Source organism: Bacillus benzoevorans, assembly GCF_014207535.1.
Classification (GTDB): domain Bacteria; phylum Bacillota; class Bacilli; order Bacillales; family Cytobacillaceae; genus Bacillus_BD; species Bacillus_BD benzoevorans.
In genome coordinates this window covers 11,684-69,354 of record NZ_JACHGK010000019.1, presented here as the reverse complement: position 1 = coordinate 69,354, position 57,671 = coordinate 11,684, and the positions used below count along the sequence as shown (strand labels likewise).

Genomic DNA, 57,671 nt, shown 5'->3' with positions numbered 1-57,671 from the left:
TTCTATGAAGTCCCTCGATTTTCCTGCTACCATCGGTTTTATTTTCCAAAAACTAGTGGGACAACGAACTGTCCCTCCGTCCCTTTGGATCGCAGCGTACTATGCACGTCCATGTTGATATCCCGTAGTTCTTATAAAGAAAATCAACGGGATCAAGAATATCCTCCAATTATTTGAAACCGTTTTTCAGCAGTCTCGAACCTGTCCCTTCCCCCATTTTCTCTAAGACCCATTAAAAGTATATTTCTCTTGCCGTATCTGTTAAATAATAATAGGTTCTATTGCCAGCGGCGCCATTCTCTTTTCTCCGAATAACTAATTCTTTTCTTTCTAATTTATCTACAACCCTGCTTATTTTTTGTTGAGTACAATCTAATTCTTGCGCTAATTGTGTTGCATACTGCGGCTGTGAAATTCTGAGAGAGTTAATAGCAGCCAATTCAATTTCTGTAAGTAATAGTTCATCCGGCTGTTCCCCCGGAATTTCAACTTCTACATCAACTACGTAACACTTCCCTTTCTTACAACCAGGACATAACATATCGTAGAATTTTAAAGTTTCGAGTGAATCCATTGGATATGTTTTATTACAGTTATCACAAATAATGGTTTTCGCTGTATTTAAAAAGCCTTCAATTATTTTATTATAATTGAATCTCCTCTGTATTACATATTTTCTATCACTACCTCTACCATAAGAGATATTTTCCTTCATACATAACCCATAATTCAAACTATAAAATGACATAAGATCCCTGCTATCTTGGTCCTTTTGCTCATTATACTTTGTAATAAAATAATTTAATTCAAGAGTTTGCAAAATATCCTCATATCTCTCCTTATTAATATAGAAATGACTAGTAGGAGGATTCCCCCTATCCCTTTCCCATATTTTGGCGTCAGAAGACGTTATTTCAGATTTATTTTTCCTAGCTTCAGTAATAAACTCAGTTAATAAAACCTTTAAATGATATTTACCTAACTTCTCTCTGAAGCTTTCTCTCATATACCTATTTTGTGTAAAAAATATTTCAATGGAATCAACATAATATCGCTCTGCCGCAACCTCAAGGTCTCGTACTGTCATACCTCGGTTTTTTGAAATACTGTTTTGATTTGCATACCAAAGTATCCACCCAACATTTCTTGGAACATTTGAGGAAGTGCGAAATAATACTTCGTAAAATTCATCAACGTTTTGTTTACTATCTATGAAAGTCTCAAAGTGAGTATTACAAAAATATTGGCTTCTTTTCCCTAGTAAGCGTTTAATATTTTCTGCTGCTTCCCTTTCAGTTTCAGTTACCTTGGTAGAAGTATACAAATCATAATAGTCCAGTTTAACTTGGTCTATTTTAGTTGGGTCAATTTCACCTAAATAATATCGCCCTGGATATGCAGAAATTTTAAATTTAATAAACTCATCCGACCAATTATTTAATGGAGCGATAATAGTATCGACAAATATTTTCATCGCATCTTCATCAATTTCCGAAAAATCATCTAAGCATATAAATATATATTTTATTCCAATTTGTGAAAGTAAATTTTTAATTTGTTCGATAATTTGAGAAGGATTGAAATGCCGTAGCAATACTTCAGAAAATGTAGCTTGGGTATTATCATTTTCCATATGCTCTGATTTATTTTCCCCAATAGCCTTTAATGATAATGTTTGATTTGTTGCTGAAGCAGATACTGCTCCTTCTACTCGAGAAAGATTTGTATCCTTATGTTCAGTACCCGCGTTATTAACTAGTTGTTTGTTTTTTAGGACCGTAATATCTTTATACTCATCATTATTGATACTTTTAAAAATCTTATCTATTTCAGTTTCGAATTTTCTTTTATCGGGTCCAAAAAGAGAGATAATACGAGCTAATTGGAAACGTAGTGAATTTGTTTTAACTTCTTCTTTAATTTGCTTTAGAATAGAGGATAAAAAAGATTTTGCTACTAAATATTTTTGTAAATCAACATGGTGCATTAAACCTTGGTACTCAGCTTCATCATAAGAATACGTCTTAGATTGTTCATAAATATTTTTTACATCAATATAAACGGCAAGCTTATTATTTGATTTTCTAATCTCATGTTGTAATCTTGCAATTATCGTGGACTTACCGGTACCTTTTCTACCAATTAGAATTGTTGTGTTTGCCTTTAAACAGGTAGTAAAAATAAGATTATTATGTAATGGGTCTGTATAGAGCCTTTCAATTATCTGACTATCGTCATTAATATCAGACAAATCAGCTCTTCTACTCTTTTTTAGGGAATCTACCATTTCAAAAAAGTTATTTTTTATCTGCTCCGTGTACATTTTTCCCCTTCTTTCACTATATTTAGCACACCCAGTTTAACATAAAGTACCATAAAGAACCATTATTCACAAAGGGGCATATTCAATTTACTTAGTAATTCCCCAGCATTTTATTTACGTGATTATTATTCTGTATATTTCCTTTTTCATCAAAAAACATTCCCCATTTAAGCAGATTCTATCCCATAATTTTATTTCACTACATACGTATGATTATCCGATACTTTCCTACAATAATAAAAAAAGAAAGGTTTCTTGCAAAATCCAAGTGACCAACAACCAACAATTACGAAAAATGGTATCCCTAATAAAAAAGAATATCCAGTATCAAATATCGATTCAAAGTAATCTTATAGAAATCAAGCTGCAATCCATTTTAAAAGAATTTAATTATGAAGAAATAGTTCAGAAATGTAAAAGAGACTAATATACAACTCTAACCTTTGCATCTTTTAAGATTTTAACTAAGCGATCAAATCCCTCCTCTTTAAAGTCCGCCGGAAAAATAGCCATAAATTGATAATCCTTTATCGAAGAATAAAACTCAATTTTCCGTTTTGCTTTTTCTGTATAACCGGGATATAAACCAGACCCGTATAATCCGAAATATTCAACGATGTATTTGCTGCTATTTTGTTCAATAATCCAGTCTGGGATATAGGTTTCGTCTGCTTGTTCGTTACGAAAATGGACTTTCTCCCGTTGTATGTCGGCGTCTGTGAGTGTTTGCAGGAAAAAATTATGGAGGATAAGTTCTTCTTTGGAGTCACAAATCTGTCCGTCTTTCCCTACAAGTAATTCAAATTCTTCTGGGGTAAATTTATATTCTGGAAAACTTTCAATTATCCACTGATAAAATTTACTATCATAATGGCGGTCAGCGATGCTAATAAACCGTGGAAAATGTTTTCGAAAATATGCTCTATTGAGAAGCGGCAGTCCCTTTCTTGTAATTTTATATTTGTGACAGAAATCCCTCATAGCCTGTATTCGATGATCTCTGTTATACCAATATTTATTAGGGACACGTTGAAATTCCAATACAGAAAACCTTCCTGGATATAGGATCTGTACAATCTCAATCGGAGACCCATGAAACCGGTAAAGCAAGCCTCCCAGTTTGGCTTCCTGTAATCTAATTTTCGTAAGATATGTTGGAATGTCTTTTTCCAAAATATTATCCCTTTTAAACAGCTGCTGAATTGCAATTCGGGTATTATCAAGATTATCCCAGTAACCATTGGGTTTTGTAAAATCATCTGCGGTAAAATTCTCAGGAAAGAGTGAACAAAATAATTTTGAAATGGAACTGGAATAAGAACTTAAAACCCCCAATAAATGGTGGCGGCGAAATAATTCATGATTTACCTTCTCAGGTACATCTTCAAAATGAATGCCCTCACTTTGGAGAATTTCAAGTATTTGTTTTCTCAATGCAGTTTTGTCTTTTCTGAATCGTTGGGGTGTTTTCTTGAAGTCAGTTTCTTTGAAGCGATTAGGATATAGGGCATTCATTAAACGAAAAGGTGAATCACCGTGCCGTTTTAATGGATTGGAAAATCCCCATTTTAACAGGGTGTGGCATGTAATAAATGATGGGATATCTGAAACCAGCAGATTTTCTTCTTTTAATTTCCACTCGAAGCGCTCTTTGATTTTTTCAACATCTGACCAATAATCCGGAGTTACGCGTTGAAAATCACATTCATGGTATACCCCAGGATATACAAAGTGAATCAGTTTATGAAGCGATTTAAATCTATTCAATGCGCCCCAAAGTTTGTTTTCAGCGATTATTGTGCGATTGATCAGAGGGATTTCTGCTTTTGATAAACCTAGTTTCACTTCCAACACATAACGGATGAGAACAATCACCTGTTCATCGTTCTGCCATGTTCCACGTGACATTACTTTAATACGGTCATTTAGCAAATCATGATAGGTAGTAATAATAGGATTTTTGATTAAAATAGCATGATCACATTTCCTATATTTATTTGCGTTCATAAATATCACCCAATTATATTATAACACAATCACGAACATTCGTTTCTACATTATTCAATTTTATTCTAAATACTAAAAAAGAGCAACCACTTAAGGTTACTCCATAAATTGCATTACACATTCACATCAATATTTCCACCCAAATGTGGCTGTGCAGCATGTTGCAAAACTGATGCATCAGCAGTACTCATCAAATTCTGAAGAGCCTGTCCTTGTTGCTGTGCATTTCCAATGGCCATTTTCATGACTGAAATTGAAGCTTGTTGCTGGACTTGTCCATGGTTTAATGCCATGGACATTAGAGCGATATCCACTAAGGCACCACCTTCTCTTAATAAATTAAGTGTAGCATTTAACTCTCTTAATATCGGTCAATTAAACAATTCATTGAGAATTAACATTTTTCATTTAACTATTTCATTATCCTGATGCAGTTAAAGACCATATGGATTGTATTAAATAAGTAAAATTTTCCAAAATATTTTGATAATTTACTAGGCACCATAATTCCAATTCGTAGTCCGCCACCATTGACTTAACATTTGTCCGTGTAGTGGACCTATCGCATGCATGGCATAAATAATACCTAAAAGGCACACCTACTCAAACATGATAGCCTAGACAAATCGAATCTAAGCATCCGATAGTGGGGCTCCGACCCCCTTCCAACGGATACTTAGAATCGGACGTTACAGTCAACCGTAAGCAGCTTGTAACCGTCAAGTGAAAATAGTTTAGCAGTTACACAGCTAAGCGGTGGCTCCGTGTTCCGCAAATGGTGACTCTTTTATCCGCAAAGAATAGCTCAAACTATGCATAAGTGGCACAATTCATCTGCAATAATCAGCTTACGAAAAATAAGGTAAAAAGCCGAAGTTCGACTTCGGCTTTTTTCAGTTCATTCAGCAATCTCTTTAATCAACTTATTGTTTATCTTATTTAAAAATAGTCGTACGTCTTCTTCTTCAATTTTCCCTTTTACAGAAGAAGCAACAATTACTTGAAATTGTTTTGGATATTCTTCTTTTATCTTATACAATTGCTCAAGAAAATGATTAAAAGTATCGAAGTCTAAGTTTTGCTGCCTTGGTTCATCCATGACCAAAAAAAATGGATGATTAGTGGATTCTTTATAGAGTAAGCTAGTCTTTAATAACGAAAGGTAATAAGACAAGATAATTCTTATCAATCCGCTGCTGGATGTAATATTGTATAAGTTTACTCCATCTATTTTCGGATAATAATCTTCTCTGTCTATTTTAATCTGTTCATATATCCTATTGATAACAGATATATTTTTTCTTCCTTTATCCTTTATCGACTTATCTAAGTTATCTACTTTAGCTGTATCAAAACCATCTTTTAAAAAGTCCAGTTTGAAGAGGATATCTTTGAATTCCTCCTCAAAAGTTTCAAGTTTTTCATTGTCTAAATCTTCACTTGCTTTTGCATCTTTAATACTCTTTTTCAATGATTTTATTTTAACAGCTATATTATCTTTTTCTGTTGAAATGTTTTCGTACTTTTTAAGCACTTCTTTATCTTTTTCAAGTTCTTTCAGGCTGTTTTCAATTCTTCCAACTTCTCTTGAAAAGAAATTATATTGTTCCATACTTTGTGGTTTTAGTTGGTCTTCATAACCATCCATAGTTTTTCTTAGTTCTTTTAATTCCAGGCGCACTAAAAATAATTTGTTTGCTACTTCTTTTTTTGCATCCTCTTTCTTTTCCATTAATCGTTTAAAATCTTTTAATTCATCCAATAGGTAATGCAATGTTTGAACCGTATTATTCTCATTTTGAAGTTCAGAACCACATAAATGGCAATGCCCAGAAGATAGTTCTTCTGTCTCTTTGATTTCAACATCATTCAAACACCTTGGACAAGTTTCGATAGGCAAAATACCAATAAGCTTTTTAGCAGTTTTTAGCTTATCATTTTTTTCAATATCCGATTCAATCTTCGTTATGTAATATTGATATTGAGATATTTCTGCTTCCAAAGTTTCGAGCGATTCTTCATGTCTTTTAGCAATCATAGCCATATGTCGATATTTAGAACGAATTTCTTTTAAGACATTATCAACTACACGATTCCCATTTTCAATTTCTACAATTTTCTTTTGTAGGTCAATCAATTCATTTTTCTTATCTCTAATCACATCATCGATTTGTTTTGAATTATCATGAGATAATAGTTGTACAACTTCTTGCAAATCCTTTAATGAGTTCATTTTCTGTCTTAATTGGGAATTATAAAATTCTAAGGAATGCCTATACTTCGCAACATCTGCATTCGAAAGATTAAGTAAGAACTCGAATGCAGTTTTCTTTACATCTGCAATTTCATATTTAGGATTGGTTGCCTGAATATCTGTCCACGCTTCTTGTGGAACAACAAAAAGCGGTAAAAGGTTTTGGATATAAAATATCAAACGTTCTTCTTTATTATCATTCTCTTCCTCTGAATCCTCACCTACTTTCCGTATAGGTTCTACACCCAAGAAAGAAAATAGAAATTCTTGATAAGTTTGATTTCCGATAATATTTTTATCTTTATTGATTTTATAATAATCTTTCTCCGTAGCACGGTCATCCAAAGACTTCCCTGTATCATGTTTTTCTAATGAAACATTTCTAAACACTATGACCGGTTCATTTTTTTCAACAGCATCTCTTTGAACAACTACACGCTCCCCATAATTTTGTAATTGCAAGTAAATTTCAGCGTGTTCCAATTTTTCATCCATAAATTTTCTTAATAACAATTTAAAATTGATAATTTCTTTTTGCTTTTTGCCATATATGGCTTCACCGTTAAGTCCATATACAATACTTTCGATCAGTGTTGATTTACCTAAAGTATTTTTACCAAAAATCATATTCACTTCACTAATATCATCTTCTACTAAAAAACTAAGATAACGACCATATTTTTTACCGCTCTTTGCTATAATTCGAATCTTTATTGCTTCTATAAACAAATCTACTCACCCTCAATCCCCAACATTAGTGCTGGAAAGTGCCTTCTTATATAACCATCGATTCGTTCGTTTGATGTATTCCTAGGAAAAATAGTATTGATAATTTCCATTCTACTTACCCAAACAGGTTCTTCTGCTATAATTTGTTCTGAAATATCAATGCCTAGCTCTGTTAATGTCAAACACATGGCCTTTTTATTTTTATTGAAATTTGAAAAATGAACTTTAATCAGCTTTTTACTCACCATATAATTTAAGATTGCATCATAGCGGTGGTCCCACGGTCCGCGTATGTATTTAATCATTGGAGAAAAGGCTCTTTCAGTTTCATATGGTTTAAGTTTTAAATTGTCCAACAGTATATGTCTCTTTTCAATTTCAATCACTCGTTTTAAATAGAATGGATAACGAATGAGAAAATCAAAAAAAGAAAATTTCCCTCTTCCATATATTGTATAGTCACTAAAAAATGGTTCATTAATAATGCCGCAAATCCGAATTAATAGTAAAATTCTATAAGCATGAAAATCATAATCATCATCAGGTTGGATATATTCCCTTTGTTCTTCTACAGGAGCTGTTTCCATCATCACATTATTTTCAATTAAAATATCGAAAAAATCATCAAACGAACTATCTTTTTTCTCCATACTTCCCTTACCTTTCTCTATGCCACCTTAAGAAACACTTGGCTGCCATATGAAACATTTGTCCATAAACAACTTCAGTATCAACAATGAACTTTTTGATTTTCACCTGTTTATTAAACTCTTTTAGAGCCAATGTTAATTCTTTTTTAAAGGCAAGATAGAACCTTGCAGATGTCATTTCACTGTCTAAGTGTAATTCTAGGACAGCATCATTACAAATTCCTTCAACTTTCTTCTCTAATTTTTTTATTTCATCATACTCTCTGTGAAAATTCTGAAATCTCAATCCCTGAAGATACAATAAATACCGGCACCTTAACTCAGTTGCCGTTTCGAGCAAATTATTTCTCATTTCTTCATCTAAACCTTCAATTTTGTTGAATTTCATCTCCAATTTGCTTTGTTGCCCATTATTCTCTTGTTTAATAAATTCTTGTACTTCTTCAGGTTCAGCTCTAGGCATCTCAAATAAACGATATTCTGATTCATTGGAAGTTGTCTGGAGTTGCTGTTCAAGTCGGGTTCCCAAGGAATCAATATCTTGCCTGATTCGATTTTCAGATTCAGAAACATTCTGACTTACACTTGAGAATCCCTGTTCTAATTTAAGTTCTAATCCATCAAATTTTTGTAATATCTCACTATCAATGCCTGAGCGTATCACATCATCCGTTTCACCAAGAATCCTTTCTAACAAGCCATTATCAAGAATTCTTAGTTCCCGTTTTTCTTTTACGGCTTTAAAATTAATTTCCGAAAGCAATCTACCAAAATATAAATCTATTCTACTGTCATCTATAGAAATACCCCTCAATGCCTCGTTCACCTGTTCTATTAATACATCAATTGATTGAACAGCATCTATACTCTCAAATATCCATGAAATGCGGTTTGTAAAATCACTCATGATGTCATTATTATCTATTTTCCCTTCCAAGGTCGCAGAAAGATTCTGAAGGACTTCAAGTTCTTTATCAAGCTTCTCAATTTCTAAAAGTAACTCCTTATTTTCAGAAGTAGCTTTTCTCATCTTCTCCTGACGAGTAGATATCTTTTTCTTAATAGCTTTTTCCATTGATTCTTTTTCATCAACAAAAACTTCTCGCAAGATTTCCTTAGTTTTGACAATGCACAAATTTTGAATCAGCTGATTCTTGTGTAACTTCCCTTGAAAAGTCATCCATTTTTCGATTACTGTATCACGATTAGAAATATTTGTATTTGTTTCAAATACATATTCCCCTTCATATCCTTCGTAAATTAGATGCAGCAAAAAATAATTATAGAAAGACTTCTTTATTTCATCACTATTTATATTCAACGCCGAAGAATAACATTTCAATTGTGTAAATCGGATGGTTTGTTCCATCAAATTAATTTCTTTGATGTCATCATCCACTTCGCAATATATTGTTATAGCTTTCTTATTTTTATAATTGTTTATCCATAGCAACAATGTTTTAAGATACTGATAGACAAATCCTCGGTTAGAACCGGGAGCATCTGTGTCCTTTTTAAATATAATTAGTTCGTTAGTAGTCATTTAATTTTATCCCCCGCCGAACACCTGTAAAATCGAAGATATTTTTCTCTATATTTTACCATATAAAGACAACCCCTGAGTGCCATTGATTAAAAAGATGTTGAACCTTGGTTGACAACGAACAATTAACTTCTTTATTGAGTTACAATGTTTTGAAGAAATTTTATAAAAAAGCAAATATGCACATCTAACCAATGATTCAATTTGAGATTCAGAATAATTTAGGAGGAGGAATAAACCGATTTATCGTACTTTAAATCATTATTAATCGACATCGGAAACTTCACTTTCTCTATTTGTAAAAGTGTGTTTTAATTCCTGAAATAATTAATGTAACTCTCGATCTGCTCTTCTTGGTAATAAAGATACTCCCCTCAGTAGTTAAATCACCGGGAGAGATATACATAACATTTGGCATATTTGTCATTGAAAATGCTTAACTTAATGGCTATCGGGACAAGTCCTGTCCCATTACTTCTCATTTTCGAAAAATCAGACGGTTCCTCTGGTTCTATGAAGTCCCTTGCCTATACGGCTGCCATTGTTGCCTTTTTCCCAAAACCTGGTGGGACAACATCAACTCCGTCCCTTCTTATTATGTTTTACAAAGATGTACAGGTACGAGTTACCCTGCTATTAATGGTTCAGACTTAGACGAGACTGAAATTAAAGTTCCATCTTTAGATGAGCAAAGAAAAATTCAGAATTCCTTACTAAACTAGATATCAAAATTAAAAAAGAAAAAAATTAAGAAGCTTAAAAACTCAAAAATAAGGCTTCACGCAACAAATGTTCATCTAATTAAAACAGCACCTTCCATATCAGGAATGGTGCTATACCTGTTTTTAGAAAAAACAGCACTTACTTAAGCACGTAATTTGTCATTTTTAGTATGGCAGTTGTGAAAGCTTTCCCATATCCCCGATAAATTTCAAATGAAACTAATATGCAACTTCAACCATTGCATCTTTTAGGATTCAAAAAAGCGACCATATTCAATGATACATTTACTGCCATTTTGTTCAATAATCCAGTCCGTGAGGCACCGGGATCGAAAGAATGCCCCTTTTCGAGGCATTAAGTGTTTTTATGATTGAAGCTTATAGGCTAGTATAATATTGGAAAACCTTCCTTCTGTTAAAAGTACGTATAACCAAAGTCATAGCTTTCGTTAAGAGTACGATCGTTCTTGATTTGGATCACTTGTACCTCACTCTTATACAGATTCAGGCGTACTGTCTCTAAAAATTGATAGGATTCTTTTAATACAGGTTGTAAAAGATTCACAATATATGGGTGAATGGGTTCATTAGGGTCCGTTTTGGTATTTTCTGAAGAAAAAATTAATATATATTCTCCTTCAGGTATGTAATTGAGTTCATAATTCCCATAGCCGTCTGCTTTGGTGAAAAATAAGGGCGCTCCTTGTGGAATTGTTCCTACAGCAAGATATAATTTCAAGTTGTTTATATCAACCTTTTCCACATCTAAATCCGTTGGAATAAGATAAACATACGCACCGACATCCCCTTTTGTTCCAACAAATTTATTATATTGCCATGTTATAGTCCCATTCACATGACCAAGTCGATTAGGAGGATTTACTTGAAAATCTGTAGTCTCCATTTCCCTTTCATCATTTGATGAATCTTGTTCTTTACTATCTTTTGCTTCCTCAGCCTTCTTCATTTTTATTTCTTCATTCTGGGGGTTCTCTGCTTCTGTATTGGTTGCTGGTGTTGGATCAAGACTATTATCATATTCTGCAGGAACCTCTGTTTCAGGTGCTTCCTTTGAATTGGAAGAACCTTCATCTTGAGCTAAGGCGCTGCTTAGCATTGAATTTTCACTTTGTTTCTTGCTATCATTAAAATGGTCATAGAGACTGAAGTAAATTAATATATTAGCTGTAATTAATAGACAAAAGGTCAAAAATATAAGTGCTGATTTCATCATGTCTGACATACTCCTTATTTCTATAGACTAAAGAACTAACCTCAAAGTTTCTTTTATATCATTCATCCAACATAAAATGTTTAATTAACTCTTATATATGATTATAGCATCAATTATTTTCTCACTCACATAGAACTTTTGTGCTATTTGGTTTGTAATTAAAAAATCAAGATAAAGAGAAAGAAGGTGAAAGCTGTGGGATTCACTGTAAAACCGCTGTCATTTTTAACAGGAAGTTCTGAGGTCTACATCAGGCGGGGGATGAGTTGTCTCACAGTTTCGGAAATGATGACTTAGTAATCAAGAGAAGAAAAAATGTATTTGAAATGCTTATTGACTATACGCCCCTTTACTTTACACCTCAAAAAATTCGTTCGATGTACACGGGAAATGCAATTGGGTTTATTATTGATGATCTGACAAAATGGGACATAGGAACAGTATGTCCCATTTAAGGAAGGGACTTTCGAAATCTGTTTCCATCGCCCCTTTTTTAATTATATTGTGGGTTGATAAAGGTTTTGGAAGCGTCAGCTATAAATGATTTACGTGAGAGAATTGAGTGGGACAGAACCTGCCCCCTCCCCCTTCGACAATAGTCTTTCCGAGGTTCCACTATAACAAAATCAAATAGTAAACCCTCTCTGTTAATTAACAAAGAGGGTTAAGGAAATTTTTACTTTTGTACTTTAACAGTTGTTTGACCGACTACTAGATAGCCTTTAAGGTAGCCACGGAACTCAACCATCACCTCGGATGATGTCCAAGTAAAGTCAGAACGTTCAAACTTGAACTGTCCGTTCTTCGCTTGATTATAGTACCCTTTATTGCTTGTAAGGACATTTACTCCGTTTAGTTTAACCGTATTCAGATTAAAATCTTCACTATTATAACCTTCCGTCAGATCAGCGCGAACTGTAAACACGCCATTATTACCTTTTATTACCTTCGGTGTCACTTCAATTGCTGCTGGAATGTATACTACAAATTGCTTTTGAATCGTAGTCATTATTCCTGCACCATTTGTTGCACTAACATTTACATGGTAAATACCCGGCTTGTCTAGTGTTAGAGCAGTACCATTAGCTATCATTTTTCCAGTAGTTTCATTTGGGCCTAAAACAGTCATTTCCTCAGAAACGATTCCAGAGAAATCATCGTTGGATGAATACTGCAGTTGGAAGCTCGAACCCAATTTGTATTCATCTTTCAAATCTATAGTAAGAATCGGTGCTGTCTTATCAATTTTCACTTCGATTGTTTGTGCCTTTTCAATGTTACCTTCCTGGTCAATTGAATAGAACGAAATTTCATTAACTCCTTCTTTATCCACTGTAAAGGATGTGCCTTCTTGATATTCTGCTCCATTAATAGAGTAGAACGTTTTGGCAACTCCACTTTCTCTATCTGTTGCAGTTAACTTCACTGTCACATCTTCCTTGCTCCATGCTTCTGGGGCATCGGAGGCTGTGACTGGGGCTGTTTTATCGATTTTCACTTCAGTAGTTTGAGCTTTTTCCCTGTTGCCTGCCTGGTCAATCGAATAGTAAGAAACTTGATTGACTCCTTCTTTGTCTACTATAAAGGACATGCCTTGCACATAGTCTGAACCATTAATAGAGTAGAATGTATTGGCAATACCACTTTCTCTATCTGTTGCAGTTAACTTCACCGTCACATTTTCCTTGCTCCATGCTTCTGGGGCATCAGAGGCTGTGACTGGGGCTGTTTTGTCGATCTTCACTTCAGTCGTTTGTGCTGTTTCAATGTTGCCTGCCTGGTCAATTGAATAGTATGAAACTTGGTTAACCCCTTCTTTTTCTACTGTAATGGACGTGCCTTCTTCATAGTCTGAACCATTAATAGAATAGTAGGTTTTGGCAACTCCACTTCCCCCATCCGTTGCAGTCAACTTCACCGTCACATTTTCCTTGCTCCATGTTTTAGGGGCATCAGAGGTAGTGGTTGGGGTCATTTTGTCGATTTTCACTTCGAGCATTTGAGCTTTTTCAATATTACCCGCCTGGTCAGTTGAATAATAAGAAACTTGGTTGATACCTTCTTTATCCACTGTAAAGGACGTACCTTCTTCATATTCTGAGCCATTAATAGAGTAAAAGGTTTTCTTAACTCCACTCTGAGCATCAGTTGAATCCAGTTTCAAGGTAACCGGTTGAGTAAATCCAGACGGAGTATCGCTTATGTTCGTTACTGGCGCAGTTTGATCAACCTTAATATAGATTGTCTGAATGGATTCCTTATTTCCTACCTTATCAACAGAGTAAAAGGAAACTTTATGCACGCCTTCTTCTTCAACAGTAAAGGATGTTCCTTCAATAAAATCACTGTCATTTAGAGAATAGTAAGTATTTGCCACTCCAGTTTCATTATCCATTGCAGACAAGGTAACAACCGGGTTTTGATTCGTCCATTCTGTTGATGTATCGGTCGTTGTAAACGGCGCTTCCGTATCAATAATCAGTTTCGCGATAACATTACTGGACGGAGCTGATTCGCCAAAAGAATTACTAAATGACGTTACAAAATATTCGTGATCCGCATATGACAGATTTGAAACTGTATAAGACAAATTATTTACCTTTTCCGCCAATAGAACTGGTTTATCGGCAATCATTTCATATATATTGTAGCCGTTTGCGTAAGTGACAAAGTCCCAAATAATGAGAGCACTGGTATCACTTAAAAGCTTCAAACTTGCTGTCGGCGGCTGCATGATCGGGTAAACAATTTTCTCAGTTACTGGATTTGACGGCTTTGATTCTCCAAAACGATTGTTATATGCTGTCACTTCAAAGGAATGTGTATCTTCCGTAAGATTGTAGACTTTGCTGCTTAGTGCCGTCCCTTTGTAAATTAACTCTTTATTGCCATCTTTCAATTTATAAAGCCGATATTCATTCCCCCAAGGGACTGCCTTCCAGGAAAGAGTGATGTTGTTAGCATTAAAAACAGCCCCTGTTAATTCTGGTTGTGGCACGACCGGCCAAGTTAAGTTAAAGTTCAACTCACTGCCCTTCGGCGATTCACCGAATCGGTCGCTATACGAATGAATCTGATAGGTATAATCACCTTCCGGCATATTGGTAAATGTTACAGACCTTCCTGTTTGGGATTTTTTCAAAACTGGTTGACCATCCATAATTTGATACACTTTGTAGGCTGTTGCATACGTAGCAGCATCCCATCTCAAAGTAATATCATTTCCGTTCGTAATACTTTGTGTCGGATTAGCCGGTGCTTGCATGGTCGGGTAAATTAGTTCAAAGTCAACTTGGCTGCCTTCCGGAGATTCGCCGAAACGAGTGCTGACAGATCGTACCACATATTTATAATTTCCCTCTGCGATATTGGAAAATGTTACGGATGTCCCAGTTACTGTATTTTTCAAAACTGGTTCTCCGTCAACAATTTGATACACTTTATATGATGTTGCATAGGTAGCAGCATTCCATTTTAAAGTAAGGTTATTAACATTTGTAAAACTATAAATCAAGTTTTCCGGTGCTTGCATTGTCGGGTGAACCAATTTAAAGGAAACTTCGCTTCCATCTTGTGATTCTCCAAAGCGGGTACTGACTGCGTGTACAATATAGGTATGGTCGCCAGCTGGTACATTCGATAGTGTTGCGGTTAAGGGAGATACTGTACTTTTCAACACTTTTTGCTCATCTACAATTTCATACACTTTGTAGCTGTTGGCGTATTCAACTGATTCCCAGTTCAATACAACATCATTGCCATTTTGAATTTTGTATGTCAGGTTTCCCGGCGCCTCTAAATTATACTCATTCATTTTTAAGGAAACTTGACTTCCCTCAGGTGATTCTCCAAAACGAGTGCTAACTGCGTGTACAATATAAGTATGATCACCTGCTGGTGCTTTAGGTATTGTACCAGTCAAAGATGTTACGGTTTTTATTAATACCTTTTCGCCATCAACAATCTCATATATTTTGTAACTGTTGGCGTATTGAACTGCTTCCCAATTCAATACCACATCATTGCCGTTTTGAATTTTGTATGTCAGGTTTCCCGGTGCTTGTACAGTAGGGAAGACTAACTTAAATGATAATGGACTTCCTTCTGGCGATTCTCCAAAGCGAGTGCTGACAGCGTGAACAATATAGGTGTGGTCACCTGCCGGTACGTTTGTAAGTGTTGCCGTCAAGGAAGATGTCGTACTCTTCAACACTTTTTCGCCATCAACTAATTCATACACTTTGTAGCTGTTGGCATATTCTGACGACCCCCAACTAAATACTACATCATTTTCATTTTGGATCTTGTATGTCAGGTTTCCTGGTGCTTGCACAATCGGGAAGACTAACTTAAATGATAATGGACTTCCTTCTAGTGAGTCTCCAAAACGATCACTATAGGAGTGAACCTCGTATTGGTATTCACCTTCGGGCAAACTATTAAACGATACTGACGTGCCGGTCACTGTACTTTTCAAGACCGGATCCCCATCAATGATTTGGTATACCTTATAAGCTGTTGCAAAAGTAACTGGGTCCCATTTTAATGTAAGGTAATTTACATTTGTCAGGCTGTAAGTTAAATTCTCTGGAGCCTGCATCGTTTGTTCATTCAAAGAAAAGGATACTTTACTTCCCTCAGGTGATTCACCAAAACGGTTGCTAACAGAGTGAACAATATAAGTATGGTCACCTGCCGCTACCTTAGCAAGTGTTGCAGCCAAAGACGTTACCGTAGTTTTTAACACTTTTTCTCCATTAACGAGCTCGTATACTTTGTAACTGTTAGCGTATTGAACCGCTTCCCAATTCAGCACAACATCATTTCCATTTTGGACTTTGTACGTGAAGTTTCCTGGTGCTTCCATAGAAGGAAGAACGAGAGGAAGTTCCATTTCCGCTCCCTCCGGTGATTCACCGAAAAGTGAGGAGACAGAGTGGACAACGTAATGATAGTCGCCGCCTAGCATGTTAGTATATGTGATAGACGTACCCGTTACTGTATTTTTTAGAAATTTTTGTCCATCAACAACTTGATAGATTTTATAACCTGTAGCATACTGTACAGCCGACCACCTTAAAGTGATGTCATTTCCGTTTGTGATAGTGTAAGTCGGATTTGTCGGCGCTCCTAACGTTTTTCCATTTAGAATAAACGTCAACTGAGTTCCTTCTACTGACTCTCCAAATCGAGATGAGTATGTGTGAACAACATAAGTATATTCGCCTGATGGCATATTCGTATAAGTAACGGTTGTTCCAGAAACCGTACTTTTTAAAGTTTTTTGACCATTAATAATTTGGTAGACTTTGTAACTGGTTGCATACGGAGATGCTTCCCAGTTTAGAGTAAACTCAGTGTCACTTTTTATTGTCTGCATTAAATTGGCCGGTGCCTTTATTGTCGGGTGAACGAGCGAGAACGAAAGTTGGCTTCCTTCTTTGGATTCACCAAAGCGAGTTGAGAAGGAAAAGACTTCATATTTGTAATCACCCTCTGGCATATTGGCATATGTGACAGTTGTTCCTGTTACCGTATTTTTTAACACTCTTTGTCCATTAACAATCTGATAAACCTTATAATTAGTTGCATTTGAGGTACTTTCCCAACTCAAAGCAATATCATTCCCGTTTTGAATCTTATATTCAAAGTTGCTCGGTGCTGTCATTGTAATAGTTTCTATTGTAAGGGACACTTTGCTTCCTTCTGCCGATTCACCAAAACGATCACTATAAGAGTATACCTCATAAGCATAATCACCGGCTGGCATATTAGTATAAGTGACAGTTGTTCCCGTAATCGTACTCTTCAAGACTTTTTCACCATCGATAATCTGATACACTTTGTAACTGTTTGCGTTTGATACACTTCCCCAACTTAGGACGATGTCGTTGCCATTTTGGATCTTGTAAGTAAAATCACTCGGGGCCTCCATTGCTACATTCTCTACAGTTAAGGAAACTTTGCTTCCCAACGCTGACTCACCAAAACGATCGCTGTAGGAGTATACCTCGTAAACATAATTTCCGCCTGGCACTTTCGGGTACGTAACCGTTGTTCCTGTCACAGTACTCTTAAAGACTTTTTCACCATCAATAATTTGATAAACTTTGTAACCGGTCGCGTATGGTACACTACCCCAATTCAAAACAATATCATTAATATTTTGTACCTTGGACGTAAAATTACTTGGTGCTGCCATGGTTACAGCACCTACAGTTACAGAAAGACGGCTTACCTCTGCCGACTCTCCAAAGCGGTCACTGTTAGAGCGGATTTCATAAACATAATCCCTGGCAGGAACGTTTGGAATCTGCACTGTTGTGCCGGTTACAGTACTTTTTAAAATGGATTGTCCGTCTGCAATTTCATATATTTTATAGTTCGTAGCATAGGGAACAATACCCCATTTAAAGGTAATATCATTACCATTTGCCACTGAATATGTAAAATTGTCAGGTGCCGTCATCGTCGGGTAAACAATCTCAACCTCAACTGGAGCCGCCAAGGGCGATTCACCATATGTGGAGTTTACTGCCGAAACCGAGTACGTTTGCTTCCCTTCAGGAGCATTGCTTACCATGTAAGTTCGTGAAGTTCCTGAAGTGAGCAAAGTCTTATCTCCTTCTGTCGAGATTTGATAGAGATTATATGTTTGGGCATATTGAGATGCCCCCCAGTTAAGCACAATATCGTTACCATTTTTAACCGAATACGTCAAAGATGTCGGTGCTGCCAAATCTGGATAAACGATTTCGACCGTAATCGGTGCACTAGGACCGGATTCCCCTTCCACACTCAAAGTCGACACTACATACCTGTAAGATCCTTCTGCAAGGTTGTTCAGGCTATAAGTAGTCGTCGTAGACTTACCGAGAAGGTTAAGTTGCCCCTCTTTAATTTCATATACATTGTAACCCGTTGCTCCGTAAACCGGGCTCCATGTCAGTTTTACGGCTTCTGCCGTTACCTGCTGAACAGCCAAATTACTAGGAGGTAAAATACTGATTTCGGCTGCTAATGCGCTCCCAAAAGGAAGAAATACTTGAAGCACAAGAAGGAGTAACGCTAGATAAGTAGTTTTCCTAATTATTAATTTTCTCATACTATTGGCTCACCTTTCTCTAAAAAGCCCAAATGAAAAAATGAACCTTAAACAAGGTTCATAGGATAGGAAACTATGATCCTTGTGGCAACCGGCTGCCATCCATGTGCAAGGTTAATCACACGGTTTAGGCCCTTGGCTTTGCGTCCCATGGTTTCCCACGGTTTGCCTTTTTCACTTGGTTGTTTAATTTTTGTGTCTATTATACTACATCTTAGGTACCGTTATAAATAGGCATAATCATCTATGTTATGAAATTATCCCCAAATTTTAAATAAAAAAAGGAATATTAGAAGTACTAAAGTCCCTTTCGGATAATTTAAAATTAACAAAGAGGTTGTAAAACTCCTTGTGTTTGTTTGTTGGTTGGCTTGCTTTGCCGCTATGCCTTTCGATCATAGAATAGACTATATCTTCACCCTCATATTTCAAGGGGCTGGGCACTTCGAACAGCTTTTGCTGCCCTACGAGATTCATAGTCATATCATTTGCCTTAATATTCTCTAGTCGTTGTACCTTCCTCAGAGTTTCCGGTTCTGATTAGCTACTATTGCATTCTCACACTTTTAAATCAATATTCCCACCCAAGTGTGGCTGAGCTGTGTGTTGAATGGCAGCTACATCGTTTGAACTCATCAACTTTTGAACAGTCTCGCCCTGCTGTTCTGCATTCCCCATTGCCATCTTCATAACTGACATCGAGGCTCGTTGCTGGATTTGTCCTTGACTCAATGCCATTGACATTAATGCGATATCCATGGAAAAATCACCTTTCTCCTTCTAATGGACAACAGTGTATAACTGATTTTCTAAAAAATAAACCTCACTTTTTAATTCTTTTAATCGACTATTCAATCGCTCAATTTCTATTTCAGTAAGTTCATGTTCAAGAGTGGATTGGGCGATCTTTTTCATTTCATTAAGCTTCATTTCTATAACTTCTAAAATACGATCTTGTTTTTTACACCATTCAAGCTGTTGTTCAAGAAACTGCTTATGTTCCTGCTTTTCTTTATCCATTCGTCCCTCCTGTCAAACAGCTCTATATGCAAGATACACTTGAATGTCTTGAGCCTTTCCCTTTTCATAACTAAAATTAAAGAAGAAGTTATAAAACTCCTTGTGGTTGTTGATTGGCTTGCTTCGCCGCTATGTCTTTAAATAAAATTAAAAAATACATTTTTCTAGGAATCAAATAGATATTGCCCTCACATCCTTACCTGATTCCCCTCTAGCAATGCTTCCATCGTTTTAAGGACAATTTTAGCATCATGATTGAGTAACTGTTCTACATCAGGTCTCTGAATAAGCTCAATAGAGTCCTTTAATGTTCTTTTTAACATGGATATATCAAAATCCGAGCAAAATAGATTAATGTTATTAATTTTCAACTTATCTGAACGAGTTAGAGGTGGATAATCCTTATTAGTCTGCTCGTTTAAAATAAGTTTTACTAATACTTTTGCATTTTCATTTAGCAACTTATAGTATACTGATTCAGAAAGTTTTATGATGTTAAACACTATTAATCTTCTGCTTCTATAAAATCTAAATCCTCACAATTTTTATTTATTCTAAATATAAGTGTTCTTATATTCGTTACCATACGAATCACCTTACTTTAAATTTTGGCTCTACTTTTGGAGTAACTCAATATGGAGTAACAAAATCCATACATTCTATCAAAAAGAGACCCTAGCATAACTAGAGTCCCTTCCATATAATTTAAAATTAACGAAGAAGTTGTAGAACTCCTTGTGGTTGTTGGTTGGCCTGAGCCAACATTGCTTGTGCTGCTTGAGAAAGTATAGAATTCTTAGTTTGTGCCATCATTTCTTTCGCCATCGTGCGAACATTTGCTTTCACAAATGACCAGACTATATCTTCACCTTCTAGCAATCTAGTAAGGGTCGGGCACTTCGGATTCACAATGCTGATGGACATTGTTTCACCTACGGATTTCATCATCATAGCATTTGCCTTAGATGGTCTATCCTAGTCGTTGAACCTTCTCCACTCTTTCGAGACAGGAGCTTGGCTGCTGATTACCCATATCTTTTCTTTTTTCAAACCATCACGCTTGTCGTTTCCAACTACGTTGTGGTAAGAAAAGCTCTGTAGGGTTTTCCAGCAATTCACCCGATTATAATCACTAGCCGTTACCAGCTAGGACGACTGTGCTTGTGACTGCTTATGCAGCTAAAGCATAATCTACGTCACGGATACGAGATTCCGCAGCAGTTAGGTTTTCAGAGGATGTGTTCAAGTTATTAATAGTGTGTTCCAAACGGTTTTGAACAGCACCTAGTTTACCACGCTCAGATGATACATTTTTTATTGCCTTATCTAAAGTTTCAAGGGCATTTGAAGCCCCAGCTTGTGTAGATACATCTACACCAGAGATTCCAAGTGCTGCAGAACGCATATCGTTGACACCAAAAGTAATTGTTTGTCCTTTATTCGCACCAATTTGGAATGTCATTCCACCATTACCTGAAGCATCGGTTTGTGCTTGAGTCAATCCTAAGTCTGCTACTGCAGTTTGACCAGCTCTGTCCTTTAATTCAACAGGGCCACTTTCACTATTAATTAATAGTCGACCGTCATCAGTGGCCTTAACTGTTACATCTTTAATCCAACCTTCATCTCCATCTGCTTTTCCAGTAGTACCATTGTAAGCTGCAATTGAAGCATTAATTGCTGCTGCTAAATCGTCAGCTAAGTCGTCCATAGTTGTCGGAGTAGCAGGATCTGCAGCAGGAAGTGTTACTTCCATTAAAGTTCCATTCACATATAGGTCTGCTGTTTCAGTTCCAGCCAATGCAGTACCGTTATAATTACTTTCACCAGCTGCACCAGTCGCTCCACCAGTCATAGCAGTTAAGACACCTGCAGAACCAGCTTCTACGATAGATTTAGTACCTTTAGAACCACTTTCTACTACTAAATTATCACTTGCATCAACATATGCTTTAACGTGTTCAACATTTTTTCCAGATGCATCAATTGCTTCATTAATTTTGTTTTGAATCAACTCTGCAGCTGCCTTTTTAGAATCTGCATCTGTATCCGCATTTTTAAGAACTGCCTTTTCACTAGAGGAAAGATCCTGCCAGTTAACATCGATATCAGTTCCATCGACATTAATAGTTTCTTTTACAAAATCGCTGTTATCAGCAGCCGCATTTGCTAATGCACCCGAAATGCTACCTTCGCTTAATTTTGAAATAGCAGCACCAGTAGTAGTATTTTGCCCTACAGAAGCACCACCAGCTGATTTCAAGTTACCATTTAATAACTTTTGCGTATTGAACTCTGTAGTATTACCAATACGATCAATTTCTTCTTTTAACTGAGTTACCTCATCTTGAATCGCTTTACGGTCATCAGCTGTGTTTGTTCCGTTTGCTGATTGATCGGCAAGTTCTCGAACACGTTGAAGGATTGAGTGTGTTTCATTCAATGCACCTTCAGCAGTTTGAATCATAGAAATCAATTATGTTATCGCAGCGGCGTTTAATCCACTGCCTCTTTATGTTTCCATAAAGTTCAGGTCATATCTTCATCCCAAAGGATGCCCCGCGCTCGTGGGTGGGTTATCGGTACGGTTCCTCACCACCTGACCGTCACACCTTCCTAACTACTAGTTACCGATTCATTAGGCTTGGCTCGGTATTGCCTTCCATCCACCCTAGAAAGGTTGGTTCAGGGTTCCACCGAATTCACGAAGTTTTCATCTAAGCATTACTGCTTAGAGCGGCATTTCTAGTCTACCGTCTTGAGCGTTTGCTGAAGCTTGTTCTAACCCACGTACTTGTGCTCGCATTTTTTCAGAAATTGCTAGTCCTGCTGCATCATCTCCAGCGCGATTAATACGCAGTCCTGAAGACAACTTTTCCATTGATTTTGTTTGACCAGTTGATGCAGCATTCAACTGACGATACGTATTCAACGCTGCAATATTATGATTAATTCTCATTTCCTTTTCCTCCCTGACTTTTCATCCCACATCCATGTGGTTAATTGTCAGCTAAATAACTTCCAAAGTCGGCCGCCTTTTGGTTATTTAGCCTTACAATTAGTTTATCGGCCTATATGGAGTTATTTTTAGGGAGGTTAGAAAAATTTTTTATTTGTAATCTTGAATAAAGGCACTGAGGTTTTTCAATACATTCACCTCTGTTTTGAGAGCCTCGTTGTTTTCTGTTTGAATGGCAAGATAGATTTCTTTGCGATGAATCTCGATATTTTTTGGGGCATTGATACCGAGTTTGATTTGCTCACCATCAATCGCTAGAATAGTTAATTCAATTTCGTCACCGATCATGATCGATTCTTTTAGCTTACGTGTTAGGACTAGCATTATTTAACCCCCTGTTCTACAGAAGGCTGAATGATTAAATGTTTGGTTGTATATAAACTTTGATTAATGATATATTGCTTTGCCTTTTTATTTGCTTGATTTAGAATGATCGGTGCCTGCAAATTTGCAGTGGTTTTATTGAATGGTTCTTGCACGGTTAAAATGACAAAAACAGCAAGGTCTTGATCTGATCTGAAATTCAATCCTGCAAGAAGCTCATCAGGCAAGTCAAATTCATAATCAGGAAAAATTTGAAACGGCTCCATAATAATAAAAGCTACTTCTGTTGTTTGAATCGACTGCATGACGTAAAAAGGAGTATCCGTCATTGGCAGAATGCAAAATTCCTTCTCATGCAGAAATCCCGGTATACCACTTTCAAAATGAATGATATCTTCTGCTGCTATTTCTTGCTTACCATGAAATTTTGTTTGGATGATCATTTGCTCACACCTTCATTCTCAATATCGTTTGGAAATAAATTGGTAAAATCAATTTCGAGAGTATTTTTCGCCAGGATATCCAGTCTGACTTTTCCCGGTGTATAGTTATGGATTGGTTTTTGGATTTCCGCATCTGTTATCGGTTTTTGCGGTTTAACGGTAATATTCACTTGAGCTGGATCATATTGCATTTTGACACTGAAATGAGAGGGAATCCAGCCAATATTGAATTGCTTCTCGGGCAGTCTGCTATTTTCTTTTGCATGAGCAACAACGGGATTGCCCTTTTTATGAATCTGCATCAGATCTCTCCCCTGCCTCGCTCTCCTTGCCAAGCCCTTTAACCAATCCTGATACCCATCCTGTGCAAACTCTTGAACCCTTTGGCGATCTGTTTTTAAACCGACATCGGCACGCGCCTGCGATGAGTCTACATGCAGCTGTCCTGGGATTGTTTCAATTTCCAGAATCGCTGCCGGCTGTTCAATATGCTGAATCGCTTTCGGCTGCTGGATTTCTTGGACTGGTTTATCAATGGTTAAGCCTGTTTTAATAAAAGTGGTTTTGAGTCTGATTTGCGGCAGATTCATTTCCGTTCACCTCAGTTCAAAATGAATTAAGAATCCTTTTTTTAAAAGAAAAGGCTATCACGAAAGATAGCCAGATACATAGTTATTTATTCATTAAACATTATCTTAAAAAGTCAACAAGCGAAGGCTGGATAATTCTTGAGCCAATGCTAAGGGCCGCTGAATGGACACTTTCCTGGGCTGTGAATTCTACAATCGCCTTTTCGATATCGATATCCTCATTGTTGGAAAGGATTTCTTTCGAAAATACCTCCTGTGAAGCCAGGCGAGTTTCCATCATTTCCACCCTGTTTTGCTTCGCACCAATGACGGAACGGGCGGCCAAAAATTTATTAATCGTATCATCAATAGCAGCTAAGTGATCACCAATATTGTTGTCATTATTCATCAAGCTGTCATATAAGTCCTGCATAGAGGCATTTGCATTTTCAAACAATGGCTTTCCATCGACATTGGCTGGCATCGTGATCCCCGAGAATACTTCGAACCTCACTTCACCTGTAGAAAAACCATTCTCAGACGGACGCAGATTGGTGTTTTTGCCATTAAAGATATATTTATCGCCGATTTGAGTATCGCCGATATCGCGAATCTGATCCTGTATTTGTTGAATCTCCTGGGCAATGGCTTCTCGCTGATCTCCATCATAAGTGCCGTTGCTCGCTTGCACGGTTAGCTCCCGGGCACGCTGCAGGACATTCACGGCATGGTTCAACGCATCATCGGTACTGTTTACCCAGTTATTCACTTCACCAATATTTCGGGTGTACTGCTCAATTTTATTCACATCACTGCGGTAATTCATCCCCATCATCGCGGCAACAGGATCGTCAGATGGTTTGGTGAATTTTTTCTGCGTTGAGATTTGATCCTGGAGTTTGCCTAGTCTGCTGTAGCTGTTGCTGAGATTTTTCAACATATTATTGGATAACATCGATTGTGTTACACGCATCGTGATTCACCTCCTATCTGCCTCCGGTACCAAGGCCGTTTACTACTTTATCAAGCATTTCATCCATGACCGTGATCATTCGTGCTGATGAGTTGTAGGCCTGCTGGAATTTAATCATATTGGTCATTTCTTCATCGAGTGAAACGGAACTAGTTGACTGCCGGTTTGTTTCAACTGACGTAGCTAATGTAATCGAGTTCTTTAAATCCTTTTGTGCACTTTGTGAGTCGACACCGAGGCTGCCGATGATTCCGGAATAATAGGAGACAAGGCTGCCGTTTAATCCCGCAGGTGCGGCTGTTGTATAATTTGTAAAATCCTTTTCCAATACATCTGCAAGTTGTTTTGCATTTTCATTGTCGCCGGATGAGCCTCCTGCTGTATAAGCCGCGGCAATTAAATCTGAATTATTAATGATGTCTTTATTTACCGTAATGGTTTGCGCTGGATTATTCGCGTCAAACTCAAAGAAGTCCCTGCCGGATGGTGTATTTTCTCCAAGGGCATAGCCGCTTTGATGAATGGCATTAAATTCATTCGCAAAAGCTTTTGTTATATTATTTAATTTATCTAGCATATCCGGAAAAATTCCCTTTACCTGCCCGCCAGTTTCATAACCAAAGCTCTCAATTAAGCCAGCCAGTTCACCGGAAAAGCTGTTATCCGTGATGATGCTGCCGCCAATGTTCACTTCTTTAATAGGACCGCTGCTATCAGCTGGATTTATTGTCAGCGTATTGATCCCTTTCATTCCATCTGCTTTTGTAACGGACACTAAGTTGATGGGCGGATTGTAAGAAGTGCCATTCTTTTGGACCAATTCAACATTATAAAGACCTTCGGCAATATCCGATGCTTTGCCGTATTGGTTTGGTTTAACAGCTGTGACTTTAATATTTACCAACCCGGAGAGCTCGTCCACCAGCACATCCCGCTCATCATAAAGATCATTGGGAACATAGCCATGCGGTTCGACATCGGCAATATTTCTGTTGAGGTGATCAATTTTTCCAATCAGGGCATTGACTTCATCGACTTTGATTCCGACTTGATCGCCGATATCACTTTGGACTTGAGTTAACGTATTGTAATAGTAATTAATCGTTTCCGCGACCATCTGTCCTCTGGCCGCGACGACGTCACGGGCGCCGGAGTTTTCTGTCTGTGTCGTTAAATCCTGGAGGGCGTTCCAGAATTGGTCTAATGTATTCTGCAAACCGCTTTCTGTCGGCTCGTTCATAATGCCTTCCATTTTCTGCAGTGATTCAGCTTTCGCACCATAGTAGCCGACTTTGTTGTTTTCACCGCGGTATTGGACATCGAGAAAGCTTTCGCGAATCCGCTGCACCGTTCCGCCTTCAACCCCTGTCCCCATTTGCCCGGGAAGGGCCGGGCTGTTGACGCCGACCGATGGATATGGACTTGTTTGCTGAAAATTGACCCGCTGCCTTGAATAGCCTGGTGTGTTGGCGTTAGCCACGTTATGTCCTGTTGTATATAAAGCACTCTGCTGGGTGAACAAGCCGCGGCGGGCTGTTTCTAACCCCATAAAGGATGAACGCATTTTTTTTCCTCCGTTCGGTTGTTACGCTTTCGAATTAAACATTCCCGGTGCCGGGTTGTTTGGTGTTTTCTTTGTCGGCGGGGCATAGTTAATCGCTGCCGGCTGCGGACGCAAAAGATTCAGTGAAAAATGAACAAATTGCAGTGAGTTATGCAGCATCTGCTGGTTTAAATAGTTTTGTTCCTTCAAATCGGCCAGCCGTGATGCCAGCTTATCCGCTGATGCCAGCAAGCTCTCGTGCTCGCTGCCGCTTACTTTTTCCAGGCAATCGGAAACCGTTGGCTGTTCTTTTTCCGGGCAAATCTGCTGCGCTGCTTTTTGCCGTGCTTCTTCTAATTTATTTATCGCATACATATGCTTATTTTCTTCTTTCATGATGCCGTTCAGGGATTCGATGTCCCCGTTTTTAATGACTTCTGTTTTCTTCACGGCAATTTCATACAAACTGCTGTGAAGTTTGTCCAGTTTTTCTAGTGTTTCCATTAAAAGAGTCGCTGACATGTGATCCCTCCCTCTGCTGTTTTTTCAAACTGTGCTGTTATTTTTCCGTATAGAAATCAATCATACTCTTAGCTACTTGCTCTGGATTGACTTTGTATGTGCCGTTTTGCACCTGCAGTTTGAGCTGCTCGACTCTTTCCTGACGGGAAGCCGAATATTGCGACAGCTGGTGCATTTCTTTAGCTGTTGCGGAGATTTCGACTTTGTCAGCGCCTGCTTTTGCTGAGCTTTTGGCATTCTCCATGCTGTTCATTTGCCGTTTATACGGATTGATGCCGGAGGGGCCGAAATTATTAATCTTCACTGCCGATCACTTCCTTTACTTTTAAGGATCTATGTTATGATTATCGTCCTTGTATCTAGTCTTATTATCGGCAGTGCGATTTATTATTTAAACTTTATTTTTTGCAGTAAAAAACAAAGAAACCCGATCCAACCGGGACCAGATTCCTGTAACTAGTATGATAGTATTGTGTTTTCTTTTGAAAAAAAGGAACATAAGCCTAATATTCTCTTTTCCTCAAGCCATTTGTTAAGTATGTTCCGCGTTTTTCTCTTTCTTCTAGTTCTTTTTTACGTTTTTCTTCTTTATTAAAAAATTCGAGATCTTTGCGCAGTTCATCGGCACAGTCGTCACACAGCTTCCCTTTTTTGATCAGGGTTCCGCATTTTTCACATGGATAGCCCAGGTTTGGAAATGTAGCTATCTTTAAGCGCCCGGTGCGAATAAATTTGAGGAGCAAGTCTTCATCAATCCCTGTTTCCTCGATGACGCGTGGAATGGTTGCCGCCCGATTTTCACGGACTCGCAAAAATTTATATACAAGATCAAACTGTTTTTCTTCCTCTTTATAACAAGCATCACAAACATCGCGGAATTTATTTTTCACATAAATCGAACCGCAGTTTGGACAATCGACTAAATCCGGCATTGCTGCGCACCCCTTTTTTATTACGAGTTAATTACTATTATAATAGAAATCCGGATTCGTGGGTATTTTTTCTCATTATAATTTGATTTTCGTTTTTACAAGGAACAGGATTTACAGACAAATTATGCTTTTATTCATAATATTATTTCTAAAAAAGCAACTATTATCATGTTTGATTTTCAAGATTCATGATAAAATTATACTACGTTATTTACTATTATAAAGGACGATACATATGAGCTATAAAGGCCGCTTCATCACGTTTTTTATCGTTTTGATTATAAACTTATGCTATATGGCTTTTTATTATATAAGGGATGGCCATGTAAGCTGGTTTGAATTTTTGGGATTACCTGCAATGCTGCTCCTTGCCTGGTATTTTGGCAAGCAGTATGATTTGTCGCAGTATTATTTGAAAAAGTATTTGCAGCAGCAGAAGGAGCTTGAGGCGAGTTACGTTGAACTGCAGCAGAGCAAGAATGAATTATTAAGTCTTTTTGAAAATAGCAATGCTTTTCTTTGGTCGGTTGATTTAGCGACGCGGGAGGTAATCGTATCAAAAGGGATTGAAAACATGGTTGGTTGTATACAGGAAGACTTTCATAATTATTTTGAATTTTGGGCATCATTTTTTTATCCTGATGATATGGATATTGTTGAACATCAATATAATGAATTACTTTCAGCGAAGCCTTCCCGCTGTCAGATAAGAATCTTTACAAATAATGGTGAAGTGAAGTGGGTGGAAATCCATGGGAATCCTTTGCTTGATTCCTCCGGCAAAGTAGTAAAGCTTACAGGTGTCGCCTATGATATTACGGAGCGGAAACAGTTGGAAGATCAAATGAAACATATCGCCTATCACGACCACCTGACCGGTCTGCCAAATCGATATTTGCTAAATGACTATTTGCAGCGGTACCTTGCTTTTTGTAAAAGAAATAACACCAATCTGGCCGTCATGTTTCTCGATTTAGACAATTTTAAAATGATCAATGATCGATTTGGACACGATGTCGGTGATGCTTTATTGCAGCAGGCAGGAAAAAGATTAACCGACAGTGTCCGCGAAGAAGACGTATCCGCGCGTTTAGGCGGTGATGAATTCATCATTCTTTTAAACGACGTTGACAAAGAGCAGGCGAAGGGAATAGCTGAAAGATTAATTATGGCATTTAACAAGCCATTTCTGATCAATGATCAAACATGCACGATTTCCACGAGCATTGGAATTAGCCTTTATCCTCAGGATACCCAAGACGGTGAATTACTGATTCAGCTTGCAGATACAGCGATGTATTCGGCCAAAAAGCTTGGCAAGAATATGTACTGTTTTTATCAGGATGCATTAGACAGTGAAAGTGCGTTATAGTCATAGGAAAATTTATTTTATCCCCTTGCGATTGTTAAAGACGACACGGATGCCGCACCATTTGTCTTTAACAGCTTGGCGGCGTGATGGAGTGTTGACCCGGTTGTGTAAATGTCGTCAAATAGCATAATTTGTTTACCCGCCAGAGTGGTATTTGCCCGCAGTTGAAAAACCTGCGGCACATGAATCCGCTCTGTGCGGGATTTTTTTGATTGTTTTTCCGTATGAATTCTCGTGAGGATGTTGAGCGGCTGGAGACCCGCTTCACGGATAATCGCTTCCGCTTGATTGAAGCCGCGCTCCTGCAGCCTTTCTGGGCTTAATGGGATCGGGACGAGCAGGTCAGCTTGCTGGTTTTTGAGCTTTTGCTCGATCCACTCGGAGAAAATCGCGGCGAGAATGTAATCGCCGCGGAATTTGTAACGGGCGATAACTTCCTGGAGAAAATCGTTGTAGTGGAATAAGGAGTGATTTTGCTGCAGGCAGCCCTGCCACTGGGGATCCTCCTCCCAGCGGATACAGTCGTTGCAGGTTTGCTCGTGGATAAAGCGCGGGTCTAATAGACTGAGAGGCCGGTTGCAAATTTTACACGTTGGTCCTTCAATGGGCTGCAATTTCCCTTTGCAAGTCGGGCAGATGGTTTGTTTCTTTTCTTCGGAGATAAGGAAGGTCCAGCCTAGAATAGGGCTGATTTCTGTATGGCAGATGAGGCAGTAGTCGGTCATTGGGGTTCGTCCTTTCTATTTAAGATTAACCAGGGTCAGAGGAATGTGGCTGGCTTTTTATTCATCTATGTAAATAAATCTGGGCGTGGAAATAGATTTGCTTTCCCCGCTCAAATTCCTCTCGTGGGCTTCGCCTTATTGATAAACATTTCTTTCAAATTGATACTCTTCTCCTTTCTCCTCAATTGATTTTTTCCATTGAAACAAAAAACATTTCCGGGACCCTTACCTTTGATAAACATTCAGAACAGATGATTCGAAAATATGGAGATAGTGGAGAAGAAGGCTTTTCTAATCCTATACTGCAAGCAGAACGACATGTTATTCAACTCAGAAACTGGCTGCATAAACATAAATTCCCTGCTATTCCTATTGAATACCTCGTAACAATCACACTGCCGCAAACCATCTTGAAATCAAATCATATCGATATTTTTAAAAAAGTAATCCATACTGAGCAAGTCATAAACAGAGTTCAAGCCATTGATAAACTTTATCGAACTGACGTGATCGATGAGAAAATGATACGTAAACTCAGCAGAACTTTAATAAAAGAAGATACATCTGCCTCAAGCGACATTCTTAAATCATGGGATATTTCCCCAACGGAAATAATCCCGGGTGTTGAATGCCCCTTCTGCCACACCATTCCGATGACAAGAATTCATGGCGCTTGGTACTGTCCAATCTGTAAAGGAGTTTCGAAAGATGCCCATATTCAAGCAATACAGGATTATTTCCTACTGTTGGGAGAAACAATGACGAATAAACAATGCAGGGAGTTTCTGCTGATTACTTCAAGAAGAACAGCAGAGCAACTATTAAATTCTATGAATTTAACTAGAGAGGGAGTTACGAAAGGAATTGTTTATCGAATGAAGTATTAATAAGGATGGGTAGCCCCCTCTTTTAATCTATAATTACTCTAATAAGTGCGAAAAACAGTAGTTTTGGTGCAATTATTTTATTTTTGGTGCAAATATGCTGGGATTTGGTGCAATAAATAAAAATCAGGTGCAATTCCTCTATATTTTGGTGCGATTATCAATTTTTCAAGGGAACAAGCCCTGATTTTAGGGCTTGCCCCCCTTCTTTGTGATGTTTTTTTAAATTAATCATCAATCAATCCCTTTTCCCTCGCTTCTTTATTCATGGCGAGGATTTGTTTTCGGGCTTTGACCATCGCTTCTGTTTTTCCGTGATGGAAAAAGGTGATGTCGCCGGATGGATAGTCAGGGCTGCGGCCGACGCGGCCGGCGATTTGGACGAGGGCACTTTCAGTGAAGATTCGATCCTCTGCGCCGAGAACGGCGACATCAAGATTGGGGAAGGTAACGCCCCGTTCTAGAATCGTTGTCGTTAAGAGAATCGGGATTTCTTTGTTGCGCATCGCTTGGACTTTTTCTTTACGCTGCGGATCTTCAGCATGAACGGACTCTATCTTGGGATGGATCTTTTTCATAATAGGGAGCAGCCTTTCCATTAATTCAATCCGCGGGAAAAAGAGCAGGACCTGCTTTTCTGCGCTGATGCGCTGTTTCAGCCATGTGAGGACGTTTGGCGGGAGGCTGCCTTTGTACAGCCCCTTCCTCCAGTTACCGCACCAGACAAACCGGGGCACCGGCAGGGAATGGCGGTGAAAACGGGCCGGGATGGTGACGAAGTTTCTTTTTCCTAAACGGCATTCCTTTTGCAGTGCGGCATTGGGCGTTGCTGTTAAGAAAATCAGCGCGGACACCGGTTTACGAGCCTGCTCTACCGCGTATTGCAAGGTTTCCTCTGCGGAAAATGGGAAAGCATCGACTTCGTCGACAATGATGGTGTCAAAGGCTTGAAAGAACCGGAGCAGCTGGTGCGTCGTGGAAATCGTGAGTGGTGCGTAGAGATGACGGTCTTTGCTGCCGCCGTATAACACCGCGACGGTGATAGTCGGAAATACCTTTTGCAGACGGGGCGCGAGTTCCAGGACGACGTCCGTTCGCGGTGTGGCGATACAGACGCGCTTTCCTTCCATTAGTGCAGCGTTAATGCCTTGAAAAAGCACCTCTGTTTTTCCTGCGCCGCAAACGGCCCAAACGAGGAGTGACTGTGTTTGGCAAACAGCCTCAACGACCCGTTCGGATGCGTGCTGCTGACCGGATGACAAGGTCCCGCTCCATTGCAGCAAAGAATCTCCCTTGCTTGTATGAGAGAGTTTACTTGTTGGCGGCGAATCTTGGAGTGGCAAATGGTTATTTTTTGCATGAAAATTATCACTTATATTCGCGAGGATTTGCTGAATTTCTAATGGTGGCATCTCATTCGCTTCGCTAGGATTTGACTCCAGTTTACTCATGGCGTCAGGATCTGGTCCAGTCCAACTGACTAATGGACTGCAGGCACTGACCCTTCCCATCATAATACATTTACGGCAATAAGTGCAGGTTTCACCACAGCGGGCACACGGGAAACTGGCGAAAAGACGGCTTTCCTGATTTCCGCAGCGGATGCATTTTGCCTTGTTGTTCTCCATGATAATTCCCTTTCGATAGATGAGAAAACCATTTTCATAATGGGATTGAATCGCCTCGATTGGAAACGGAAGGTCCTCGAGCAGGAGTTGTTTGCCGGTAAGCATAAATTGTAACGCTTCATCGAACTGGAAATCGCTATTAAAAGCGGGCTGGGGCGGTATTTCAATTTGGGAAATGGGAAGAGTATTATCCGCGGACGAGAGCAAGACTTCTGGAATCAATTTTCCTTGAGTATGAGCAAAACGCATTGGATCACCTCATCATTAGTCATATTGTGGATAATTTTCAATATTCACATATGGTTATCCTCAATCGGTGGATAAATTTCAGAATATTGTGGATAGTTTTAGGTTAGGGCGGTTAAATTTCTATTTTACCTTATTGCCCTTGTGGATAAATGTCAGTTTTGTTCACGAATCAGTGTTTTCGACGGGGCTCACTGTTTCATGTACGGCCGGCTGTCAGGCCAAACCCGGCAGCCTTATTTAGTTTGCGGCTCTTTCTTTTTGTTGCGGGATCATTCAGTTTGTAGGAAATAGGTGGTTTTTTAAGAACGTGATATGAATGGAGGCAGCCCGTATTAGAAAGTTGGCTGCTTTCCAATCAATTCGAGCTGCAGGTCGCTTAATGGGTAGGTTTGGCAGAGGAATACATGTCCGTTCTTTTTTTCTTCTTCTGATAAAGCCTTAGCTGCGGCATCCGTCAATTTATATTGCCCTTTAACAACTCTCATTTTACATATTCCGCAGCCGCCGCCATTGCAGCCGTACGGGATTTTTGCCGTTTGGATCTTTGCTGCTTCCACTATCGATATAGTTTCCGTGCATATGAAACTTTCATTTTTATAAGTTATTGTAAACATTTCTATCAGCTTCTTTCTATCTTCACATTCTTCATTTTGTCTATATTTAAGGCTCAGTTAAAGTTCAGAGTTGATAATAGCCTTATGTGTATGGCGTGAACGACTTTTCTTTGGTACAAAGAACGCACAGAGGAACTTCGACTAAATACCGCCACGTCCTGTGGCGAACGTCGAAGTCAGCACATCCTATGCAAGTCCATGCACATAAGGCGGTTTATGAATCAACAACAAGATTTAACAAAGCCATATTTAAAAGGATCGGAGTACTTTTCATTAGTTATCCACAAAAAAGGTTAGTTTTCCATTTTATTAACACATTACTAACAAAATCCAGATATTTATCCACTAATATGGATAAGTTACTCACAGTTTCCAGCAGGTTATCCACTAATTTTATTCACTTATCCACATTTTGGGGTTTGAGTAATATTTTTTCGAGGTTTTGTACAGTTTATATCGTGGAGAAGTTTTCGTAAAGGGTCTGGATATTTGCGTGCAAAATTCAAAAAAAGACCGTCGTTGAGTAACAGAAATCACATACGAAATGGATCTTTTCTGGTATTGTTGAATATACCTGATCGATGTCTCTCTTGTGTGACAGCCCTTACTTATTGACGGTCTGTGGATCATTATCTTACTTCTACCCAGCCTTTTTTGATCGCTACGACTACAGCTTGAGTACGATCGTTCACGTTCATTTTTTGCAGGATGTTACTTACGTGGTTTTTAACTGTTTTTTCACTGATAAATAATGCGTCACCGATGGCGCGGTTGCTTTTTCCATCTGCTAACAGCTGAAGAACTTCGCATTCACGGCGTGTTAACAAATGCAGCGGCCGGCGGATTTCCATTTGGCGCAGGAATTGATTTCCTGAACCTTCCTCTGAAGCCAAACGACGGTATTCTTTAACCAGATTATGTGTTACTTTCGGATGCAGGTAAGAACCTCCATCAGCAACCACTTTGATCGCTTCAATCAGGGCATCAGCATCCATTTCTTTCAGCATATAGCCGCTGGCACCTGTTTTTAATGCATGTGTTACATAGTTCTCATCATCGTGAATCGAAAGGATAATGACCTTTGAATCAGGGAAGTTTTCGATTAATTGCTGTGTTGCTTCAATTCCGTTCACATTTGGCATATTTATATCCATCAACACAACATTTGGGTGGTGCTTTTCCACTAATTCCATTGCTTCCGTTCCATCACTGCCTTCAGCCACGACTTCAAAGGATTTCTCGAACTCTAAAATTCGCTTAACCCCTTCTCTGAATAGTTGGTGATCATCTATTATGACGATTCTAGTACTCAATTACTCCGCCTCCCATGTCCGTTCCTTACTATTATTTTACATCTACTGCTATTTTACCACTTACTTTATGTAAATACATGAAATCATTCTGATAATTCCTAAAAATGTTGATAATAGATACATGTCAAAAGCTCTATTAAACTAGTTGCAAACACAGTATGGAAAAGAAAATTAATAAATATGATTAGAATGATACCATTTATAAAGCAGGGGCAAGTTTTTATAACCATACGGATGATGTTCTTTATTGCCTAGAGTTTAGATATGGATAAGTCATTATAGCGGGCTGTTCACGCTAAAAGTCCGTCTAGCGGCCGTTCAGTATGAACACATTCCAGATTAGGCGGCGCTTTCAACCTATCAAGCTTTTCCCCGGGATGCAAATACTGCTGTTTATTTTTATAAGATGCCGAGCAGCCCTTCCTGAGACTCCCGGTGCTCAAGACTCAGAAGGCTCTCTGCCCAGCAGTTGCTTGAAACCATATTTATGCAAAATTTTTATACGTTTAATCCTTTAGCGGTACTTTAATCGTGACAGTCGTTCCTTTGCCAATTTCAGAATCGATCGTCAATTCTCCATCTAAAAGGTCTACCCTTTCTCTCATGCCGATTAATCCGAAAGAGGATTCTTTCCTCGTTTCTTTGTCAAAGCCTTTGCCGTCGTCTTGAATGATGATGGTGATCTTGTCTTTGTAGTTTTCCAATTTCACCAGCACTTCATTAGCTTCGGCGTGCTTCATCGCATTTTGTACAGATTCTTGAATTAAACGGAAGAAAGAAACTTCATATTTTGCCGGTAGTCGCCTTTCCTCTCCGAGACAAACAAGCTGGATACGAGAGGTGTTGAAGTAATCCTCTGTTGTCTGCATATATTTTCTCAGAGCCGGAACAAGACCTAAATCATCGAGTGCCATCGGGCGGAGGTCATAAATAATATGACGAACTTCGTACAGCGCATCACGAACCATTTTCTTCACATTGCGGATTTCTGCCATGGCTTCGTCTGCACCGCGCTCACGGAATATTTTTTCAATCAAATCAGAACGCAGCATCACGTTGGCCATCATCTGCGCCGGTCCATCATGAATTTCCCGTGAAAGACGTCTTCGTTCTTCCTCCTGTGCTTCGATAATTTTGATACTGAAATGCTGCTTTAGATTGGCGTCCTCTAATACTTCACCGATTTTTTGTAAATCGCTTTGCAAATAATTCATGACAACGCTGATTTGCGAGACTAAGTTGTCAGCACGGTCAATCGTTTCATGCAGACCGACAAGCCTTCTTTCAAGCTCATCACGGCGAATCCGCAGCTGTTTTTCCTTTTGCCGATTCATGCTTAAGGTCGTTTGAATATTGTTGGCATGTTCATAAACCTTTCTTACTTCATCCTCGGAAAATTCGTTAAAGCAACGGCTTACATCTGAGAGCCGTTTCCGAGAAGCTCTTGCCATCTTATCCAGCTTGTCGCCTTCTTCAATGATTTTGAGAACGGTCAGCTTAACCTCTTTGAGTTCATTTGCTAAAGTGTCATAGTCTTTGCGGCAGGTCTCCCCAATTTGGTATATTTCTGTTTTACTGTGTTCGACCGTATCAATCATTTTTTCCAGAATGGCATCGAGTGCTTTCGTATCAAATTTTTTTACTTTCATATCTATATCCCCCAAAAGACAAATGAGCCTTTGACATCCCTCATTTATTGTATCTTGAAAAGGAGAATTTTGTATGAAAATAACGAAAAAGAGTGAAAAAATCGTTAAATAGGCTCATGATTATTATATCACTAATAGGTTGTATATCCCATGCGGAATTTCTCTCACCTAAGAATTATTAATACTTTTATACTATTGAATATTTTATCCTATAATTACGTCCAATTATACCACTCCAATGAGCCATTTATATTAAAATTTTATTACAATCTCTATATTTGGAATCAGAGTATTGTAAAAATATTTGCAAGATATGGGATTTGGGATGCAACCTGATGGGTTTGTTTTTCTATAGAAAAAGTAATGTACCTATGGATGAATACCTATATTAACCATGATAATACGAGTAAGTTTTTTGTCGAATCCCATTCGGCCGGCTTCCCCCTTTTCAGCCATTTCCTTTATAATGGAAGGTGTGATCAGGTAACGAAACGAATATATATACATATTTGAATTAGAGAAAGGATCGGTTAGATGTTATCCCGTTATTATACAGTTAGCCTTAAAGGCGAACATGAAATTGTTATTCAAAAATCCCGCTTTATCGCTCATGTAGCGCGGGTCGAAACAGAGGCAGCAGCACAGAATTTTATTGTGGAAATAAAGAAGCAGTATTGGAATGCGACTCATAATTGCTCCGCATATTTAATTGGCGAGCATGACCAGATTCAAAAGGCCAATGACGACGGAGAGCCGAGCGGAACAGCCGGCGTGCCGATTCTCGAGGTGTTGAAGAAAAAGGGGCTGAAGGATACGGTCGTCGTGGTAACGCGCTATTTCGGCGGGATTAAGCTTGGAGCAGGCGGTCTCATCCGCGCCTACGGAAAAGCAACTTCTGAGGGAATTGAGGCAACAGGTGTCGTGCTGCGGAAGCTGATGCAGGTGGTATCGACGAAAATTGATTATACCTGGCTCGGCAAAATGGAAAATGAACTGCGGTCCTCTGTCTATACGATTAAAGAGATTCAGTATCTCGATAATGTGGTGATTGATACATATGTCGAAGAGGGAGATGTTGCGGCCTTTACGGATTGGGTGATCGAGCTGACGAATGGCCAGGCAGAGATACGTGAGGGCGAAGTGCTTTATATGGAGGAATTGGTATAGGGAGAGGCGGTTGCGTGCCTCTCCTTTTTGTATTGGGTCGATGCCAGACGTCCGCTGTAATAACCGTCCCCGTGTTTCCCTATGGATACAGGATTGATAAACTGTATTGTTCTCCGATTAACAGGTCGTATACCAGAAGCTTGTAGTCATCTAATAACTCTTCTCGTTTTCCACTTAATTCTGTAATAAATTCTTGGGCGCTGTCTATTCTTAGATTGGATTTAAGCCCTGGAATTTCGATCATTAGTTCATCCAGTAAATTGTAGAACGCAGGCTTTTTGAAGCCAAGGTAATCATAAACAATTGTTGCCAAATAGTTGGGACTGATGCTGCCTAAATCCTTTTGCCCTTTGGCAAAATTAGAATAGATCAGCAATGGTGTTTCGGAATATTTTCTCGTCATCATAAGCTTATCCTCGGTCTCGTATCCTGCTTCCTTGTAAATGGCTTGATCCGCCCCAAGGATGGGCATATGATCTCCCCAAAAGACGACAATGGTCGGTTCATCCAGTCCTTCTAGCCGGTCTACCAAGAGCTTTAATGCTTCATCTGACCTGCGGATGCCCTCTGTATAGACTTCCAGCGTCTCGATGGATTCTTCGCTCAAGCCCGCAATTTTGATCTTATTTTCCTTGTAAGCACCTGGATTATAAGGCATATGGTTCTGCATGGAAACAGCATGAATAAATAACGGTTCATCGGTCTTTTTGATCTGATCCAAAATTTCAAGACTAAGCGACTCATCCGTTATCACTCCACCCGGCGTCCGTTCTTGAAACGACATTGTTTTTTCATCAATAAACTCATCAATGCCAAAGGTGTTATAGACCTGATCTCGTTTATAAAACACCCGATTATAAGGATGGATTGCCAGCGTCCGATATCCTTCCCATTCTAGATTACTAGCGATGGTTGGAATGAAGGATTGTTTTGTGACCGCCTCCTGATACGGAATGGAACCTATTTTTAAAAAGGAAGTCGAGAACCCGGTTAAGGCTTCAAATTCCACATTAGCCGTTGCCCCGCCAAAGACGGGTGACAACAAGGCCCCTGAAGGGTGTTCATTCATCAAAGAACGAAGTGAAATGAGTGGGTCTGCACTAAATTCCGCATCCAGCTTGGTCGGGTCCCAGAAAGATTCACTCATCAAATAGATGATATTCGGTTTTTGTCCGCTTTCCTCCCTTGCTTCATTGCTGGAAACCTTTACATATTTCTCCGCTATTTTCAAAACAGATTCCTTTGAATAAGTTCCAGGTTTCTCAAGAATATCGCTATGAATATTCGATAAAAATCCGAAAAGAAAACCGTTTACCTCATAGTTCTCAATTTGATTCCATTTTACGATTTCCACATGACTGCGTTGCACAAGGGTATTCATAAAGGTTTTGGGAAAGTTTGTATACGAATACAGCAACGTAATCACGACAGCAAAGGTGATTCCCCTCATCCACAGCGCCATTTTCAGTTTTGGCAGATAACGGGAAAGAAACCCCATGCCAATAAACAACAGAAGAATTACGAATATTTGCCCGACCGAGATATATTCCTTGATCATCGGAATAACATCTTTCATCGCCTTCATTTGCTTGTAATCATTAAAATAAAGAGGTTCAGTCCTTATGTTAAGCTTGTTGTAATGGATAAAACCAATCGCCAGCAGCAGAAACGACGTAATCAGAGAACTAAAATAGAGATTTCCCAATAACACATAGGCAAGCAAAAAGATAAATAAAATATAGAGAACACCAGCCATATAAATACTGAAATTACTTATAATCCATTCCGATGTCATTATTGGATCCTTTAGCATCTGAAAGTATTGAAAATAATAATTGACAATCATGGATGCAGCAAATGAAGAAATAAAAATAAAGAGGTATTTGAATCCTATTAATACCTTGGGGTGATGCTGCTCAAGTGATGCAAACAATTTTAATTGTATCTTTATCGTGGAAAACAATAGGAAAAAAATGATGATAAGATAGACGGTCATTTTCTTTGTATCTTCCTGCATCCAATAGATGAAGTTATCGATACTAAAACGATTTCGAAATAATTTAATCGTAAACAATAATGCAAAAGCAAAGATCCCATTCCATGCAGCCAAACTAATGAGCCGGTTAATCTTCAGTCTTTTCATAAACCTAAACATCTCCGAAAGTAATAATCTAGCAGTAACATTTACAAAAATTTAAAGTAAGTAACCTGCATATTTAATTTACATTAGTATATCATAGCTGCGAAATTGGTCGCCCGCAAAAGCAAATGTTCATTAAATTGCCATACCTTTTCAAGAACTTTACAATTTGAATCATTTCATTATTAAAAAAGAAAGACAGAGCCCATTTTCATAAAAATGGTGAAATGCTTCATCAAGGCAATTTTCTGTCAACCAAAAAAAAGGTCTGTCCCGCAAGACGATTAACGCCTTATAGGACAGACCTTTTTAATTTAGCGGTTTTTAACGGTTGAGTACCGGATACCCCTGACTATTTTTAGCAATGGATTATAGTTCTTGCCGACGAGACCGATTTTTTCTGCAAAGATTTCAATTACGATTAACAGTACGACAATTAACGCAACGGAACCAAGTGTTTTGGCTTGTGAGAAGATGATTGCTGCTAAGCCAAAGAAAGCGGCCATTGCATAAATGATTAATACTGTTTGACGATGGGTAAATCCTAATCTTAATAAGCAATGATGCAAATGTGATTTATCTGGTGCCGATAGCGGCTTTTTGTTCACAATACGGCGCAAGATGGCAAAGAATGTGTCGGAGATTGGCACTCCAAGAATGATGATTGGGATGATAAACGAGATAAGGGTAACGTTTTTGAACCCAAGCAGCGAAAACACGGCAATCATAAATCCCAAGAACAAGGCCCCTGTGTCTCCCATGAAGATCTTGGCCGGATGGAAATTGTAGAACAAAAATCCAACTGTACTTGCTAAAAGAATCGCTCCCATTACAACAACAAATGGATTTCCGAACAGAATAGCCATTCCGGAAATGGTGATGATTGCAATCGATGATACACCTGCAGCCAAACCATCGAGACCGTCAATCAAGTTAATCGCATTTGTGATTCCGACAATCCACAAAAAGGTAATTGGAACACTAAAGAATCCAAACTCTATTCGATTATTAACAAACGGTAAATTGATAAACTCCACCTGTATTCCGCCATAGAAAATAACAATGGAAGCTGCCAGCAGCTGACCAAACATTTTCATTTTCGGTGAGATTTCAAACATGTCATCAAGGACACCCGTAATGATGATAATGCCGCTCCCAATCATAATGGCTTTCAGAGCATTAGGCAGTAAGAACGGTGATACTGGATGGTAAATGAAAACACCGATAACGAAACTTATATAAATGGCTAAGCCCCCAAGACGAGGCATAATTTTTTGATGAACTTTTCTTTGGTTCGGCTTGTCAGTTGCGCCGATTACAAATGCTAATTTTTTCACAACAGGAGTAATAAGGATAGAACTGATGAGACATATTAACATCGTTAAGTAAATCATGAATATCCTCCCTTAATTGTATCTTGCCCATTCTATGTAAAATGAAACAGGCAAAATCCACTAACCCAAGATCCCTAATTATTCTCTAAATATAACTAGATTTTTCCATATGCATATACCACAACACTGAGGATTATATCACAATTCTAGGAAATTGAGAATCTTTATTTAGCCTATCAAAGGGTAGGGAAAAGCGCTATTTTCATAGATTCAGGACGGTCTTAGCTCCTAGAAACAACATTTATGTATAGAAAGCAAGGGATTTTCGTCACCGCTTAACCATGATTATATACCCATTTTATTCATAATGAAACGATGTTTATGTCAGATGTGCAACTGAAGATGACAATTTCATGAAAGTTTCATGAAGGATTGTAAAGTGGTGAACTTGTCGAAAAATTGCCGATAAATGCGAAGGGGCAGCGGGTTTGATGAAGGACATTTTGATGGTGCTGTAACTGGATTTTGTTCTTCATGCCCCTTATGAAGGACATTCTAACAAAGCTATCACGGGGTTTTGTCCTTCACTCTTTCAAATGCTTCTTATGTAAAAAAGGCTGAACGCACGCATTCAGCCTTTCTCTATTTATGTGGGACTGTCCCCTGTCCCTCTTTATATTATGCCTGTGCTTTTAATTCCTGTAAATATGCAGAAAGTGCTTCTTTCCAATCACGCAGTGGAGTGAAGCCTTGTTCTTCAAGTTTCTTTTTACTTAAAACGGAATATTTCGGTCTTTTTGCCGGGGTTGGATATTGGTCCGTTGTCAGCGGGTTGACCTTTACTTCCAGACCTGCTTGGTTAAAAATTTCTACGGCAAATTCATACCAGGAGCAGATGCCGCTGTTGGTTGCGTGGTAAACGCCGTATTTGTCCGTATCCACCATTTCAACCAGCAGCTTTGCCAGGTCGACGGTATACGTTGGCGAACCGATTTGATCGCTTACAACGCCTAACTCGCCGCGCTCTTTGCCAAGGCGGAGCATCGTTTTGACAAAATTGTGCCCGTTCAAACCGTACACCCATGCAGTGCGGACAATGAAATATTTCTCCAACGCGGCTTTTAAAAATTCTTCGCCGGCTAATTTTGTCCTGCCGTAGGCGCCGATTGGATCGGTCTTTTGATCGGCTTCGTATGGTTCGCTATTATTGCCATTGAAGACATAGTCTGTGCTGATGTAAATCATTTTTGCATCCAAGGCTTTGGCTGCTTCTGCTAAATATTTTGTCCCAAGAGCATTGACATTATAAGCTGTTTCTTCTTTAGATTCCGCTTTGTCCACTGCTGTAAAAGCAGCACAATGGATGATGGCGTCCGGGTTTATTTTTTTCACATAGGCATGGACAGCTTCTTCGTTTGTCAGATCGAAATCATCGCGGTCGGTACCGTGCGGCTGGTGACCTTTTGCGCTTAATTCTTTGACAACATCATGGCCTAATTGACCATTCACACCTGTTACTAAAACAATCATTTTTCAACCTCTAATCTATCCCCGTACTGAGATTTAAAGTATTCCTGGTATTCGCCGGAAATGATGTTCTGCCACCATTCCTGGTTGTTGAGATACCAGTCGATTGTCTGCTTAATGCCTGTTTCAAAGGTATATTTTGGCTCCCAGCCGAGTTCTGTGCGCAGCTTCGCAGCGTCGATCGCATAGCGGCGGTCGTGGCCTGGGCGGTCCTTGACGTACTTGATTAATGATTCCGGTTTGCCCAATTGAGCAAGGATCGTTTTGACAATTTCAACATTCGTTCTTTCATTGTTGCCGCCGACATTGTACACTTCACCATCGCGGCCTTTATGGAGCACAAGGTCAATCGCTTGGCAGTGGTCCTCAACATGAAGCCAGTCGCGGATGTTTAAGCCATCGCCATAAACAGGAAGATCCTTGTCATGCAAGGCGTTGATAATCATTAACGGAATTAGTTTTTCCGGGAAATGGAACGGACCGTAGTTGTTAGAGCAGCGCGTAATATTGATTGGCATGCCGTATGTTTCATGGTAGGCACGCACCAAAAGGTCAGCTCCTGTTTTACTTGCGCTGTACGGGCTGTTTGGCGCCAGCGGTGTTTCTTCAGTGAAGTAACCGGTTGCGCCTAAGGTACCGTACACTTCATCAGTGGAAACCTGTAAGTATTTTTTCACGCCGATTGCCTTAGCTGCATCTAAAAGACAAAGCGTTCCCTGGATATTCGTTTGCACGAAAATTTCCGGATTGGTGATGCTGCGGTCCACATGGGATTCAGCGGCGAAATTTAGGACATAGTCGAATTTTTCTTTTTCAAATAGGTCCTGGATAAATGGACGGTCAGCAATGTCGCCTTTAACGAATTTATAGTTTGGCTTGCTTTCAATATCCTTCAGGTTTTCGAGATTGCCTGCATACGTTAATAAGTCTAAGTTTACAATTTGATACTCAGGATATTTATTCACCATGTAGCGTACGAAGTTGCTGCCAATAAAGCCAGCTCCGCCTGTTATTAATAGTTTCATGTGATCCTCCTGTTTTTCACTGGCTGACCGAAAGTCATCTTCCGGGTCAGGCCTTTTCTCTATTCATTCAAAGCCTTCTGTGCACAGCATGATAGACGCAGGCACAGAAGGCTGGGGTAACATATTAGTCTTCGTAAACAAAATTCAGATGCGTGGCTTCAGCTAATGTTGGATGCTTTGTATCTTTATCGGACAGAATCGGGCTTGTTGTCGGCCAGTCGATGCCAAGCGCCGGGTCATTCCAGAGAATGCCGCCGTCATGCTCAGGCGAATAGTATTCATCCACTTTGTAGGCCACGGTTGTGTCCGGAACAATGGTGCAGAAACCGTGGGCAAAGCCTTTTGGCACAAGAAGCTGGCGTTTGTTATGTTCGGATAAAATCACACCGATCCACTGACCGTAAGTCGGAGAGCCTTTGCGGATATCGACGGCCACATCATAAATGGCGCCTGTGATACAGCGGACAATCTTTGTCTGTGCCTTTGGATTCAATTGGAAATGAAGTCCGCGCAACGTGCCGACTGGAGCTGATAAGGATTGATTATCCTGAATCAAATCATAGTGCAGTCCCAGTTCTTCAAAGACCTTTTTATTATAGCTTTCCATAAAATAGCCGCGGTGGTCGCCAAATACTTTTGGTTCTAAAATCACAACACCTGGCAATTTTGTTTCTATTTTGTTCATCGATTAAGACCTCACTTATTGGATAGGTTTAGGACCTGTGCCGGCAATTTTAATCAAATATTGTCCGTATTGATTTTTCAAAAGCGGCTCGGCTAGTTCGATTAGTTTGTCTTTTGTAATATACCCCATTTTAAAGGCGATTTCTTCAAGGCAGGCAATTTTTAGTGATTGCCGTTTTTCAATGGTTTCAATAAATTGTGATGCTTCTAACAAAGATTCATGCGTGCCGGTATCAAGCCATGCATAGCCGCGGCCTAAAAGCTCCACATTCAGCTCGCCTGATTCAAGGTAGATTTTGTTGACATCGGTAATTTCTAATTCCCCGCGTGCCGATGGCTTAATGCTCTTCGCAATCTTGACAACACGATTATCGTAAAAATAAAGCCCGGTTACGGCATAGTTTGATTTTGGCTGCTCCGGTTTTTCTTCGATCGAAATCGCCTTTCCGTTATCATCAAATTCAACAACCCCAAAGCGTTCCGGGTCATTTACATAGTAGCCGAACACCGTTGCACCTTTTTCACGTGCTTCTGCTTTCTTTAAGAGATTGGTTAAGCCGTGTCCGTAGAAAATATTATCTCCCAGCACAAGGGCCACATGATCGTCTCCAATAAACTCTTCCCCGATTAGAAAGGCTTGCGCCAGTCCGCCCGGATGCGGCTGTACTTTATATGAAAGATTGATCCCAAAATCGGATCCATCCCCTAAACTTTGTTCAAAACGCGGTGTATCCTGCGGGGTTGAAATAATCAAAATGTCTTTGATCCCTGCAAGCATTAAGACAGATAGCGGATAATAAATCATCGGTTTATCATATACAGGCAGCAATTGTTTCGATACGACCTTTGTTAAAGGATATAGTCTTGTGCCGCTCCCGCCAGCTAGAATGATGCCTTTCATTGAATCCCACTCCCTATTTTCATTAATTTCTCACCCCATCATATCATTTTACAATATTCACCAGCACAGTGAATGATTATGATGGTTTTTTTTATATAGGCTCTGTTAAACTTGGTTGTTGATTTCCGTTCCAGGCACTTCGCTTTCCGCGGGCGACCGCCGAGCCTCCTCGCCACTTCGTGCCTGCGGGGTCTCGTCTGTCTCGCGGTTCCCGCAGGACATTGAATAAGCTTCCTCGAATCCGCCCACGCACGATGAAAATGCGCAGCATTTTCGGAGGAGTCTTCGTGCCTTCCACTCCAATCAACAAGGTATTAAATATCAACATCGACCTTTAACACAGCCTTTATATATAAAATAAATTCACATTTCCCGCTCGTTAGACTCTCACAGGTGTTAACGATGGCTAGAGTGAAAATATTTTCTTCAGTGTATACGTGGCAATCTTTTTATTCTTCACGAGCAGAATTTGTTTCAGAAATCGTTTGACCAGCTGTGTGCGATAGGAAGAAAACAAGTCTTTCTTATAATTGCGGTAAAAGTTTGTTTCTGAATCCAGGATACTTTTATAGCGGTTCAGTGAAACCCGGTCATAATCCATGACCGACAATTCATGTTCCAGCTCTGTATCGAGTAACAGCACCTTATAGCCTTTGTGATAAATTTCAAAGAAAAGCCAATGGTCGAGATAATCTAAGGCAAATTCCTGATTAAACCCGTTTAGTTCCGTTAAAAAGGAGACCTTAATTAAACTGCCGGAATTGATCGCCATGACCGGCTTCTCCTGAATTCCCGTCTGCGGTTTTTCCCCAATCAGCGGCCGCAGTGTATCGCTGTAAACAGGAGATATCATCGCATGGTCGCTATTGATTTTCGGGACAACAGCAGCTGCTTCCTCCGGGACTTCCGCTAAATGCAGTACTCTATTGATATAGTCCGCTGTTAATTCGGTATCGTGATCAAGCAGCAGCAGCCACTCACTGCCATTGCTCTTTGCTATGGAATAGGCGTAATTATAAGCTGTTGCGATGCCTAAATTCCGTTCATCATGGATATAGGATATGTGCAGCCCTTCTATAACAGGAGGAGTAAATCCTTGTTTCTCCGGACTATTATCATACAGAATCAGTTCGATTTTACCTTCTGGAAACTGAATCTGGCTGAATAAGTGTTGTTTTAGCGTCCGGTATGTTTTACTTTCCTCCGGTTTTTGCTTATAAAGCACCATAACCATCGTTATGTTCATTTGAAAACCTCTTTTACGCTATATTCCTTAATCTTCTGTGAAACAATCAGGAGAACGAGGAAAAAGCTGATTCCCAGTGGATTGTTTATAAATGGATTAATATTGGTTAATAATAAGATCCCCATAAACACAGCCAGGAGAGCGAAATCCAGCGGCATGAGCTTCCGCCCTTTTTTATAGCTGACCCAATAATTATAATAAACCATTAAAAAGAGAAAGCCCCAAATAGCCAGACCAATGACTCCCTGTTCCACCAAAATATCAAGAAAACTCATTTCGATTCCGGTGATTCTGCCGGCAATCTCCATGCCATATCCGGTTCCCACAATCAAATTGGCTGGTTTGGATAGGATGTGGATCGAATCCTTAATAAACTCGATGCGCTTATTGACACTGACATCCTCAACTTTTTCTTTATATTTTTTATCTTTTTTCTCTTCGTCACTGTACTTATGCTTCTGGACTGTCTCTGTTCCGAAACGTTCAAGGGTCATATTTTCAAACATCACCGGTACGACCATCATCACGACAATAGAGATGATAAAACGTTTAAGAAAATCCCTCGACTGGAGCAATTTTTGGATTTTTGTTTTCAATCCTTTAATCGGGTCCACAATGACTTTAATATCCAAAAGGATAATCATGATGACGCTGATCATAAATGCCAGTAAAAAACCTCTTGTTTCCGACCAAAGCACGGATATTGAACCAATCGTGATCAGGGCGATATTCAATTTACTGTATTTTTTATGCAGCAAATCATTAAATGCCAGAATCACCCCAATGAGGACGAAGAAATGACTTTTGTAAAAGACACTGTTGCTTGGTCTGAAAAATAAATCATCATTCATAATCGTATTCATAAACTTCCAAAAATAATAGAAGTCAGCGGCAAAGATCGTTTTTCCTAAAACAGAAACGGTAATGGTAAAGATCGAAACGACAATCGCACTATACTTTAATAACGTGATGATTCTGGAGAGCGGAAAACGCTCTTGAGCAATATAGTAGGCTAATGGAAAAAATAGCACAATGTACGATACTCTAAAAAAGTCCGTTACGATCGCCCCTAACGGATGGCCATTGACAAAGCCGATTAGACAGCTGACGCAGAACCAAGCCAGAAGCGCATAGATCCCAATCGAAACAGGATTAAAGCGGAAAAATGTATTTATTTCTTTATTAAAAATTGCTTTTTCTTTTATGATGCGAAAAATAAAAGTTCCTAATACAAGCAGAAACAAAACCTGGCGAATAGATAAAACGCCAAAATCAATCAGCCGGCCTCCGCCGCCAATAAAAATTTCCACAAAAAAAACAGTTAATAGTAGTTTTTCAAAGCGATTCATATACAAACCTCACATATACCCATAGGGATCCCCTTTTCCACGCGGATCTCCTCCCTATTTAAATTTGTTTTATCTTGGGGTTCGCATTCCATTTCAGCCATAAAGATTTTAATGTAACCTTTTTATATTTTAACGCTCTCTTCTCAACTAAGTACCATGAAATAATGGCCAATAGAAGAGCCAACGGGAATGTTAGTAAGAAATTCCCCCAAACGTTCAGCTGATTATGAAAAAGATAGCTCATGATTTGTTGGATTGGAAATGCATAAATATAAATTCCGTAAGAAAAATCCCCATATCTCCCAAAGTTCTGTAATTTAACCCTTGTATCAAATGCCACATAGAAAATCAGATACGTTCCAAAAATCGTGAACGCATAAACAAAGTACCCCGCTTTGACTGTGATGAATAGGATAACCAGTGATACAAGCGCCATCCAGCCGTTTAATTTAATCTGTTTTCTAAAAAGGTACAATGCCATTCCTGCACCGAAATAGCGGAATAGATCTGTGTACAGGGCGCCTTTGCCAAGAAAATAAAGCGCAGAAGCTAAGATGAATCCGGCCAAAACAACTCTTTTATCCAGCAGTCTTGCCACCCCAAGAACCGCTACGACAATGTAAAAGAAAAACTCGTACCATAATGTCCATAGCGAGCCATTTACGGCACCAGGCCATGCGTTTGTTTGAAATACTCCGGGCAGATCATACTGAATCCAATACAAAGTAATGGTCTTTAGGTAATCAAACGTTTCCCGATTCGTAAAGTAAGCCTTCACACCTAATTCGCTCAGAATCGGTCCTAAAAATAAGACGGTCAATAACACACAAAAGATAAGCCCCGGGAAAATCCGCAAGACTCTGGCTTTAAAATAATAGATCGGATTCTTTGACCGGTCATAACTTTGGGTAATGAGAAAGCCGCTGATCACAAAAAAAATACTGACAGCTAATTCCCCAAAGGTCATTTGACCATTCGAAAAAACCGCAAAAGCCTCTGTTGCATTATTACCTGTGGTTAATGGGTAGGCATGAGAAAAAATAACTAACGTAGCTGCGATGAATCGAATGATATCCAGATTATTTTTTCTAGCATCGATGCACTGATCAATGCTTTTCCCACTTAAAAACATTCAGCATCCACCTTTTCCTTTAGAAATCACACTCCAAATTCCAATGATTAGTATTCGTTTTTTACAAAGATAAATTATAGCATTATCCTGTTGAATTTTGTATCCTTTATTTTGCGAAGTTCTAGCGGATTCGACAGGTTCTGAGCGCGGGAAATCGGTTATATGACAGGGAATAATCTTGCGGAGAGTCTTTTTGCTAAAACGGTACTATAGGAGAGATGTCAATAGGAGTAAAAGCTGCAGGACTTTATTCCTGTTGCCTGTTGCCACAACAGTAAAGGCTGTGAAAGACCAAGGAATGAGGATATTTTCGTTCTTCCTGCAGCAATATTGCCAAAATATAGTAGGATGGAATGATTTCTGTTATCTATTTTTTCGATATGCCTTCAGCAACAGCGAAGAAATTTGGAATCGCCAAACAATTTTTTCCTTTAACGATGAATTATTTTCTACCGTCGTCACGGTACTGTTATGTCTGCGGTAATAAATTAATTTTTCCGGGATGAGTAATGCCGCTTTGTTCATATCTGCTACCAGCCCAATCCACATATCATGCATCGGAACATTCCTTGGTATGGGCAGAATCTGCTCTTTTAACTCTTTACGAAAGGACATCGCACAGCCGATATAACTGTTTTTGATGATGTTTTTCAACACGCCGGCACGGCTGCCTCTAAATTCATAAAACGATTCAATCGTTGGATGAAGTTCATTATCGACTACCGTAATATCCGACATAATCATCAGGATCTTTGGATTTTTTTCATAGTAAGATAGAACTGTTTGCACCTTTTCCGGCTTCCAAACATCATCCTGGTCACTTAAAAAGACAATCTCATTTTGCGTGCGCTTAATCGCATTCTCAAAATTTGAGGTGACTCCTTTTTCTTCGTTCATAAACAGCTTCACCCGGGAATCCTGCTTCCTATATTCCTCAATAATTGAAACCGTCGCATCTGAAGAATGATCATCCGATATAATCAACTCATCTTCAAGTCCCAGCTGGGAGAGAATACTGTCGATTTGCGCCTTTATATAGTTTTCTCCATTGTAAGTGGCCATTGCTACCGAAACCTTCATTTTCTTCCTCCACTATCTATCCACATAAAAGTGATGCTCTTTTTCTCCTGTTAATCCCAATATATCTAAGACAAAATACTTAATTGAGTATCTTTCCTTTATCTTTTCATCTACAGGCACAAAGGGAGCTGTGATAAACTCCGACGGTATATGGACATTTTCTCTATCCACAATGCAAATATTGTTCGGGTGGTAAAAATCATAATTCTGAATATCCGCATTGGTCGTGATCATTTTCTTATTGGCACCGAGCATTTCAATCGTTCGCATCGTCAAGCCCGATTGCTTTGGATGCTGAATATCGATGACCGTCTTCGATTGCTTTAAATTAGCCGTCAATTGCTCACTGGGCAAGCCGACAAAGGAAAAATCTGTCACTTGGCTGCCTGCTAATTCATTCGTTAAAAACTTTCGTTGATAATACATTAATTTACTTGGAATATACATAAAGTAAAAGACTTTGGAATGGTTCTGTTCAAACTGCTTCTTGACTTCTTTTAAAATTTGATAGCGATCGCTGTGCACCGTACCGACAAAAAATAAATCGTAAACAAGCGGAGCATTTTCCTCGGCTATTTGTTCATACTCTTCATCAAAGAACAAAGGTCTGAAGGTCAGTCCGAATTGGTCGCAGTCCTTTTTATCAAAAGAAAACACTTCATCAAACAAATCCAGCTTCTCCAGCGTATTTACTTTATTCGCAATGGAATCCCAGAGCATAAGAACAATTTTGGCACTGGGATTCATCCTTCTGACATCCTTTAAAAATGATTGCGGCGTTGCTTCAGCCTGGCAGATGAAAATGGAATCATAGGTCTTATCTTTAATTTTCAACGTAATTTCTTCATAGTAACGATGAATTTGTCCTCGGACAAAATTGCGATTGATCCTTAATAATGCTTTCGAAAGAACCGTATTTGATGGGCGCTCATCAAAGTAGTCTACTTCTGCACCAAGTGATTCCATAGCCTTTATTATTTTTTTATGATAATTAAAAAATAAAGGACATAAGAATAAAATCTTTTTATTTTTCAAGATAGATTCCATTATTTATATAATCCCTTTTTCTTCATTTCATCGATTGATTTTTGATAATTATCTTCAACAACCTCTTGCTGGTTCACCCATGCAACAAATTTACTGATGCCTTCGTCAAAGCTTACTTTTGGCGTAAACCCTAATTTATCATGGATTTTTGTCAGATCAGCATAGTTATGACGGATATCGCCTAAACGATAGTTCCCGCTAATTTCAATCTCTGTATTTGACTGATATTTTTCCTTTAACGTTGTGGCCACTTCCATAACCGTCGTGCAGACTCCTGTTCCCACGTTAAAGCTTTCAAAGTTTGCTTCCTCTTTTTCGATTCCTAAAATCGTTGCGTCCACGATATCATCAATAAATACAAAGTCCCTTGATTCTTTGCCGTCCTCGAAGACATTAATTTTATTGTTGTTTTTGATGATCGTAGAGAAAATGGACAGAATGCCTGTGTATGGGTTTTTCAACGATTGCCCCGGTCCATATACATTTTGATAACGGTATGCGACAACGGGAATATCCAATGATTTCCCGACCACCATACACATTTCTTCCTGCATTTGTTTCGTCACGCCATAGATGGAGGTTGGATGAATTTTTGTTTCCTCCGTTGTTGCCATTAATTCGACATTACGATGACAAATTGGGCATTTGACTTCAAAATCACCCTTTTTCATCTCTTCATCCGTTCTTTCCACCGGGTACACGGTTCCGTGCTCTGAACAGTGATACATGCCTTCCCCATAAATCGCCCTTGAAGCGGCGACCACTATTTTTTTAATTTGATGCTCTTCATTTGTTAATATGTGTAATAAGTTCGATGTCCCTTTCGTATTGACATCGATATATTTATTAATTTCATACATCGATTGGCCGGTACCTGTCTCTGCCGCTAAATGCACGACAACATCTTGGCCTTTTAATGCTTTTCTCCAGTCATCCATATTAATAACGTCACCTTTAATAAAGTTGACTTTATTTTTAATTTTCAAGAATAATTCTGATGATGTACCGTCTTCACCATGAATTTGCGGGGATAAGTTATCCAGAACGGTTACACTATATCCCTTTTCAAGTAATTTCAAAGCCAGGCTGCTTCCGATGAATCCCGCTCCGCCAGTAATTAGTACATTTTTCATCATGATAAGTTCCTTCTTTCTTTTGGGATACGCATCTATATTTAGGAATTATCAGTAGAGTAATTATCCCTTATCGTTGTTTGCTTACAAAATTCGCTTAATCAAATTCGCCCCGTCGAATTTGCGCCCGATTTTTTTCGAGCTCGCTCGAAAAATTTCCTTTGAAAAATCGAGGCATCCGCCGGGAGCTTAACTTCATTCAGCCGTGGTTTGACCCCCCACTGAATTGTAAAACTTATCTGCATTCATCCCCCACATACAGAAGTGGAGGACTTATGCTGAATGAAGTTAACCTAAGTATCGCAAACTATTATACAAAAAGTGGTGCAGAAGTTCAATCCTCGTCCTTCGTTGTCCCATTCGGGGCGTCACTGTGGTGCCTCGCTATTTACCGAATGATCGTTCTTGTTCTTCGCGGCGCCATCCTATTTTATCGGCAAAAAAGAAAAAGAACTGGCAGGTTAGACCAGTTCTTTTGATGCAATATATATGTAATTGTCTGCCCGGGGTAGGTAGACTGATTACCCGCAAATTTTTTTCAGACAGCCCTTCTTGACATTTTTCGACAAAATTTGAGCTGCCATTGTGACATCATTTTACCTTATTTCATTTACAGTTTAGTTTTAAGATCATTACAAAAACATTTCAAATTATAGCAATGGCGGAAAAAATACCCTATTTGGCGGCCAGTCCGCTGAGCTCTTTCGTCTTTTCTTTCGCATTCCATGATAAGACAAGAAGGACAAGGAAGAAGACGATCCCGATCGGATTATTAATGAAAGGATTGATATTCGTCAGGAGCAGAACCCCAACGAAGATGCCTAATAAGGAACGGTCTTCTGCGGGGATGAACGCTCCCCGTTTATGAACAATATGATAGTAGTAAAAGACAAGCAAGCAGAGATAAAGCCAGATGGAAAGGCCAATGATTCCTTGTTCTACTAAAATATCGAGAAAGCTTGTTTCGATACCGGTTACCCTTCCGCCAATTTCCGTGCCATAGCCGCTTCCAATAATGAGGATATCGAGATTTTCCGTCAGCAGCTCCTTGGAATGTTTTAGATACTTAACACGGACGCTGGCACTGGTATCATTGACCTCTCCCTTTTCGGTTTGCGCTGCAGGTGTTGTTTTTTCAAAACGCTCCAGCGTCATATACTGGTATAGAAAGGGGACCGCAACGGTAATAGCGAGCAAAATCAATGATTTCTTCAGCACCTGTGAATTTCGGAGTACGGCTTTTATTTTATGAGAAAAGCCTTTAATTGGGTCCATGAGAATTTTGATATCAAGGGCCATGATCATCAGGATGCTGACCATAATGGCAAAGAGAAAGCCTCTTGTTTCTGACCAGAAAAGCGAGATTGGGCAGAGAATAATATTGAGGATATCCACTTTGGAAAAGTTTTTCGATAGCAAGGCATTTAATGAAACAACGAAACCGACAAACACATAAAAATGGCTTTTATAAAAAACACTATAGCTGGGACGGAATAAGAGATCATCACCGAAGAGTCCGAGCCAGAAATGCTTATACGGCTGGAAATTAGTGCTAAAGACGGTTTTTCCGAACAGCGCCAGCAAGACGGTAAACACGGCGACGGCAAAGGCGCTGTATTTCAAAATCGTGATAATACGTGCCTTGGAAAATCTTTCTTCCGATATATAATAAGCCAGCGGGAAATAAGCCGCAAAAAAAGACACCCGCAGAAAATCAGTCACAATCTGCGATAAGGCATGTCCGTTCAGCCAGCCTATACTAAAGCTGACCGCAAACCAGATGAATAATCCGTAGATGCCGATCGAGATGGGGTTTAAGCGAAAAAACGTGTTGGTCTCCAGATCAAAAAGAGCCCGTTCCCGGAGAATCCGGATGACGAATACCGCAATTAATGTGATAAAGAGGACCTGGCGGATGGACAGCACGCCGAAATCAATCAGACGCCCGCCGCCGCCGGTAAAGAGTTCGATAAAAAAAAGCGTCAGCAATACTTTTTCAAATTTATTCATTCAACAAAACCTCTCCTGCACCACCGCAAGCTATTTACCACATTCACAAACCGGCTTTGCCGCGATGGAAAGCGCAAGTCAGGATTAAACATTCGTGATTTTTCCGTAAATAAGCGGGACGCTTTATCTTTTTATAATTTGGAAACTAATTTTTCATGTAAAAAGGACTATATAGATGTTATAATAAGGTTTGCTTATTTTTCCCCCACCATAACCCGTCAGAATTATAGCATATTCTAGGGTCTGTTTCATAGATATGGTTATTCTATTTATATTTACTTGTTGCACGGATTTACGGTACAAGCTTATAATTTGGAGTGAGATTCATTTATTGGGGGCAAAAATTTTAGAGAAGGGAATTCTGTGATGGAGAGCAGGACTAAAAAGAAACGCCGAAGAAAGTTGCGCTGGAAACGAATTATATTATTAACCTTTTTTGCCTTATTTATTACCGGAGGTTTATTTGTTTATAACATATATGGCAGTGTCGTAAATGCAGTAGATAAAATGAGCACTACCTTTGATCGGGGAAAATCCGATAAACGGGAAGATGAAGTTGAATTTAACAAGAAAGATCCTATTTCTATATTGCTTGTCGGGGTAGATGAACGGAAGGAAGACTCAGGAAGAACCGATTCCATGCTGATTCTGACCGTGAATCCCGAGCTGAAATCAACTAAGATTGTCAGTATCCCACGCGATACTCGTGCTGAATTAATTGATAAAAGTGACCATGATAATGATACTATTTCCAAGATGAACCATGCTTATGCATACGGCGGCATTGGAATGACGATTGATTCCATCGAAAATTTCTTGAATATCCCGATTGATTACTATGTAAAGGTAAACATGGAAGGATTTAGAGATATCGTCGATGCCGTAGGCGGAATTGATGTTGACAACAAATATGCGTTTGAATTAGACGGTACTTATTTATCGAAGGGCGATCATCATTTAGATGGAGAAGAAGCACTTCAATATGCACGGATGAGAAAGCAAGACCCGAACGGTGACTTCGGCCGCCAGGAACGGCAGCGCGAAGTTATTACAAAGGTTATTAAAAAGGGTGCTTCGGTATCAGGCTTAACCAATTATGATGAAATCCTGGGAGCTCTTTCCGACAACGTGGAAACAAGCTTAAAGATGCAGGAAATCGTCAGCATGCAAAAGTCTTATCTGAAAGCAGCTAATTCGATTGAAAAGATTGAAATTCCTGGTGAAAATGAAACCATCGACGGCACTTGGTTTTACCTTGTTGATGACGATACAAGGCAGGCAATTTCCGATGAATTACGCACCCATTTAGGGTTAAAAACAACTGAAATCGTCTCAAGCTCTGCGAATGACGGAACAGACTTTGCCAGTTCATCAGAATCGGATAACAATATGGACAGTTAATTGAAAAGACAATACACTTATGCACTTAAGGAGAAATCGGTCGAAAAATACTGACCGATTTCTTCTTTTTTTATCGGGTTATCGGAAATGAGGAAAATACAGGGAACCCGTCCCTTTCCTCGGTATCACATGAAAGCATTGATGATTCACCTCGTCTCTCCTCGTTCATAACACCGCATCCATTTTTTCCTAATAAATCAGCCAATGAAAACATATTATATATTATTCATCATACACTTGATCGTTTGTACTCGTTGGGAAAGTGTACGGCATCTTGAATCTGAGGGGTGAGGATATGTTTTATGAATTATGGCTGATAGGCGATTGGGTGTGGAATATACCGCTGCTGCTCGGTCTCGTTTTCTTCTCCATGATTTATCTTTATTTCCTGAGGCTCCTGCCTGACAGCACGGCTTTTTATAAACAAACTCTCCTTCTCTTTCTCGCTTTATCGCTCTTCTACATCATGGTCGGCAGCCCATTCGCACAACTCAGCCACCTCTCCTTCAGCCTGCATATGCTGCAAATGAGTATCATGTATTTCGTTGTCCCGCCGCTGATCCTGCTGGGTATTCCCTATCCACTGTTTCAACGGGTGATAAACCATTCTCTGTTAAGGAAAATAAGCAGGCTTCTGCCGCCTCCTATGGTTTCACTTATTCTTTTTGCCATGTTGTTCACGATGTACCATATGCCCGTGGTGCTGAACTACACCACACAACATGTATTGTGGCAAAATAGTTATGTGTTCCTGATGTTCGCCTTATCCTTCAGTATGTGGCGGCCATTGACCGATCCGAATCCAAAACAGCGGCTGACAAAGAAGCAGATGAAGCTTTATGGCTTTCATAGCGGGCTGATTTTGATGCCCGCCTGCCTGCTGTTTATCCTGAATATTTTTTCCGGGCAAATCCATAATCCATTTCTGGCACAAATCACCGCTCATCTTTGCCTCCCCCTGCAGATGAGCTCATTCGATATTCTGCCGCCATTTTTTAATTCAAAAATAGACCAATTCATCGCAGGAATTTTAATGCTGGCCGTGCATAAATTCAGCATCATGACCTCTGTCCGTTTAGGGAGCCGGATTTCTGAAGGTGTCAGAGCGGATAGAGAGACGGAAGGTTGTAAGATGAGGAAGGTTGAATATAAGGCATAGTGATGCTGTGAGGGCTTTGCTGTATGTGGCAGCTGGAATATCACTGTTTTATTTGCTTTTTGAAAATACAGCTCTTTAGCAATTAAGCGGTGCGGGTATGATGCATCCATCTCCCGCGTCCGGTCTTTTTGAAAGCTGGGCCAGATTCTTTTTTTCGAGAATCGGCATCTTTTTTGGACAACTTCCGCTGGATTACCTCCTCTTCCTGTCCTTTTGATGCCTTCTATTAGACAGATTTTACGAGTTCCTGAGTCATCCTGTCCTTTTGACGCCTTCTATTAGACAGTTTTTCTGGGTTACCTCCTCTTCCTGTCCTTTTGACGCCTTCTATTAGACAGATTTTACGAGTTCCTGAGTCATCCTGTCCTTTTGACGCCTTCTATTAGACAGATTTTACGAGTTCCTGAGTCATCCTGTCCTTTTGACGCCGTCTATTAGACAGTTTTTCTGGGTTACCTCCTCTTCTTGTCCTTTTGAAGCCTTCTATTAGACAGATTTTACGAGTTCCTGAGTCATCCTGTCCTTTTGATGCCCTCTATTAGACAGTTTTTACAAGTTCCTGTCTCTTCCTGTCCTTTTAACGCCTTCTATTAGACAGTTTTTACAAGTTCCTGTCTCTTCCTGTCCTTTTGACGCCCTCTATTAGACAGATTTTACGAGTTCCCGAGTCATCCTGTCCTTTTGACGCCTTCTATTAGACAGTTTTTCCGGGCTTCCGCCTCTTCCTGTCCTTTTGAAGCCTTCTATTAGACAGATTTTACGAGTTCCTGAGTCATCCTGTCCTTTTGAAGCCTTCTATTAGACAGTTTTTCTGGGTTACCTCCTCTTCCTGTCCTTTTGACGCCTTCTATTAGACAGTTTTTCCGGGCTTCCGCCTCATCCTGTCCTTTTGACGCCTTCTATTAGACAGATTTTACGAGTTCCTGAGTCATCCTGTCCTTTTGAAGCCTTCTATTAGACAGTTTTTCTGGGTTACCTCCTCTTCCTGTC

The 57,671-nt window shown here is 39.3% G+C and carries 45 protein-coding genes, 2 pseudogenes and 1 riboswitch; of the genes and pseudogenes, 7 read left to right on the top strand and 40 right to left on the bottom strand.

Going from position 1 to position 57,671, the window contains the following annotated elements; genetic code table 11:
- Positions 1–232: 232 nt before the first annotated feature.
- The 6 genes from HNR53_RS19300 to HNR53_RS19275 form a co-directional block, all read right to left on the bottom strand.
- Positions 233–2,323 (bottom strand): MarR family winged helix-turn-helix transcriptional regulator, encoded by a 2,091-nt coding sequence (locus HNR53_RS19300; RefSeq protein WP_184529120.1) that lies wholly within the window; start codon positions 2,321–2,323, stop codon positions 233–235.
- 423 nt (positions 2,324–2,746) lie between these two features.
- Complete coding sequence (locus tag HNR53_RS19295; RefSeq protein ID WP_184529118.1) at positions 2,747–4,330, bottom strand: DUF4046 domain-containing protein; 1,584 nt, start codon at positions 4,328–4,330, stop codon at positions 2,747–2,749.
- Between the two features lie 113 nt (positions 4,331–4,443).
- The gene (locus HNR53_RS19290) at positions 4,444–4,644 is read right to left on the bottom strand and encodes a putative motility protein (RefSeq protein ID WP_184529116.1); all 201 of its coding nucleotides are present in this window, start codon (positions 4,642–4,644) and stop codon (positions 4,444–4,446) included.
- Positions 4,645–5,228: 584 nt separating this feature from the next.
- Entirely contained in the window at positions 5,229–7,313 is a 2,085-nt protein-coding gene (locus HNR53_RS23325) for a hypothetical protein (protein WP_246439695.1), read from the bottom strand.
- Positions 7,314–7,315: 2 nt separating this feature from the next.
- Complete coding sequence (locus HNR53_RS19280; protein WP_184529114.1) at positions 7,316–7,963, bottom strand: hypothetical protein; 648 nt, start codon at positions 7,961–7,963, stop codon at positions 7,316–7,318.
- Between the two features lie 7 nt (positions 7,964–7,970).
- A complete protein-coding gene (locus HNR53_RS19275; protein ID WP_184529111.1) occupies positions 7,971–9,506 on the bottom strand; it encodes a coiled-coil domain-containing protein in 1,536 nt (511 codons plus the stop codon).
- A 411-nt stretch (positions 9,507–9,917) separates the two neighbouring features.
- On the opposite strand from HNR53_RS19275, the gene HNR53_RS19270 reads away from it, so the two are divergent.
- Positions 9,918–10,160, top strand: coding sequence for a hypothetical protein (locus HNR53_RS19270; RefSeq protein WP_184529109.1), 243 nt, complete (start codon positions 9,918–9,920; stop codon positions 10,158–10,160).
- A gap of 483 nt (positions 10,161–10,643) precedes the next feature.
- Here the strand turns inward: HNR53_RS19270 and HNR53_RS19265 are convergent, their stop codons facing one another.
- The 16 genes and pseudogenes from HNR53_RS19265 to HNR53_RS19190 all read right to left on the bottom strand — a co-directional run bounded on the left by HNR53_RS19265 (position 10,644) and on the right by HNR53_RS19190 (position 27,912).
- Entirely contained in the window at positions 10,644–11,462 is an 819-nt protein-coding gene (locus HNR53_RS19265; RefSeq protein ID WP_184529107.1) for a hypothetical protein, read from the bottom strand.
- A gap of 676 nt (positions 11,463–12,138) precedes the next feature.
- On the bottom strand, positions 12,139–18,567 hold the full coding sequence (locus tag HNR53_RS19260; protein ID WP_184529105.1) for an OmpL47-type beta-barrel domain-containing protein: 6,429 nt from the start codon (positions 18,565–18,567) through the stop codon (positions 12,139–12,141).
- A gap of 83 nt (positions 18,568–18,650) precedes the next feature.
- Positions 18,651–18,747, bottom strand: a riboswitch (cyclic di-GMP riboswitch).
- A gap of 378 nt (positions 18,748–19,125) precedes the next feature.
- Positions 19,126–19,326: a YjfB family protein gene (locus HNR53_RS19255; RefSeq protein ID WP_184529103.1), complete on the bottom strand. Its 201-nt coding sequence runs from the start codon at positions 19,324–19,326 to the stop codon at positions 19,126–19,128.
- A 21-nt stretch (positions 19,327–19,347) separates the two neighbouring features.
- Complete coding sequence (locus HNR53_RS19250; protein WP_184529101.1) at positions 19,348–19,587, bottom strand: hypothetical protein; 240 nt, start codon at positions 19,585–19,587, stop codon at positions 19,348–19,350.
- 188 nt (positions 19,588–19,775) lie between these two features.
- On the bottom strand, positions 19,776–20,090 hold the full coding sequence (locus tag HNR53_RS19245; protein WP_246439694.1) for a hypothetical protein: 315 nt from the start codon (positions 20,088–20,090) through the stop codon (positions 19,776–19,778).
- A gap of 208 nt (positions 20,091–20,298) precedes the next feature.
- Positions 20,299–20,412, bottom strand: a pseudogene (locus HNR53_RS23590) (flagellin); the annotation flags it as partial.
- Positions 20,413–20,758: 346 nt separating this feature from the next.
- Positions 20,759–22,054, bottom strand: coding sequence for a flagellin N-terminal helical domain-containing protein (locus HNR53_RS23515; RefSeq protein ID WP_184529136.1), 1,296 nt, complete (start codon positions 22,052–22,054; stop codon positions 20,759–20,761).
- Positions 22,055–22,339: 285 nt separating this feature from the next.
- Positions 22,340–22,546: pseudogene (locus HNR53_RS19230) on the bottom strand (flagellin N-terminal helical domain-containing protein); the annotation flags it as partial.
- 150 nt (positions 22,547–22,696) lie between these two features.
- Positions 22,697–22,930 carry a carbon storage regulator CsrA gene (gene csrA / locus HNR53_RS19225; protein WP_184529095.1) on the bottom strand — a complete coding sequence of 78 codons (234 nt, stop codon included), beginning with the start codon at positions 22,928–22,930 and terminating at the stop codon, positions 22,697–22,699.
- Positions 22,930–23,373 carry a flagellar assembly protein FliW gene (fliW, locus tag HNR53_RS19220; RefSeq protein WP_184529093.1) on the bottom strand — a complete coding sequence of 148 codons (444 nt, stop codon included), beginning with the start codon at positions 23,371–23,373 and terminating at the stop codon, positions 22,930–22,932. The genes csrA and fliW overlap by 1 nt, the downstream gene beginning before the upstream one ends.
- Complete coding sequence (locus tag HNR53_RS19215; RefSeq protein ID WP_184529090.1) at positions 23,370–23,963, bottom strand: DUF6470 family protein; 594 nt, start codon at positions 23,961–23,963, stop codon at positions 23,370–23,372. Before HNR53_RS19215 ends, fliW begins: the two co-directional genes overlap by 4 nt.
- A 100-nt stretch (positions 23,964–24,063) precedes the next feature.
- Complete coding sequence (gene flgL / locus HNR53_RS19210) at positions 24,064–24,915, bottom strand: flagellar hook-associated protein FlgL (protein WP_184529088.1); 852 nt, start codon at positions 24,913–24,915, stop codon at positions 24,064–24,066.
- Positions 24,916–24,928: 13 nt separating this feature from the next.
- Positions 24,929–26,479, bottom strand: coding sequence for a flagellar hook-associated protein FlgK (gene flgK / locus HNR53_RS19205; protein WP_184529086.1), 1,551 nt, complete (start codon positions 26,477–26,479; stop codon positions 24,929–24,931).
- A gap of 21 nt (positions 26,480–26,500) precedes the next feature.
- On the bottom strand, positions 26,501–26,980 hold the full coding sequence (locus HNR53_RS19200; protein ID WP_184529084.1) for a flagellar protein FlgN: 480 nt from the start codon (positions 26,978–26,980) through the stop codon (positions 26,501–26,503).
- Positions 26,981–27,017: 37 nt separating this feature from the next.
- Positions 27,018–27,284, bottom strand: a complete 267-nt coding sequence (gene flgM / locus HNR53_RS19195) for a flagellar biosynthesis anti-sigma factor FlgM (RefSeq protein WP_184529082.1) — start codon at positions 27,282–27,284, stop codon at positions 27,018–27,020.
- Positions 27,285–27,483: 199 nt separating this feature from the next.
- Entirely contained in the window at positions 27,484–27,912 is a 429-nt protein-coding gene (locus HNR53_RS19190; protein ID WP_184529080.1) for a TIGR03826 family flagellar region protein, read from the bottom strand.
- A 235-nt stretch (positions 27,913–28,147) separates the two neighbouring features.
- Here HNR53_RS19190 and HNR53_RS19185 point away from each other — a divergent pair, with 235 nt between their 5' ends.
- Positions 28,148–29,284 (top strand): sensor domain-containing diguanylate cyclase, encoded by a 1,137-nt coding sequence (locus tag HNR53_RS19185; RefSeq protein WP_184529078.1) that lies wholly within the window; start codon positions 28,148–28,150, stop codon positions 29,282–29,284.
- A 17-nt stretch (positions 29,285–29,301) separates the two neighbouring features.
- Here the strand turns inward: HNR53_RS19185 and HNR53_RS19180 are convergent, their stop codons facing one another.
- Complete coding sequence (locus HNR53_RS19180; RefSeq protein ID WP_184529076.1) at positions 29,302–30,009, bottom strand: ComFC family protein; 708 nt, start codon at positions 30,007–30,009, stop codon at positions 29,302–29,304.
- 95 nt (positions 30,010–30,104) lie between these two features.
- Between HNR53_RS19180 and HNR53_RS19175 the strand changes: the two genes are divergently transcribed.
- Positions 30,105–30,896: an NERD domain-containing protein gene (locus HNR53_RS19175; protein WP_184529134.1), complete on the top strand. Its 792-nt coding sequence runs from the start codon at positions 30,105–30,107 to the stop codon at positions 30,894–30,896.
- Between the two features lie 224 nt (positions 30,897–31,120).
- On the opposite strand, the gene HNR53_RS19170 is transcribed toward HNR53_RS19175, so the two are convergent.
- From HNR53_RS19170 to HNR53_RS19155, 4 genes are all read right to left on the bottom strand, one after another.
- Entirely contained in the window at positions 31,121–32,626 is a 1,506-nt protein-coding gene (locus tag HNR53_RS19170; RefSeq protein ID WP_246439692.1) for an ATP-dependent helicase ComFA, read from the bottom strand.
- Positions 32,627–33,102: 476 nt separating this feature from the next.
- Positions 33,103–33,384 carry a 2Fe-2S iron-sulfur cluster-binding protein gene (locus tag HNR53_RS19165; protein WP_184529072.1) on the bottom strand — a complete coding sequence of 94 codons (282 nt, stop codon included), beginning with the start codon at positions 33,382–33,384 and terminating at the stop codon, positions 33,103–33,105.
- Between the two features lie 629 nt (positions 33,385–34,013).
- Entirely contained in the window at positions 34,014–34,697 is a 684-nt protein-coding gene (locus HNR53_RS19160) for a response regulator (RefSeq protein ID WP_184529070.1), read from the bottom strand.
- A gap of 506 nt (positions 34,698–35,203) precedes the next feature.
- Complete coding sequence (locus tag HNR53_RS19155) at positions 35,204–36,346, bottom strand: sensor histidine kinase (protein ID WP_184529068.1); 1,143 nt, start codon at positions 36,344–36,346, stop codon at positions 35,204–35,206.
- Positions 36,347–36,880: 534 nt separating this feature from the next.
- Between HNR53_RS19155 and HNR53_RS19150 the strand changes: the two genes are divergently transcribed.
- Entirely contained in the window at positions 36,881–37,513 is a 633-nt protein-coding gene (locus tag HNR53_RS19150) for a YigZ family protein (protein ID WP_184529066.1), read from the top strand.
- 79 nt (positions 37,514–37,592) lie between these two features.
- On the opposite strand, the gene HNR53_RS19145 is transcribed toward HNR53_RS19150, so the two are convergent.
- From HNR53_RS19145 to HNR53_RS19090, 12 genes are all read right to left on the bottom strand, one after another.
- On the bottom strand, positions 37,593–39,656 hold the full coding sequence (locus HNR53_RS19145) for an LTA synthase family protein (RefSeq protein ID WP_184529064.1): 2,064 nt from the start codon (positions 39,654–39,656) through the stop codon (positions 37,593–37,595).
- A gap of 311 nt (positions 39,657–39,967) precedes the next feature.
- On the bottom strand, positions 39,968–41,047 hold the full coding sequence (locus HNR53_RS19140; RefSeq protein ID WP_184529062.1) for a glycosyltransferase family 4 protein: 1,080 nt from the start codon (positions 41,045–41,047) through the stop codon (positions 39,968–39,970).
- A gap of 618 nt (positions 41,048–41,665) precedes the next feature.
- Positions 41,666–42,517 (bottom strand): dTDP-4-dehydrorhamnose reductase, encoded by an 852-nt coding sequence (gene rfbD, locus HNR53_RS19135; RefSeq protein ID WP_184529060.1) that lies wholly within the window; start codon positions 42,515–42,517, stop codon positions 41,666–41,668.
- A complete protein-coding gene (rfbB, locus tag HNR53_RS19130) occupies positions 42,514–43,539 on the bottom strand; it encodes a dTDP-glucose 4,6-dehydratase (RefSeq protein ID WP_184529058.1) in 1,026 nt (341 codons plus the stop codon). Before rfbB ends, rfbD begins: the two co-directional genes overlap by 4 nt.
- A gap of 124 nt (positions 43,540–43,663) precedes the next feature.
- A complete protein-coding gene (rfbC, locus tag HNR53_RS19125; protein ID WP_184529056.1) occupies positions 43,664–44,224 on the bottom strand; it encodes a dTDP-4-dehydrorhamnose 3,5-epimerase in 561 nt (186 codons plus the stop codon).
- 15 nt (positions 44,225–44,239) lie between these two features.
- Entirely contained in the window at positions 44,240–45,124 is an 885-nt protein-coding gene (gene rfbA / locus HNR53_RS19120) for a glucose-1-phosphate thymidylyltransferase RfbA (RefSeq protein WP_184529054.1), read from the bottom strand.
- A 406-nt stretch (positions 45,125–45,530) separates the two neighbouring features.
- The gene (locus HNR53_RS19115) at positions 45,531–46,370 is read right to left on the bottom strand and encodes a glycosyltransferase (RefSeq protein WP_184529052.1); all 840 of its coding nucleotides are present in this window, start codon (positions 46,368–46,370) and stop codon (positions 45,531–45,533) included.
- A complete protein-coding gene (locus HNR53_RS19110; protein ID WP_184529050.1) occupies positions 46,367–47,719 on the bottom strand; it encodes an O-antigen ligase family protein in 1,353 nt (450 codons plus the stop codon). Before HNR53_RS19110 ends, HNR53_RS19115 begins: the two co-directional genes overlap by 4 nt.
- 58 nt (positions 47,720–47,777) lie before the next feature.
- Positions 47,778–48,851: an acyltransferase family protein gene (locus HNR53_RS19105; protein WP_184529048.1), complete on the bottom strand. Its 1,074-nt coding sequence runs from the start codon at positions 48,849–48,851 to the stop codon at positions 47,778–47,780.
- 363 nt (positions 48,852–49,214) lie between these two features.
- Positions 49,215–49,931: a glycosyltransferase family 2 protein gene (locus HNR53_RS19100; RefSeq protein ID WP_184529046.1), complete on the bottom strand. Its 717-nt coding sequence runs from the start codon at positions 49,929–49,931 to the stop codon at positions 49,215–49,217.
- A gap of 12 nt (positions 49,932–49,943) precedes the next feature.
- Positions 49,944–50,978 (bottom strand): WaaS/CpsH family glycosyltransferase, encoded by a 1,035-nt coding sequence (locus tag HNR53_RS19095; protein ID WP_184529044.1) that lies wholly within the window; start codon positions 50,976–50,978, stop codon positions 49,944–49,946.
- Entirely contained in the window at positions 50,978–52,114 is a 1,137-nt protein-coding gene (locus HNR53_RS19090; protein ID WP_184529042.1) for an SDR family NAD(P)-dependent oxidoreductase, read from the bottom strand. The genes HNR53_RS19095 and HNR53_RS19090 overlap by 1 nt, the downstream gene beginning before the upstream one ends.
- Before the next feature lie 272 nt (positions 52,115–52,386).
- Here HNR53_RS19090 and HNR53_RS19085 point away from each other — a divergent pair, with 272 nt between their 5' ends.
- Positions 52,387–52,590, top strand: a complete 204-nt coding sequence (locus tag HNR53_RS19085) for a hypothetical protein (RefSeq protein WP_184529040.1) — start codon at positions 52,387–52,389, stop codon at positions 52,588–52,590.
- A gap of 196 nt (positions 52,591–52,786) precedes the next feature.
- Here HNR53_RS19085 and HNR53_RS19080 read toward each other — a convergent pair whose 3' ends face one another.
- Positions 52,787–54,121 carry a hypothetical protein gene (locus HNR53_RS19080; protein WP_184529038.1) on the bottom strand — a complete coding sequence of 445 codons (1,335 nt, stop codon included), beginning with the start codon at positions 54,119–54,121 and terminating at the stop codon, positions 52,787–52,789.
- A gap of 366 nt (positions 54,122–54,487) precedes the next feature.
- Here HNR53_RS19080 and HNR53_RS19075 point away from each other — a divergent pair, with 366 nt between their 5' ends.
- The gene (locus tag HNR53_RS19075) at positions 54,488–55,522 is read left to right on the top strand and encodes an LCP family glycopolymer transferase (RefSeq protein ID WP_184529036.1); all 1,035 of its coding nucleotides are present in this window, start codon (positions 54,488–54,490) and stop codon (positions 55,520–55,522) included.
- A gap of 295 nt (positions 55,523–55,817) precedes the next feature.
- Positions 55,818–56,681 carry a cytochrome c oxidase assembly protein gene (locus tag HNR53_RS19070; RefSeq protein WP_184529034.1) on the top strand — a complete coding sequence of 288 codons (864 nt, stop codon included), beginning with the start codon at positions 55,818–55,820 and terminating at the stop codon, positions 56,679–56,681.
- Positions 56,682–57,671 lie beyond the last annotated feature (990 nt).

Bases quoted from the DNA above. Each gene is read 5' to 3' on its own strand.
- HNR53_RS19300 (WP_184529120.1), bottom strand. From the start codon at position 2,323: ATGTACACGGAGCAGATAAAAAATAACTTTTTTGAAATGGTAGATTCC.
- HNR53_RS19295 (WP_184529118.1), bottom strand. From the start codon at position 4,330: ATGAACGCAAATAAATATAGGAAATGTGATCATGCTATTTTAATCAAA.
- HNR53_RS19280 (WP_184529114.1), bottom strand. From the start codon at position 7,963: ATGGAGAAAAAAGATAGTTCGTTTGATGATTTTTTCGATATTTTAATT.
- HNR53_RS19275 (WP_184529111.1), bottom strand. From the start codon at position 9,506: ATGACTACTAACGAACTAATTATATTTAAAAAGGACACAGATGCTCCC.
- HNR53_RS19265 (WP_184529107.1), bottom strand. From the start codon at position 11,462: ATGATGAAATCAGCACTTATATTTTTGACCTTTTGTCTATTAATTACA.
- HNR53_RS19260 (WP_184529105.1), bottom strand. From the start codon at position 18,567: ATGAGAAAATTAATAATTAGGAAAACTACTTATCTAGCGTTACTCCTT.
- HNR53_RS19255 (WP_184529103.1), bottom strand. From the start codon at position 19,326: ATGGATATCGCATTAATGTCAATGGCATTGAGTCAAGGACAAATCCAG.
- HNR53_RS19250 (WP_184529101.1), bottom strand. From the start codon at position 19,587: ATGGATAAAGAAAAGCAGGAACATAAGCAGTTTCTTGAACAACAGCTT.
- HNR53_RS23515 (WP_184529136.1), bottom strand. From the start codon at position 22,054: ATGATTCAAACTGCTGAAGGTGCATTGAATGAAACACACTCAATCCTT.
- csrA (WP_184529095.1), bottom strand. From the start codon at position 22,930: ATGCTAGTCCTAACACGTAAGCTAAAAGAATCGATCATGATCGGTGAC.
- fliW (WP_184529093.1), bottom strand. From the start codon at position 23,373: ATGATCATCCAAACAAAATTTCATGGTAAGCAAGAAATAGCAGCAGAA.
- HNR53_RS19215 (WP_184529090.1), bottom strand. From the start codon at position 23,963: ATGAATCTGCCGCAAATCAGACTCAAAACCACTTTTATTAAAACAGGC.
- flgL (WP_184529088.1), bottom strand. From the start codon at position 24,915: ATGCGTGTAACACAATCGATGTTATCCAATAATATGTTGAAAAATCTC.
- flgK (WP_184529086.1), bottom strand. From the start codon at position 26,479: ATGCGTTCATCCTTTATGGGGTTAGAAACAGCCCGCCGCGGCTTGTTC.
- HNR53_RS19200 (WP_184529084.1), bottom strand. From the start codon at position 26,980: ATGTCAGCGACTCTTTTAATGGAAACACTAGAAAAACTGGACAAACTT.
- HNR53_RS19190 (WP_184529080.1), bottom strand. From the start codon at position 27,912: ATGCCGGATTTAGTCGATTGTCCAAACTGCGGTTCGATTTATGTGAAA.
- HNR53_RS19185 (WP_184529078.1), top strand. From the start codon at position 28,148: ATGAGCTATAAAGGCCGCTTCATCACGTTTTTTATCGTTTTGATTATA.
- HNR53_RS19180 (WP_184529076.1), bottom strand. From the start codon at position 30,009: ATGACCGACTACTGCCTCATCTGCCATACAGAAATCAGCCCTATTCTA.
- HNR53_RS19170 (WP_246439692.1), bottom strand. From the start codon at position 32,626: ATGCTTACCGGCAAACAACTCCTGCTCGAGGACCTTCCGTTTCCAATC.
- HNR53_RS19165 (WP_184529072.1), bottom strand. From the start codon at position 33,384: ATGTTTACAATAACTTATAAAAATGAAAGTTTCATATGCACGGAAACT.
- HNR53_RS19155 (WP_184529068.1), bottom strand. From the start codon at position 36,346: ATGAAAGTAAAAAAATTTGATACGAAAGCACTCGATGCCATTCTGGAA.
- HNR53_RS19150 (WP_184529066.1), top strand. From the start codon at position 36,881: ATGTTATCCCGTTATTATACAGTTAGCCTTAAAGGCGAACATGAAATT.
- HNR53_RS19145 (WP_184529064.1), bottom strand. From the start codon at position 39,656: ATGAAAAGACTGAAGATTAACCGGCTCATTAGTTTGGCTGCATGGAAT.
- HNR53_RS19140 (WP_184529062.1), bottom strand. From the start codon at position 41,047: ATGATTTACTTAACGATGTTAATATGTCTCATCAGTTCTATCCTTATT.
- rfbD (WP_184529060.1), bottom strand. From the start codon at position 42,517: ATGATTGTTTTAGTAACAGGTGTGAATGGTCAATTAGGCCATGATGTT.
- rfbB (WP_184529058.1), bottom strand. From the start codon at position 43,539: ATGAAACTATTAATAACAGGCGGAGCTGGCTTTATTGGCAGCAACTTC.
- rfbC (WP_184529056.1), bottom strand. From the start codon at position 44,224: ATGAACAAAATAGAAACAAAATTGCCAGGTGTTGTGATTTTAGAACCA.
- rfbA (WP_184529054.1), bottom strand. From the start codon at position 45,124: ATGAAAGGCATCATTCTAGCTGGCGGGAGCGGCACAAGACTATATCCT.
- HNR53_RS19115 (WP_184529052.1), bottom strand. From the start codon at position 46,370: ATGAACATAACGATGGTTATGGTGCTTTATAAGCAAAAACCGGAGGAA.
- HNR53_RS19110 (WP_184529050.1), bottom strand. From the start codon at position 47,719: ATGAATCGCTTTGAAAAACTACTATTAACTGTTTTTTTTGTGGAAATT.
- HNR53_RS19105 (WP_184529048.1), bottom strand. From the start codon at position 48,851: ATGTTTTTAAGTGGGAAAAGCATTGATCAGTGCATCGATGCTAGAAAA.
- HNR53_RS19100 (WP_184529046.1), bottom strand. From the start codon at position 49,931: ATGAAGGTTTCGGTAGCAATGGCCACTTACAATGGAGAAAACTATATA.
- HNR53_RS19095 (WP_184529044.1), bottom strand. From the start codon at position 50,978: ATGGAATCTATCTTGAAAAATAAAAAGATTTTATTCTTATGTCCTTTA.
- HNR53_RS19090 (WP_184529042.1), bottom strand. From the start codon at position 52,114: ATGATGAAAAATGTACTAATTACTGGCGGAGCGGGATTCATCGGAAGC.
- HNR53_RS19085 (WP_184529040.1), top strand. From the start codon at position 52,387: ATGCTGAATGAAGTTAACCTAAGTATCGCAAACTATTATACAAAAAGT.
- HNR53_RS19080 (WP_184529038.1), bottom strand. From the start codon at position 54,121: ATGAATAAATTTGAAAAAGTATTGCTGACGCTTTTTTTTATCGAACTC.
- HNR53_RS19075 (WP_184529036.1), top strand. From the start codon at position 54,488: ATGGAGAGCAGGACTAAAAAGAAACGCCGAAGAAAGTTGCGCTGGAAA.
- HNR53_RS19070 (WP_184529034.1), top strand. From the start codon at position 55,818: ATGTTTTATGAATTATGGCTGATAGGCGATTGGGTGTGGAATATACCG.